The 57,671-nt window shown below is 40.7% G+C and carries 51 protein-coding genes (1 of these 51 running past the window's edge); 9 read left to right on the top strand and 42 right to left on the bottom strand.

The features are described 5' to 3' along the window. The 12 genes from IEV91_RS03225 to IEV91_RS03170 form a co-directional block, all read right to left on the bottom strand. Positions 1 to 125, bottom strand: the 5' end (the start) of a protein-coding gene (locus tag IEV91_RS03225) for a serine hydrolase domain-containing protein (RefSeq protein WP_188495969.1). Its footprint begins 922 nt before the window's first position; 125 of the gene's 1,047 nt are visible here — the first part of the coding sequence; it begins with the start codon at positions 123 to 125; the stop codon falls past the left edge of the window. A gap of 9 nt (positions 126 to 134) precedes the next feature. Further along, on the bottom strand, positions 135 to 992 hold the full coding sequence (locus IEV91_RS03220) for a MurR/RpiR family transcriptional regulator (RefSeq protein ID WP_188495968.1): 858 nt from the start codon (positions 990 to 992) through the stop codon (positions 135 to 137). Between the two features lie 1,030 nt (positions 993 to 2,022). Then, positions 2,023 to 2,928 carry a sugar phosphate isomerase/epimerase family protein gene (locus IEV91_RS03215; RefSeq protein WP_188495967.1) on the bottom strand — a complete coding sequence of 302 codons (906 nt, stop codon included), beginning with the start codon at positions 2,926 to 2,928 and terminating at the stop codon, positions 2,023 to 2,025. Between the two features lie 23 nt (positions 2,929 to 2,951). Beyond that, positions 2,952 to 4,022: a Gfo/Idh/MocA family protein gene (locus IEV91_RS03210; protein WP_188495966.1), complete on the bottom strand. Its 1,071-nt coding sequence runs from the start codon at positions 4,020 to 4,022 to the stop codon at positions 2,952 to 2,954. 285 nt (positions 4,023 to 4,307) lie between these two features. Next, the gene (locus tag IEV91_RS03205) at positions 4,308 to 5,252 is read right to left on the bottom strand and encodes an N-acetylglucosamine kinase (RefSeq protein ID WP_229745384.1); all 945 of its coding nucleotides are present in this window, start codon (positions 5,250 to 5,252) and stop codon (positions 4,308 to 4,310) included. Continuing rightward, positions 5,252 to 6,739, bottom strand: a complete 1,488-nt coding sequence (locus IEV91_RS22040; protein WP_229745376.1) for a (Fe-S)-binding protein — start codon at positions 6,737 to 6,739, stop codon at positions 5,252 to 5,254. The genes IEV91_RS03205 and IEV91_RS22040 overlap by 1 nt, the downstream gene beginning before the upstream one ends. Then, the gene (gene glcD / locus IEV91_RS03195; RefSeq protein WP_188495964.1) at positions 6,736 to 8,139 is read right to left on the bottom strand and encodes a glycolate oxidase subunit GlcD; all 1,404 of its coding nucleotides are present in this window, start codon (positions 8,137 to 8,139) and stop codon (positions 6,736 to 6,738) included. Before glcD ends, IEV91_RS22040 begins: the two co-directional genes overlap by 4 nt. Before the next feature lie 292 nt (positions 8,140 to 8,431). Then, positions 8,432 to 9,595 carry a CdaR family transcriptional regulator gene (locus tag IEV91_RS03190; protein ID WP_188495963.1) on the bottom strand — a complete coding sequence of 388 codons (1,164 nt, stop codon included), beginning with the start codon at positions 9,593 to 9,595 and terminating at the stop codon, positions 8,432 to 8,434. Positions 9,596 to 9,774: 179 nt separating this feature from the next. Continuing rightward, complete coding sequence (locus tag IEV91_RS03185; protein ID WP_188495962.1) at positions 9,775 to 9,981, bottom strand: hypothetical protein; 207 nt, start codon at positions 9,979 to 9,981, stop codon at positions 9,775 to 9,777. A 79-nt stretch (positions 9,982 to 10,060) separates the two neighbouring features. After that, positions 10,061 to 10,687 (bottom strand): SGNH/GDSL hydrolase family protein, encoded by a 627-nt coding sequence (locus IEV91_RS03180; protein ID WP_188495961.1) that lies wholly within the window; start codon positions 10,685 to 10,687, stop codon positions 10,061 to 10,063. A 258-nt stretch (positions 10,688 to 10,945) separates the two neighbouring features. Beyond that, the gene (locus IEV91_RS03175; protein ID WP_188495960.1) at positions 10,946 to 11,896 is read right to left on the bottom strand and encodes an ABC transporter permease; all 951 of its coding nucleotides are present in this window, start codon (positions 11,894 to 11,896) and stop codon (positions 10,946 to 10,948) included. Further along, the gene (locus IEV91_RS03170) at positions 11,896 to 12,810 is read right to left on the bottom strand and encodes an ABC transporter ATP-binding protein (RefSeq protein WP_188495959.1); all 915 of its coding nucleotides are present in this window, start codon (positions 12,808 to 12,810) and stop codon (positions 11,896 to 11,898) included. The genes IEV91_RS03175 and IEV91_RS03170 overlap by 1 nt, the downstream gene beginning before the upstream one ends. Before the next feature lie 762 nt (positions 12,811 to 13,572). Between IEV91_RS03170 and IEV91_RS03165 the strand changes: the two genes are divergently transcribed. Further along, positions 13,573 to 14,709 carry a CapA family protein gene (locus IEV91_RS03165; protein WP_188495958.1) on the top strand — a complete coding sequence of 379 codons (1,137 nt, stop codon included), beginning with the start codon at positions 13,573 to 13,575 and terminating at the stop codon, positions 14,707 to 14,709. Positions 14,710 to 14,935: 226 nt separating this feature from the next. On the opposite strand, the gene IEV91_RS03160 is transcribed toward IEV91_RS03165, so the two are convergent. The 13 genes from IEV91_RS03160 to IEV91_RS03100 form a co-directional block, all read right to left on the bottom strand. Then, complete coding sequence (locus tag IEV91_RS03160) at positions 14,936 to 15,979, bottom strand: Gfo/Idh/MocA family protein (protein WP_188495957.1); 1,044 nt, start codon at positions 15,977 to 15,979, stop codon at positions 14,936 to 14,938. Positions 15,980 to 16,045: 66 nt separating this feature from the next. Then, positions 16,046 to 17,056 (bottom strand): Gfo/Idh/MocA family protein, encoded by a 1,011-nt coding sequence (locus IEV91_RS03155; protein ID WP_188495956.1) that lies wholly within the window; start codon positions 17,054 to 17,056, stop codon positions 16,046 to 16,048. 2 nt (positions 17,057 to 17,058) lie between these two features. Further along, positions 17,059 to 17,820 carry a sugar phosphate isomerase/epimerase family protein gene (locus IEV91_RS03150; RefSeq protein ID WP_188495955.1) on the bottom strand — a complete coding sequence of 254 codons (762 nt, stop codon included), beginning with the start codon at positions 17,818 to 17,820 and terminating at the stop codon, positions 17,059 to 17,061. 111 nt (positions 17,821 to 17,931) lie between these two features. Next, positions 17,932 to 19,428 (bottom strand): xylulokinase, encoded by a 1,497-nt coding sequence (gene xylB / locus IEV91_RS03145; RefSeq protein WP_188495954.1) that lies wholly within the window; start codon positions 19,426 to 19,428, stop codon positions 17,932 to 17,934. A gap of 113 nt (positions 19,429 to 19,541) precedes the next feature. Beyond that, positions 19,542 to 20,858: a xylose isomerase gene (xylA, locus tag IEV91_RS03140; RefSeq protein ID WP_188495953.1), complete on the bottom strand. Its 1,317-nt coding sequence runs from the start codon at positions 20,856 to 20,858 to the stop codon at positions 19,542 to 19,544. A gap of 87 nt (positions 20,859 to 20,945) precedes the next feature. Then, positions 20,946 to 21,599 (bottom strand): ThuA domain-containing protein, encoded by a 654-nt coding sequence (locus tag IEV91_RS03135; RefSeq protein WP_188495952.1) that lies wholly within the window; start codon positions 21,597 to 21,599, stop codon positions 20,946 to 20,948. A gap of 50 nt (positions 21,600 to 21,649) precedes the next feature. After that, a complete protein-coding gene (locus IEV91_RS03130) occupies positions 21,650 to 22,777 on the bottom strand; it encodes a Gfo/Idh/MocA family protein (protein ID WP_188496070.1) in 1,128 nt (375 codons plus the stop codon). Positions 22,778 to 22,800: 23 nt separating this feature from the next. Beyond that, a complete protein-coding gene (locus IEV91_RS03125; protein WP_188495951.1) occupies positions 22,801 to 23,769 on the bottom strand; it encodes a sugar phosphate isomerase/epimerase family protein in 969 nt (322 codons plus the stop codon). Positions 23,770 to 23,848: 79 nt separating this feature from the next. Next, complete coding sequence (locus IEV91_RS03120; RefSeq protein WP_188495950.1) at positions 23,849 to 24,964, bottom strand: Gfo/Idh/MocA family protein; 1,116 nt, start codon at positions 24,962 to 24,964, stop codon at positions 23,849 to 23,851. Positions 24,965 to 25,248: 284 nt separating this feature from the next. Beyond that, positions 25,249 to 25,884: a YesL family protein gene (locus IEV91_RS03115; protein ID WP_188495949.1), complete on the bottom strand. Its 636-nt coding sequence runs from the start codon at positions 25,882 to 25,884 to the stop codon at positions 25,249 to 25,251. Positions 25,885 to 26,115: 231 nt separating this feature from the next. Next, on the bottom strand, positions 26,116 to 26,991 hold the full coding sequence (locus IEV91_RS03110) for a carbohydrate ABC transporter permease (protein ID WP_188495948.1): 876 nt from the start codon (positions 26,989 to 26,991) through the stop codon (positions 26,116 to 26,118). 15 nt (positions 26,992 to 27,006) lie between these two features. Further along, positions 27,007 to 27,906: a carbohydrate ABC transporter permease gene (locus tag IEV91_RS03105; protein WP_188495947.1), complete on the bottom strand. Its 900-nt coding sequence runs from the start codon at positions 27,904 to 27,906 to the stop codon at positions 27,007 to 27,009. Positions 27,907 to 27,949: 43 nt separating this feature from the next. Continuing rightward, on the bottom strand, positions 27,950 to 29,227 hold the full coding sequence (locus IEV91_RS03100) for an ABC transporter substrate-binding protein (RefSeq protein WP_188495946.1): 1,278 nt from the start codon (positions 29,225 to 29,227) through the stop codon (positions 27,950 to 27,952). A 434-nt stretch (positions 29,228 to 29,661) separates the two neighbouring features. Between IEV91_RS03100 and IEV91_RS03095 the strand changes: the two genes are divergently transcribed. From IEV91_RS03095 to IEV91_RS03070, 6 genes are all read left to right on the top strand, one after another. Beyond that, the gene (locus IEV91_RS03095) at positions 29,662 to 30,837 is read left to right on the top strand and encodes an ROK family transcriptional regulator (protein ID WP_188495945.1); all 1,176 of its coding nucleotides are present in this window, start codon (positions 29,662 to 29,664) and stop codon (positions 30,835 to 30,837) included. A 77-nt stretch (positions 30,838 to 30,914) separates the two neighbouring features. Next, positions 30,915 to 31,331: a VOC family protein gene (locus tag IEV91_RS03090; protein ID WP_188496069.1), complete on the top strand. Its 417-nt coding sequence runs from the start codon at positions 30,915 to 30,917 to the stop codon at positions 31,329 to 31,331. Positions 31,332 to 31,773: 442 nt separating this feature from the next. Next, positions 31,774 to 32,802, top strand: a complete 1,029-nt coding sequence (locus tag IEV91_RS03085) for a carbohydrate ABC transporter permease (RefSeq protein WP_188495944.1) — start codon at positions 31,774 to 31,776, stop codon at positions 32,800 to 32,802. Next, entirely contained in the window at positions 32,802 to 33,641 is an 840-nt protein-coding gene (locus tag IEV91_RS03080; RefSeq protein WP_188496068.1) for a carbohydrate ABC transporter permease, read from the top strand. Before IEV91_RS03085 ends, IEV91_RS03080 begins: the two co-directional genes overlap by 1 nt. A 26-nt stretch (positions 33,642 to 33,667) precedes the next feature. Then, the gene (locus IEV91_RS03075) at positions 33,668 to 34,966 is read left to right on the top strand and encodes an ABC transporter substrate-binding protein (protein ID WP_188495943.1); all 1,299 of its coding nucleotides are present in this window, start codon (positions 33,668 to 33,670) and stop codon (positions 34,964 to 34,966) included. A 141-nt stretch (positions 34,967 to 35,107) separates the two neighbouring features. After that, positions 35,108 to 36,085 carry a mannonate dehydratase gene (locus IEV91_RS03070; protein WP_308420001.1) on the top strand — a complete coding sequence of 326 codons (978 nt, stop codon included), beginning with the start codon at positions 35,108 to 35,110 and terminating at the stop codon, positions 36,083 to 36,085. A gap of 315 nt (positions 36,086 to 36,400) precedes the next feature. Here the strand turns inward: IEV91_RS03070 and IEV91_RS03065 are convergent, their stop codons facing one another. The 10 genes from IEV91_RS03065 to IEV91_RS03020 form a co-directional block, all read right to left on the bottom strand. Further along, positions 36,401 to 37,309: an RraA family protein gene (locus tag IEV91_RS03065; RefSeq protein WP_188495942.1), complete on the bottom strand. Its 909-nt coding sequence runs from the start codon at positions 37,307 to 37,309 to the stop codon at positions 36,401 to 36,403. Positions 37,310 to 37,343: 34 nt separating this feature from the next. Then, positions 37,344 to 38,723, bottom strand: a complete 1,380-nt coding sequence (locus IEV91_RS03060; protein ID WP_188495941.1) for a mandelate racemase/muconate lactonizing enzyme family protein — start codon at positions 38,721 to 38,723, stop codon at positions 37,344 to 37,346. A gap of 40 nt (positions 38,724 to 38,763) precedes the next feature. Next, on the bottom strand, positions 38,764 to 39,531 hold the full coding sequence (locus tag IEV91_RS03055) for an SDR family NAD(P)-dependent oxidoreductase (protein ID WP_188495940.1): 768 nt from the start codon (positions 39,529 to 39,531) through the stop codon (positions 38,764 to 38,766). 34 nt (positions 39,532 to 39,565) lie between these two features. After that, positions 39,566 to 40,372, bottom strand: a complete 807-nt coding sequence (locus IEV91_RS03050; protein ID WP_188495939.1) for an SDR family NAD(P)-dependent oxidoreductase — start codon at positions 40,370 to 40,372, stop codon at positions 39,566 to 39,568. Between the two features lie 144 nt (positions 40,373 to 40,516). After that, complete coding sequence (locus tag IEV91_RS03045) at positions 40,517 to 41,677, bottom strand: helix-turn-helix domain-containing protein (RefSeq protein ID WP_188495938.1); 1,161 nt, start codon at positions 41,675 to 41,677, stop codon at positions 40,517 to 40,519. Between the two features lie 45 nt (positions 41,678 to 41,722). Then, positions 41,723 to 42,373: a GntR family transcriptional regulator gene (locus tag IEV91_RS03040; protein ID WP_188495937.1), complete on the bottom strand. Its 651-nt coding sequence runs from the start codon at positions 42,371 to 42,373 to the stop codon at positions 41,723 to 41,725. 1,132 nt (positions 42,374 to 43,505) lie between these two features. After that, positions 43,506 to 44,294 (bottom strand): SDR family oxidoreductase, encoded by a 789-nt coding sequence (locus tag IEV91_RS03035; protein WP_188495936.1) that lies wholly within the window; start codon positions 44,292 to 44,294, stop codon positions 43,506 to 43,508. Between the two features lie 113 nt (positions 44,295 to 44,407). Next, complete coding sequence (locus IEV91_RS03030; RefSeq protein WP_188495935.1) at positions 44,408 to 45,055, bottom strand: hypothetical protein; 648 nt, start codon at positions 45,053 to 45,055, stop codon at positions 44,408 to 44,410. Between the two features lie 123 nt (positions 45,056 to 45,178). Next, positions 45,179 to 46,279 (bottom strand): Gfo/Idh/MocA family protein, encoded by a 1,101-nt coding sequence (locus tag IEV91_RS03025; RefSeq protein WP_188495934.1) that lies wholly within the window; start codon positions 46,277 to 46,279, stop codon positions 45,179 to 45,181. Positions 46,280 to 46,307: 28 nt separating this feature from the next. After that, complete coding sequence (locus tag IEV91_RS03020) at positions 46,308 to 47,462, bottom strand: Gfo/Idh/MocA family protein (protein ID WP_188495933.1); 1,155 nt, start codon at positions 47,460 to 47,462, stop codon at positions 46,308 to 46,310. A 322-nt stretch (positions 47,463 to 47,784) separates the two neighbouring features. Here IEV91_RS03020 and IEV91_RS03015 point away from each other — a divergent pair, with 322 nt between their 5' ends. Together IEV91_RS03015 and IEV91_RS03010 are read left to right on the top strand one after the other, a co-directional pair. Then, on the top strand, positions 47,785 to 48,624 hold the full coding sequence (locus IEV91_RS03015; RefSeq protein ID WP_188495932.1) for a MerR family transcriptional regulator: 840 nt from the start codon (positions 47,785 to 47,787) through the stop codon (positions 48,622 to 48,624). 120 nt (positions 48,625 to 48,744) lie between these two features. Beyond that, positions 48,745 to 50,112, top strand: coding sequence for an MATE family efflux transporter (locus IEV91_RS03010; RefSeq protein ID WP_188495931.1), 1,368 nt, complete (start codon positions 48,745 to 48,747; stop codon positions 50,110 to 50,112). Between the two features lie 96 nt (positions 50,113 to 50,208). On the opposite strand, the gene IEV91_RS03005 is transcribed toward IEV91_RS03010, so the two are convergent. From IEV91_RS03005 to IEV91_RS02975, 7 genes are all read right to left on the bottom strand, one after another. Further along, on the bottom strand, positions 50,209 to 51,375 hold the full coding sequence (locus tag IEV91_RS03005; protein WP_188495930.1) for an aminotransferase: 1,167 nt from the start codon (positions 51,373 to 51,375) through the stop codon (positions 50,209 to 50,211). Beyond that, entirely contained in the window at positions 51,372 to 51,872 is a 501-nt protein-coding gene (locus tag IEV91_RS03000) for an Lrp/AsnC family transcriptional regulator (protein ID WP_188496066.1), read from the bottom strand. The genes IEV91_RS03005 and IEV91_RS03000 overlap by 4 nt, the downstream gene beginning before the upstream one ends. A 155-nt stretch (positions 51,873 to 52,027) precedes the next feature. After that, positions 52,028 to 52,423, bottom strand: coding sequence for a VOC family protein (locus IEV91_RS02995; protein ID WP_188495929.1), 396 nt, complete (start codon positions 52,421 to 52,423; stop codon positions 52,028 to 52,030). Positions 52,424 to 52,442: 19 nt separating this feature from the next. Then, complete coding sequence (locus IEV91_RS02990; RefSeq protein WP_188495928.1) at positions 52,443 to 53,114, bottom strand: YesL family protein; 672 nt, start codon at positions 53,112 to 53,114, stop codon at positions 52,443 to 52,445. Positions 53,115 to 53,559: 445 nt separating this feature from the next. Next, entirely contained in the window at positions 53,560 to 54,438 is an 879-nt protein-coding gene (locus tag IEV91_RS02985; RefSeq protein ID WP_229745374.1) for a carbohydrate ABC transporter permease, read from the bottom strand. Positions 54,439 to 54,452: 14 nt separating this feature from the next. Further along, positions 54,453 to 55,403, bottom strand: coding sequence for an ABC transporter permease (locus IEV91_RS02980; RefSeq protein WP_188495927.1), 951 nt, complete (start codon positions 55,401 to 55,403; stop codon positions 54,453 to 54,455). An 80-nt stretch (positions 55,404 to 55,483) separates the two neighbouring features. Continuing rightward, positions 55,484 to 57,055, bottom strand: a complete 1,572-nt coding sequence (locus IEV91_RS02975) for a type 2 periplasmic-binding domain-containing protein (protein WP_188495926.1) — start codon at positions 57,053 to 57,055, stop codon at positions 55,484 to 55,486. Positions 57,056 to 57,671: the final 616 nt, after the last annotated feature.

The following is a 57,671-nucleotide window of genomic DNA, read 5'->3' as shown; positions in this document are numbered from 1 at the left end:
ATAGCATTTTCAGCAAGGACTTCATGCTCATTAACAACCGCATATACAGCGCCTGGAATTTGCTGCTCTTCTATCATTTGCTTAAGAAACTCATCGACGCGTTTTAAACCTGTTATCGCTGTCATTGTATCCTCCTACTTCACTTTAAAACTCTTTTTAATGGCTTCTCTCGAGCGATTGAGATAATGTATGGACTCGTCGTAATTTTGGCTGGCAATGGCGACGTAAAGGATGTCTAAAATATTCAATTGAACAATTCTAGAAGATGTGGCGGCACTTCGGATGTCTGACTCTGCAGAAAGGGTTTGAATATGAATATCAACTAAACTGCCTAACGTACTGTTTCCATAGCGCGTCATCCCTATTGTCTTTGCTCCCGCCTCCTTTGCGGCTTTTATACTTTCTATAATTTGGCGTGTTTCCCCTGAATTAGAGATGGCAAAAGCCACATCATTTTCTGTTAAGGTCACCGCTGAAGTCAGTTGCAAGTGAGTGTCTGCGTATGCAGTACAAACCTTGTTAATTCTCATAAACTTGTGCTGAGCATCTTGGGCCACTAATTGAGAAGCCCCTGTTCCGTAAAAATCAATGCGTTGCGCTTGCTTGACGAGATCAATCACCTTTTGTAATTGATCTATATCCAATAGTTTCAAGGTTTCGTTAATCGAATAAATATTATTGTTTGATACCGAAGTCATGATGGTTTTCAAGCCACTTTCAGGACGAATTTCTTTATATTCGTCCCCATGTGAGCGATCATCTTGCAAATCGCCGGCTACTCTAAGCTTGAGATCTTGATATCCTTTTAAACCCAGACTTTTGCATAATCTTATGATGGCCGATTGGCTTGAGCCACTGGCCTCTGCTAAATCACTGACAGTCATTTCGACCATTTTTTCCGGGTATTTAATAATGTATTTTGCTGCTTTTTGTTCGGAAGGATTTAAGCTTTGGTTCACTTCCTTTAATCTTGACAGTCCACCACTTAGCATCTTTTTCTCCTTTATGTAAGCGTTTTATAAAGTTTATTATGAGCGTTGTGGTTTTTTATGTCAAGTATTATTTTTATATTTAAAATTTTATTTCATACTTGCATTGTACAGCTCCGCCTTTTTGAAGTCTATAGAATTGTCAGATTTCCTTACCTCGTATTTAAAACTTTGGGTTTAATTTCCTGAGCAATAAGAAAAAACAGGCAAAAGCGTGCCCGGTCCTCATTCAGTTGAGCACTAAAATGTTTTTACAAAAATGCACCGTCAGCCATCCAGTTGATTGGAACGGAAGGCGCGAGACTCGGAACACTTCGGACATAGTGTGTTCCTCAGCGCCGCTGACTCACGGATGCCTAAACTAGAGTCCTTCAGGAACGGGGCCAGCGTTACATCACGAATAAACGTCGAGTTGTTCCGAGAAAGCTGACGACGAAGCGATACGAGTAGACGCAGGAACATGTGACTTTTAATCATAAATACTTTGGAACATAAATCATCCATTCCAAAATGAGCTGTGGCCACTAAGGACGATCGGCTAAAAGCGTCACGTCATTAAGGGACTTCGACTAAAACCGTCACATCCGTGTGACAACGTTGAAGCTAGCACCTCAACCACCCCAAAAAGTAAAGAACACTTTTCGGGGACCCCGATTACCACCCCAAAAAGTAAAGAACACTTTTCGGGGACCCCGATGGTGCGTCGAACGTTGACCCTACCCACATCAAAAAATCGTGAAAACGCGATTTTTTCTGCGAGGATGATTCTCTTAGCAGCTTTCCTTAGTCGTGTGGGCATGAGGAAAACGAGCAGCCAAGAGTGGAAATCAACACCTATTTGATGATCATGATTTCTTACTTCTTAAATAAAACCGAACCATAATCCAGTAAAATATCCGGATCATGGTTCGGTCAAAGTGATTTTCATTTATTCACCCGTTTAAAATGGGTTAGTTATTTAAATAAAATGAATTGATTCAGCTCCAAAAAAGATGGCGAATTGTTGAATGAATTGAACTCACCTCATAATAGATTAAACTTCTTCCCACATTCTACGGGCATTCTCCATGCTTACGCGTGCCCCCATTTTACACTCCTCGATCCCTTCAAATTCAATCGAAGCATAGCCTTCATAGCCAAATTCCTTGATCAGGCGCATAATTTCCCAAGTATCGATATCGCCATTACCAAAAATAGCGCCGCGTAAATAATTCCCGTGCGAAGTTGGGAACCAACCTTCTCCAGGATTGTGTTTCGTGCGGAAATACATATCTTTTAAATGAATCATTGAAGCATATTTGAGATTTTTCCTAACCCCAACGACACTATTTTCTTCTACACACATAAAGTTCCCTACATCTAAGGTCGTTTTATAATTTGGCCTATTGACTGCCTGAATCAATCGTTGGACGCGGTCACTCGCCTGTACAAAATACAAATGATTCTCGACACTCGTTGTAATGCCATAGGAAGCGGCATAATCGGCAATACGTTGACAAGCGGAGGCCATGCGTGGCAATTCACGTTCAAACCTCTCAATATTGACCGTCTCATCATACATCACTAATCCTGCCATGCCTCCTTCTTTATCTGGTGGTGTTGGCACCCAAGCTACATCGTGACGCATGAGTTTCACTCCAAGACGATGCGCCACATCCACTTCTTTCATGACGCGAGCAATTTCTTTTTCGTACTCTTCATCATCTTCTTGGGTAAAGTTAGACAATATAGCATAATTAGACAACTCAATACCGACTTCTTCAGCCTTTTGGCGAACGGCATCAATCAGTTCAGGATTATCAACTAAAGTAAAGCCAAAAGGAACAATTTCAACATGTTCAGCACCATTATCTGCGGCCCATTGAATGACATCTAGGACACTCATTTTTCCACTTCTTATTTCTCTGACCAAACTATACGTACTCAATCCTATTTTCATTGATTTTTTCCTCCTGTAAGGGCTTAATCTTCCGTGCTAAAAATGATCTCTTTTCCTTGTTCTGCCGACTCGTATATGCCACACAAAATTTTTGTCATTTCAACCCCATCCTGAACAGGGCTGAGAGTATCTACACCGTCTAAGCAACACCTTACAAAATGATCAATTTCATTCTGAAACCCTTGATCCATATCAAAGGAATGTTGATCTACTTGTGGGGTTGAATTCAAAATAGTGTTGTGATTTTCGGTTATGATGCATAATTCTGGCTCAACTTCTGCGCCGCCTTTATCACCAAAAATTTTCACGGAGGTCTCATCTTTCTTTGCATGGAGCGTGAAGCTAACATCAACAACAAGCGAAGCCCCGTTTTCAAAGCGAATCATTGCATTCGCCATGTCTTCTACATCATTTTTAGTCGGATCATAGTCTGCAGACTTGTAGCTTGATAGATTCTTAATATTGGCGCGGTTACCGAGTTTAAAGTATGTATTTCCACTGACAGATTTTACTTTTGGGCAGCCCATTAAATACCAGCAAATATCAATGACATGTACCCCAAGATCAATGAGCGGGCCACCACCTGATCTCTTTTTATCAGAGAACCAGCCTCCTGGGTTACCGAATCGACGTAAGTATGAAGCCTTCGCATAATAAATGTCGCCAAGATCTCCAGACTCTATGAATGCCTTCAGCATTTCAACATTTTTATCGTATCGGCGAACAAACCCCACTTGAAGTATTTTCCCACTTGCTTTTACAGCTTCTTCCACCTTTTGAGCCTTTTCGATGGACGTTGTCATCGGTTTTTCCACTAATACATTCTTGCCCGCCTGTAATGCAGCGATGGCAATTTCATGATGAGAGTTATTCCATGTGCAAATGCTGACAGCCTCTATTTCCGAATCTGCCAGTAATTGTTGGTAATCTGTGTATACTTTCTTGATCCCAAATTTTTCGGCTTTCGCCTTTGCACGTGTCTCATTGATATCACAGATTGCCACAAGCTCTACTCTTTCATTCTTATCATAGGATTGTAGATGCATTTGAGAAATGCTCCCGCCACCTATAACTCCAACTTTTAGTGTCACCATTTTTTTGGTCACTCCTCTTTAGATGTTGTTCGAAACTGTCATACTTGATATATTTTTAAATTCTAATAATACTATACAATATATATATAACGATTTAAACTTGTTTCCGATGATCCTCCTACTAACAAAGGAAGTGACTAGTAGCCTATTTTCTTACCCGTGGCGAGAATTACTAAATTAAAAAAGGATCTCCCCCATTAAAGGTGACCCTTTTAAATACACTCTTGATCTATAGCGCCAGCAGTCTACATCTTAAAATAAAACATGATGGACTTGAAAGAGAATTTACTTGGTCATGAGTAGTTTTTTAAGTGTAGTGAATGTGTTATTCTCTCCTGCTTCCCCTAACGCCCCGATCATAGACCCATAAACTGGGGGAACTTCAGGACGGATGAGCGGCTGCTCTATTTGATCCCTTACATTGTTGTAGATGGTTTCGGATTTCCATATCCCTCCGGTTGCTACTATTGAAATGCGTTTCTGGTTAAAGTGATCTAGCCCAGCATGGATTAATTCCAATAATGCCTGAATCGCCGTCTCCATGATTTGTTGGGCCACAGGATCTCCTTGAGCAGTTGCTTTATCTACAATCGGGACCACCCCAGCCAGTGCGGGTTTGGGATCATCATAAATCAATGGGATAACATCGGACATTTTTTCAATCTGGAAATGCTTTAAAAGGCTTTCGAACAATACGCCTTTTTCCCGCAAACCATCATGAGCTTTTAGTGCATAGGCTACGGCTTCTCGACCAATATGATAGCCACTGCCTTCATCGCTAACAAGATGTCCCCAGCCTCCGATTCTAAAACTTTCACCATTAGCATACCGGCCATAAAGAATGGACCCGGTTCCGGCTATGACCACCATGCCTTCCTTGCCTTCCGTCCCACTCCACAGCGCGTTGACGGCATCATTTTCGACTTGGACACGTTCAGCAGGTACTGGGAGTGTTCCTTGAATGATCTGGCGAATGCGATCGTTGAGTACTGGATGATCGGCGCCCGACATCCCAGCAAAACAATGCTTCAGACTAGAAATATTGGCTTTATGACTTAAGAAGAGTGCATTAAAAATCGATTTGAAACGCTCGGTTAATTGTTCTTGAGTTGGAGCGTTCGGATTGGTACTTTCACCAATCACACGATGATGAATATGCCCTGTATGGTCAAAAAGAACGGCATCCGTTTTTGTCCCCCCACCATCAATAGCGACATAATAATCAACCATCACTGAGTCACCTCCCCTTCATCCAAACTTTCAAAAAGATTTGGATCGACACTTTTTAATAGCAGATCGACAAGATGAACGGCCTCCATTTTTCCTTCCAATCCTGCCCGCTTAATCCCGAGCTTCATTTGTAGGAGGCACCCTGGATTAGAGGTCACAATCACTTGAGGGGCAATGTCTTTGACATGGGCCATTTTTCGATCGATAAGCTGTGTAGCCATTTCTTCTTGTATGAGATTATAGATCCCGGCAGACCCGCAGCAGACATCTGCTTCTTTTAATTCATGATAGTCAACGCCCTCAATGGAACGCAGCAGTTGCCTTGGTGCAGTCCCTGTTCCCATCACATTCCGCAAGTGACAAGAATCCTGATATGTGACTCTTTGTGAGGGCAGCCTTAAATCAATCTTATCTAAAAATCCACTTTCTAATAGAATAACAGAAATGTCTTTAATCTTTTCGACGAACTGCTTAGCACGTGCGCTCCATTCCGGATCATCTTTTAAAAGATGATCGTAATCGATAAGAAAGGCGCCACACCCTCCGGCATTGGTCACGATATAATCCACATCTAAGTCTTCAAAAGCTTGAATGTTTCGTTTAGCAAGCTCATGAGCCCCCTGAAGTTCTCCTGAATGCCCATGTAAAGCTCCACAACAGGCTTGACGAGGTGGATTAACAATGTCACAACCTGCAAGTTGAAGCAATTTCATTGTGGCATTATTCGTTTCTAAAAACATTGTGTCCATTAAGCACCCTGCAAAAAAGGCGACACGCTTTGTGGATTCAATGGGCTTGGATCTAGGGCTCTCTCCCTCAGCTGTTGCAGCTTGAAAATCGATTTTTCCCTTTTCTACTTTTACAGGACGCCCATTCACTGTCGTCTTAACATGATAATGAGGCGTTACAGCCTTTAAATGTACAGGTCGAGCTTTCATTCTCTTTGCAGATACAATGGGCGGCAAAATATGTTGCATGTCTCGCATTCCCTCAGGTAAAAGCTGAAGGGCGCCTGTCGCCTCAGCAAGTTTTTTTAAGCCACTTCTTTGATAGAGTCGAATAAGTCCTGTGACTTGCCGCATCCTTTTTTGATGAGGAAAAAGATCTCTGAAAACTAAGCGACGAATCGCTTTTTCCTTAAGTGATTTCTTTTTATTTTCATTAATTGCTCCACGAGCCTGTTCTAATAGGTGACCATATTTAACACCAGAAGGACATACAGGTTCACAGGCACGACAGCCCAGACATAAATCGAGTTGATCCTGAACGTCATCATCGGGTTCTATTTTTCCATCATAGACTGCCTTCATTAAAGCAATTCGACCACGCGGTGAGGCTGCTTCTTTTTGGGTTTCAAGGTAGGTCGGACAGGCGGGTAAACAAAAACCACACCGCATACAATTCATCAATTCATTTTCATCTAATCTTTCTTTAAAAGCCTGCTGAATAGCGGATCTTTCTTTTGGCTTTGTGGGTTTACCACTCATGAAAAGACCCCCTCTGCCGATTCAGAGAATAATTTCCCCGGATTCAAAAGGTTATGGGGATCAAGAGCCGTCTTGATTGCTCGCATTGCACCTATCCCCGCTTTTCCAACCTTCCATTCCAAATAAGGGGCCTTCATTGCACCTACACCATGTTCGCCTGTAATGGTGCCTCCTAGCGCGATTGCCTTGGCAAAAATCTCTCCAAAAGCCTGCTCAACTCTCGCCATTTCTTCGGTGTTTCGAGCATCCGTTAAAAATGTCGGATGCAGATTGCCGTCTCCTGCATGACCAAAGGTACAAACCTCCAGCCCATACTTTTCAGTAATCTCATTGATCGCTCGCACCATTTCAGCGACCTTAGAGCGAGGAACGGTAGCGTCCTCTAATATGGTCGTTGGTTTTAGCCTTGCACAAGCGGATAGGGCAGCCCGTCGCGCCGACCTTAACGCATCCGCTTCTTCTTCGGAATTTGCCTTTTCGACTGAACTCGCCCCCAGCTCTTGGCAAAGCTTCGCCATCTTTTCGATATCACGGTCCACCACTTCAGGGGCTCCATCCTGCTCAATTAATAAAACCGCACCCGCTTCTGTTGGCAATCCTACATGTGCAAAGGCTTCAACAACTTTTATTGTCGCTTGATCTAAGAACTCTAGTGTCGTCGGAATAATTTTATGGGCAATAATAGCCGATACGGATTGTGCCGCTTGATCCATATCTTCGTAGACAGCTAGCAATGTTTTCTTCGTCTCTGGCATAGGGATAAGTTTCAGAATAGCTTCGGTGATCACCGCCAACGTTCCCTCAGAGCCCACTAATAATCGCGTCATATCGTAACCCGCAACATCCTTAGCGAGCTTCCCCCCCGTTCTAATCACTTCACCATTGGCCAAGACTGCCGTTAGTCCTAAAACATAATCACGCGTCACCCCGTATTTTAATCCCCGCAAACCACCAGAGTTTTCAGCGATATTTCCCCCTATTGTTGAAATCTTCATCGAGCTGGGGTCTGGTGGATAAAATAACCCGTTTTTTTCAACATACTTAATCATGTCCTGGGTAATCACGCCGGGTTGAACCGTAAGTGTCAAATTCTCCTCATCTAATTCAAGAATATGATTCATGCGTTGAAAGGTGATGACCACACCGCCTTCCAGCGGACAGGTTCCTCCTGACAAATTTGTCCCCGAACCTCTTGCCACTATGGGGGTCCCTGTTTCCTGACATATCTTCACAATCCTTTGAACATCCTCTGTTGATCCGGGAAATACAATAACATCTGGCATCGCTTGCATGCCTGGCGTTGCATCATATGAATAGACAAGTTTACTCTCATTTGAATCCAGGACATACTCTGCACCTAATGCGGCTACTAACCGCTCTTTTATAGCGCTTTCAATCATGACTATCCCTCCACTCGTGAACTTCAAAAACCGTATGCCTAGGCATTGTTATAGTCTAGAAGATTCTGTTATCGCTTTTGACTAAAGTATAGAAAAAAGACATCTGCCTGACTATGTTTAAATCTACAATAAAAACACACTTTTTTAAATTTTATTTAGATGAATAAACAATAAGAGCTCCAAACGTGTTGGTAAACGGAGAATAGTGTCACATCAACCACTTCCCCATGAAAGTAGAATCACTTTATCGAGGAAAGCATTATAAGTAAAAAATCACAACCGTTGTTGTGATTTACATTTTCGTTTGATGCTTTTGTTCATTCGATAAACGGAGCGCAAGATAGGCAAGGACGATCCCCTCCGTTGTTTTTAGATTAATATTTGTCAGCTTGGCAATTTTGTTAAGACGGTAATGAAGTGTATTTATATGAACGTGTAAGGCCTCAGCTGCTTGAGTAATGGACATCTCTTCAGCGAAATAGGTCATTAATGTTAAAAGGAGAGTGGAATCATTCTCTATAGGCTTAAGTGTTACGTTTAAATAAGCCTGAATGACGTCAATATTTAACTCTTGAAGTAAAATATCCAACCGTAGATGTTCATACAAAGTAATGGGGACGTTATGGCTTGTTGAGTTCAGCGCTTTTTGTGCTTCATTAAAACTAACTTTGAGACTTCTCTTATGGCATTGTTTTGAAAGGCCAGCTCTAAGAAAAAGGGAAGAGCGTTGAAGTTGGCGATGCCATTTTTCTAACACTTTCTTGAGACGTTGAGTTTGAAATCGTGGTTCTTGGATCAGGAATAAAAAGCCATCCTTTCCCCAACGAATCATCATGTCTTCTTTAGAATTAAAATCAGCTACAAACCAGGCCCTCAACTGTTCCTCTAACTGAGAATTTCCCATAGAAGTGATAGGTTCTCTTTTTCCTTGACTTGAGGCTGCTAATCCTTCCAAACGACATAGTAAAAGACCGTAGGATGAATCAATGGATATCCCCAAGATCTCTCCACGCTCTATAAATGATGAATCAATAGTCTCCCTATGCACCCACTCATAAATATAAGACTCAATGCCACGATTACGGGCAGAAAGTTGTTCAGCATGGATCGCTTCTTTAATAAAAAGCTCCGTCAAGCGTCGAATAATGTCAGCAAAGGGGCGAACATCTTCTGGATAGCCTGTGATTCCAATTACACCAATCACCATGTTATTAAACTTAATCGGCATGTTTATCCCCGGTTTAACACCCTTGAGCTGAGCGACATCTTTAGGATGAATATGAACGACCCGGTCTTCAGCAATTGCCATCTTGGCACCCTCATGAAATTCTCCTATACGTTCAGGTTCGCTAGAGGCAATGATTCGACTCGTTGTATCAACAATAATAAAATGTTCATCTATTGAAGAACGTGCTTCTTTCACAATTTTTCGGGCTAAATCTGAATTAAGCTTCATGCTAACCTCATCCATCCTGATCGTTGATTTTCCAAATGACCGTTTCTTACTTATTACTCTCTATATTTTCTGTCCTTTTTGATTCTTCGTCAACACAAACTTAGACGTTTTCCTCCTAAATACATATGCGGAAAAACACTAGGTTTTCCCGCATGCCCTTGGTGCAAACCCGCACCTTATTATTCATATTTTTTAATGACAGGTCCTTTTTCTTTCTTTGGTCCTTTTGGTTTTACGTCCTTCTTTAGAGGTCTTGATTCGTCAATGGCAGGGCTTTCATATTCTGTTTCGACTTTTCCCCCTGCTAGACCTTCATCTATCATGCGATCTTCATCAAAGGTATAGGAAGGTCTCTTCTCACATTCACGCTGCCTTTGTTCTGCCATGATTTCTCCCTCCTTATATTCACTATATTACCCTAGCGAACGAAGAGATAAACCACTGTTAGAATAAGAGACTTCTAGTTTACGCCTCAGCAAAAGCTTTGGCCCACGTCATTGCCATTAGCATTCTGCCGATGGACGTCATGTGGACACCATCTGTTGTTAAAGGCTTCCCTGGTTGTGCTTTGATCACCTTTTGAAAGCTGACATTCTCAGGAATCAATAAGGCATCAAATTCTTTTGCAAGTTTCCGTACAATGTCATGATAGGGGATCAGGCGCTGATTCCCTTCTGAAGTCAGATCTTCGTCTATGACTGTTGCCTCCATTAAAATTAAGCGGGCCTGCGTCTTTTCACGTGTTTCTTTTAATAGTTTTCGATAAATAATCTCAAAATCCTCCGGATAAACTTGTGCTAACTCTGGGCTATCCAATTGCCGCCAAACATCGTTGATTCCAATTGAAACGGAAAGCCAATCAGGTTGCTCATCAATGACATCCGTCTGCCATCGGGCTTCCAAGTCAGTCACTCTATTGCCACCAACCCCTTTATTCACGACATTTACTTTAAGCTCAGGCTGCGTCACCATAAAATAATCATGTAGAAGTCGAACGTACCCTTGGCCTAATCCTTCACTATCTTCAAAGCGGCCATCCTCCGTGATGCTGTCTCCAATAAAAATAATCGTGTCATTTTCTTTAAACTGCATGAGACCCTCTCCCTTTTATTATTTTATTTAAGAGAAACCGGATAAGATGAAGAACATCTAGTCTTTTGCTTAGGCCCTGAAAAAAGGGTGGGCCTGCGGACAAAACATGTCGTCAGCACCTCAGTTGCTTAAAGTAGCAAGCAAGACGCTTCACTCTTACAACATCGGGAATTCCGTCCCTTCTTACCCTTTTAAAAAACAAGACCTCTTCTTAACTTCACATTATGGAGAAAAGCAGAGGTCTTTCTTATATACCGTTTACTCAGCGACATCTCTTTTCTCAAATACGAGCAAAGAAATCAGCATAAAAAGGATAAAATACACAGCTAATATACAAGCAGAGAAAGTAACTGAAGTATGAACAAGTGGTGAGCCCCCACCCACATAATGGTCATAGAGTCCTAAGTTTAAGAAGAAGATATATTTAGGAATTTCTTCATTAAAAGCTGAGAGTATAACGCTCACAAGATTTCCTCCATAATAGATGGCGATACTCAGCCCGATAGCCAAAGCGTTACTCTTGAATAAGGTTGAAATCATAAACGCAAAAGCGGTAATGACAATAATGTCCGCAAGATGTGATCCATAGACTTGTAACAAGTGGAAAAAGACGGAAACATCTTGAACCATATTATGGTGCTCATATAAGAAGCGCGTTGACCCAAAATCACCGCCAAAGAAAATCAATCCTACAATAAAGGAAATGATAAAATTAATCATTAAATAAGCAATGCCAATGAGGACAACACTCAGAAATTTAGAGAGTAAGATTTTCCATCGATGTATGGGACGGATTAACAGCATCTTCATCGTTCCCCAAGAATACTCTTGCGAAACAATACTTCCCCCAATGATCACTAGAAAAATAGAAATAATACTCGCAATTTCTGTGCTAGAATCTACAAAGCCCATCACCGTATTGCTATAAAGCGGCTTTATGTTATGCTCTAACCGATATTTATTCATTGCCATTTCATTTTTCTGTTCGGTGATCGCTGCCATATCTTGATCGGCTTTTTCCTCAAGTTTGCTATCAGCTGAATTCTGAGCTTGTAAGTCCTGCTTCCAATGACTATGATCTTCTGCAGTTTTAAGGGCTATAAATGCCCATAATATTGAAATCGCGATAAGAATAATAAGCATAATCCAAAAAACTTTTCGCTTATATATTTTAATTGTCTCATTTTGAATTAAACGAAGTCCTCGCATTATGATGGATTCCCTCCTGTCAGTTCAAGGAATCTATCTTCCAAGCTTTTCTGCACGCCCTTGATGCCATACACTTTAATGTTATGCTGAGTTAAAGTCGCATTGAGCTTAGGTATAGTTTCTCGATCTGTTTCTACCAATAGCACCTCATCGGCCTCAGTGAACGTTAAATGAGCAAAGGTTTTGCCTAGAACCTCTATTGCCTTTTGCTTTTGATCAACTTCAAAGGCAACCACCTGTTGCGTCTCTTGTGTTTCATTGACGACTTGACTATCGGTAAGTTTACCCTTTTGAATAATTAATACACGGTCACAAATCATTTCTATTTCACTCAAAAGGTGGCTCGAAATAAAAATCGCGATATTTTCATTCGACGCCAATACCTTTAAATAATCTCGTAATTCACGAATGCCAGATGGATCCAAACCATTTGTAGGTTCATCTAGAATTAGAACGTCTGGAGAATGGAGTAAGGCTTGAGCAATGCCTAAACGTTGACGCATACCTAGTGAATAAGTTTTCACTTTATTCTTTATAGCGTCAGTGAGCTTGACCATCTCTACAACATCCGCAATTCGGGAGTCAGGAATATCGCGGTACATGCGTTGAAAATGTTTCAGATTATCTAAACCCGTGAGGAACTTGTACATTTCTGGATTCTCAACAATCCCTCCAACACGTTCAAGTGCCTGTTCTTTTTCTGTTTTAATGCTGTGTCCCCCAATGGTCACGTCTCCTTCTGTAATGGATGTCAAACCCAGCATCATCCGCATTGTCGTTGTTTTTCCAGCACCATTGGGTCCCAAGAAGCCTAAAATTTCTCCTCTATGTATATCAAAGTTTAGATCTTCAACTAAATTTTTTTGTTTAATTCGTTTAGTTAGATGGCGAACTTGAATAATTGCTTCACTCACTCACTTCTCTCCCTTCAATGTAGAAAATAGTATGTTTTTCCCATCATATACTAATACGCATAAAGAAAAAAGAGGTTTCTGAATTATTTTTTGTCATTATTTAGGTTTCTAGAGTTATGTTTCTATTAAAGACCTTTTTCTAGGAAAAGGTGCTTTCTTAGAGGACATGAATTTGAGGAGTTGAAGGAAATTGCGACGTAACGGGTAGGGGGGCGGAGCTGATAATGTGTGATTTCCGCTCCAGGTCGCTCGCTTTCCTCATGCCCACAGGACGTGGGTAGGATCGGTGTTGTCACAGGACGTGACGATTTAACCGATCGTCCTTAGTGGCCTCAGCTAACTTGGGAATGGATGATTGGTTCCCAAGTGGATCTTCGGACTCGTGCTACTCCCGAAGGAGTCTCGCGCCTTACGCTCCAATCACTTACTTGATTGTTGTGACGCTTTTTTGTTAGAAGAAGCTGTCTTTAGTGCAAGCGCAGTGTTGTTTTGTTAGTTTCAGCCTTTATGCGTGCACCATTTGGAAGTTGCAGATGGCTTTTGAAAGTGAGACGCTTCTTTTGTTAGCCTGCTCCTTCTTTAGTGCAAGCACAGCGTTCTTTTGTTTGCCTTACTTTTATTTGGGACACCTACCCGTTACATCGCAATCTATATCAATTGTAACAAATGTTATAAATCTGTTTCTTAATATTTTTAGCGCTTACACCTTATTTTTGCTATAATGAACCGAGTGTATTTTGTCATTTTATGGGGGAATTTTGTATGCGTTATAAGTGGGTCGTACTATATGGTCTAATGTTGGCTGCCTCTATTGGGGTGCTTGTTATTTTCTTTACGCATTCTGAAGAATCACAACAGACGCAAAATATACCCTCTGTTTTGACCTCTGCACAACCTCATAAAACCATTGATAGGACGGTCACTTTGGCTGCCGTTGGCGATGTTCTGATTCATTCTCAAGTCTACGAAAAAGCTAAAACAAAAAATGGTTACGATTTCAGACCGATGTTCGAAGAGGTTAAACCTATCCTTTCCTCAGCTGATATAGCCGTTGCCAATCAAGAATCTATGATGGGTGGGGAATCCATCGGACTCTCTACTTATCCTGCATTTAATAGTCCCTTTGAAATCGGAGATGCTTTAAAGGATACTGGGTTCGATGTTGTTACGATGGCCAATAACCATACTTTAGATCATGGTGAGAAAGCCATTCAAAACGCTATTCATTACTGGGACAAAATCGGAATGGTTCATACGGGAAGCTTTTTATCCGAAAAGGATCGCAACACACTCCGTATCGTGGAGAAAAATGATATTAAATTTGCCTTTTTGGCCTATACCTATGGGACAAATGGCATTCCGACGCCTAAAAATAAAGAGTATCTCGTCAACAGAATTGATCTCCCCACCATTAAAAAGGATGTAAAGGCAGCAAAAAAGAAATCAGATGTTGTGGTTGTTGCCCTTCATTTTGGTCAGGAATATGAAACGATGCCCAATGCTGATCAGAAGCAATTAGTCCAAGCTCTTGCTGATGAAGGTGTTGATATCATTATTGGAAATCATCCCCATGTCCTTCAACCTTTGGCTTGGGTCAAGGGGAAATCTGGTCACAAAACCTTTGTCGCATATTCGTTAGGGAATTTCCTTTCAGGTCAAGATGAACTCAATCGCAAGTTAGCGGGGATATTAGAATTAAAGATTGATAAAGTTATTACAGATTCCAAAACAACCATTAAAGTTTCTGATCCTACATTTACACCTACTTGGGTCGATCAGAAGGATTATCATATTATTCCCCTTTCTAAGGCCGGAAATTACGGGCTAAAAGACGCCCCCTCTTTATATAAAAAGGTCACTCAACATATGAAAGAGTGGATGCCTGCGTTGAAATTTTAAGAGCATGAATGTGCTGACCTGACTTTTTATAAGATATTAGAAAACCTGGCGAGCTTGCACTTCACCGCTTCGCTAAGCACAACCTTGTGTTGGGGCATACCTTCACACATTAGATTGTACCCAACCAAAGTTGCTCTTATAAGGTCATCTGCAAGTTATAATTCTGGCATAAAAAAAGCGTATCTCTTACGACTTTTCGTAAGAAGATACGCTTTAAAGTTTCTTTTTAAAATCGAACAACTTCACCTGTATCGGCGGATTCGTAAATCCCATTGATGATCTTTTGAAGAGCAACACCTTGTTCAGGAACACTCACAGGCGTTGTGCCATTCAGACAGCATTCAACAAAACGCTGGACTTCGAGTTCATGTCCACCCTTTTTAGGCAAATATGCAGGAGTAACATCCAGCAATGTCTCATGCTTCTCTTGATAAATTTTAAGAGGGAACACATCGGCTCCACCTTTATCCCCCATTAACGACACTTGCATCACATCTGCTTTTTCAACATTAGCGGCAAACGCAGTCTCTAAAACTAGAGTGGCACCATTCTTGAACGTCACCATTGCAATAGCCATATCTTCAATTGAGAAGTTCTCCCAATCCCAATCGCCCATAAGACCCACACCTTTACGATTGCCAAGCTTTTGATGGGTTCTTCCATAAACACTTTCAGGTTCGGGGTAGCCCATTAAGTAAAGAGCGGCATCTAACATATGCACTCCGATGTCAATAAGCGGACCTCCACCTTGAAGTTCTTTATTCGTAAAGACGCCCCAGCCTGGGATCCCTCGACGACGGATCGCATGAACTCTGGCAGAATAAATGTCCCCCAGTTCGCCTGCCTCTGTGAAGCGTTTTAAAGTTTCCACTTCAGGTTGATGGCGATAATGGAAGCCATAGGTGAGAATCTTCCCTGCTTTTTCTGCTGTCTTCGCCATTTGCTCTGCCTCGGCAACGGTCATTGCCGGTGGCTTTTCACAAAGTACGTGACAGCCTGCTTCTAAGGCTGCAATAACCGCAGGGGCATGAAATTTATTTGGAACACATACGCTGACAGCGTCAAGATCTACTTCGGTAAGCATTTCCTCAAAACTGCCGAACGCATGAGGAATAGAAAATTCCTCAGCTAAAGCGACAGCACGATCTTTTGCCACATCAGCAATGGCCACCACATTTACACGCTCACCACATTTTTGATAGTTCGGGAGATGAGCCCCCCGAGAAATGCCTCCGGCGCCAATAATTCCTACGCGTAACGGGTCACTCATTGGTTGATACCTCCATACATCATTCATATCCTGTGCTATTACGTATTATGTCACAAAGAATGCCCTTTAAGCCTTTTGAACAACCTCTTTAAGTTCAATTCGTCGACCTTCTTTATTAGAAAGAGCAGCGGCCTCATTAATTTCTGTTAATTTTATAACATCCTTTTTAGTAATCGCAGGTTCTTGATCATTAAGGATGGCATCCACCCATTGCTGCATTGCAGATGAGATAGGCCTAGGAAGATCTTCCTGCTTGATCGTTCCAGCATCTGGATGATCTGCATTTAAACGAACAATTTGGTCATCAATTAATAGCGAGCCTTTTGTTCCATATAATTCAAGTGTAAAAGGACTCCCATTAGAGACGAAACCGGCTTCAATAATGCCCTGTGCGCCAGATTCATAATCAACCAACACCACTGCATTGTCATCTACTTGGTGCCCTAAGAAGGAAGAAAGGCTAGCTGTAAGTGATTTTGCCTCTCCTGCCAAACGATTGGTCAAATAAATTGGATGAGCGCCTAAATCAATAAGAGCCCCACCACCACAGCTAACAGGATCGAAGAAATGCGGTGGTAACCAGCCTTGCGTTTTGCCTTCCGGTGGAACAGCACCATTATGTGCCAAGCGGCATCGAATGGTGGTGAGCTCACCAAGGATCCCCCTGTCGAGGACATCTTGAGCCATTAAGTAATGAGACTCGGTTAATCGTGGCAAAGAAGCCATGAGCTTAACGCCTTTTTCTTCAGCTGCTTTATAGATTTCTTCACAATCTTTTACTGTGAAAGCCAATACTTTTTCAGTAAAGACATGCTTACCATAGTGAATCGCTTCCAAAATCACTTTTTTATGTAAATTGGTCGGTGTATCCACTATCACTGCGTCAATTGTAGGATCCGCTAATACTTTTGATAAATCCGCTTCAAAGGCAACGCCTAATTCCTTTGCCCAAGCTGCGCCGCGTTCAGCATCTTCATCCCATACTTTTTCAATTGAAAGATTAGGATTTTCCGTTGCCTGACGTGCATAGTCTCCGGCATGAACATGCCATTTACTTAACATTGCGACTGAAATCATTTTTATTCCCCCTTAATTTTACGTAAATTCTTAATGTTGATAGCAGCACTTTCAAGTGTATCCTGCTCAAAATCTTCTTGTTCTACTGTGAACCAGCTGACACCATACGTCTCACCAATGTCCAGTAGATTCTTAATATCGAGGGTTCCATTACCAACTTCGGTACTGACTCTCTTTCCGTTGGCCTCTTTCATATCTTTAATATGAAGAGACACACAGCGTTCCTTATGCTTACGAATAATCGCTTCAGGATCCAATCCACCGTTAGTCACCCAATAACAATCAAGCTCTACCTTTACATACTCGGGATCAGAATTTGCGAATAAAATATCAAATCCACGCTGACCATCTGCAAATGGCTTAAATTCAAAATCGTGGTTATGGTAGCCAAAGACAAAGCCTTCTTTTTTACAGACTTCTCCAATACGATTTAATGCTTCAGCCGCTCGTTTATAAGCTTCTGCGCTTTCTTGATATTCTTTTGGTAAAGATGGACAAATGATTAAATGGTTATTGATTTCGTGGTTATATTCGAGTGTTGAGTGTAATTGATCCCCTGTTAAGGCATCAAGCCCCATATGACTGCCCGCACTCACAAGACCACTTTCATCCAGAACCTTTTTTAGCTCTCGAGAAGGTGTATTAAAAAAGCCAGCAAACTGCACGCCATCATAGCCCATCTCACCGATTTTTCGGATCGTTCCTAAAAAGTCTTCACTTGTCTTATCTCGCACTGAATATAATTGTAGACCGAATTGACTCATGTCATCTCTCCTCCTTTAACCGCTTTCATATATTATAATAGATTTAATCTCATCTAGGGTCCTTTTTTTAAAAAAAATTATCCCGCTGCCTTATTAGCAAAATTCTAAATTTTACTTAAAATGTTGCAAGCCATGACTGATGGCTTGAGACTGTGGATAAACCTGCTGATACAAAGCAAAAAGTTCCTCATAGCGCTCAACATTCTCTTGAATCGGTTCTAACGTTTTTTCTGTCTCAATAAAGGCATCTGCGCAGGCTTCTAACGAATCAAACCATCCACAGCCTACAGCAGCGAGCATGGCCGCCCCTAACCCTGGCCCTTGTTCATTTTGTAACTGGACGACAGGGGTATTGAACACATCGGCCTGAATCTGAAGCCAGGTTTCACTTTTAGCCCCTCCACCAATCGAAAGGATCGACGTGATGGTTTGCCCGCTTTCCTTCATAATCTTAATAGATTCATTCAAAGAGAAAGTAATGCCTTCGATAACCGACCGGGCAAAATCCCAGCGTGTATGAGTAGCATCAACACCCAAAAAGGAACCCCGGATCTGGCTATCAGCATGGGGCGTGCGCTCACCAACGATGTAAGGTGTAAAAAGTAACCCCTTAGAACCACAAGGAACCTCACTTATATTGGCGATAATGTGATCAAAGGATTGCTCAGCTGCGAATGTTTTTCGAAACCAGCCAAGACTATAACCGGCAGCCAATGTCACGCCCATGCTATAAAAGCTGTTCTTTTTCGCATGATTGAAATAGTGGAGCTTCCCATTAAAGTCCCGCTCATCATTTTCTTCGTACGAGAGGACAACCCCTGATGTTCCGATACTGCACATTGTCTTGCCCGGAGAGAGGATCCCAGACCCTGTTGCGCCACAGGCGTTATCAGCTCCTCCAGCAAAAACTTTCATGTGTACACTCAATCCCGTTTCTTCCGCTACCTTTTTATTCAAATCCCCAATATAAGCTTCAGATTCTACTAACGGAGGGAAAAGTGAAGGGTCAAGACCAAATGTCTTAGCGATCTCATCACTCCATTTTTTTGCTGCAACATCAAGTAATAAGGTTCCTGCGGCATCGGATAAGTCCATTGCGATATGCCCGGTTAAACAATAACGCACATAATCCTTGGGTAACAAAAAGACAGAAGCTTTCTTAAACAATTCAGGCTCATGTTTCTTCACCCAGAGTAACTTTGGAAGTGTAAAGCCTTCTAATGCTCGATTTTTAGCAATATCAAGAAGAGTCTTTAAGCCAAGGCGTTCTTCAATTTCACGACATTCCTCGGAGGTTCGGGTATCATTCCACAATATAGCACGACGCAACGGTTGCATCTGTTCATCTAACAAAATAAGACCATGCATTTGACCAGAGAAACTAAGACCTTTTATTTGATCAGGCAACACTCCTGATTGCTTAACTAAATCGGTTAATGCTACTTTCGTTTCTCGAACCCAATCATCAGGGTCTTGTTCACTATACCCCGGACCTTCATGATAGAGTGGATAATCTCTCGAACACTCAGCTGTCACTTTTCCTTTTTGATCCACTAGTAATACTTTCACTGCACTTGTTCCAAGATCTACACCTAGAACATATTCCATTTGGCACCCTCCCATTCCAAACATAGGGTCTTCCTCCCTACATATAAACATGTAATAAAATGCGGGTACACCTCGTGCTGTACCCGCATCTCAATACTCTTCTATTCTATTGATTATTGATTTGTTAAGAGATATTGATTAAGCACACCACGAATCAGTTCATGATGACTGGATTGATTTTTAATGGACGTTTTCAAGGCATGTGCTTCGAGCTTATGGAAATCCGTTTTTCCATTGACAATATCAAGGCCAATGCCGGCCGTAAAGCTTTTGTAACGTTCTTGGGTAAAGTTATCTAAAACTTTATCCTCAATGAGACGGTGCGCCGTTTTTAGTCCTAAAGCAAAACTATCCATTCCTACAATATGCGCATAGAAGAGATCGATGGGCTCAAAGGAGGTCCGTCGCACTTTAGCATCAAAGTTAAGTCCACCTTTTCCAAGGCCACCGTTTTTAATAATTTCAATCATGGCGAGGGTTGTCGCATAGACATCGGTTGGAAACTCATCTGTATCCCAACCAAGTAGGACATCACCTTGGTTAGCATCAACAGATCCTAAGATATTGTTTACCCGTGCATAATGGAGTTCATGCTCGAATGTATGACCCGCAAGTGTCGCATGATTAGCTTCAATATTGACTTTAAAATGATCAGCCAAATCATATTTTTGTAAAAAGGCAAATGCTGTAGCTGTATCATAATCATATTGATGTTTTGTTGGTTCCTTTGGCTTAGGTTCAATTAAAAACTGCCCTTCATAGCCAATTTCCTTCGCATAGTCAACCGCCATATGATAGAAACGCGCAAGATTATCTAATTCAAGAGCCATATTAGTATTGAGAAGACTCTCATACCCTTCTCTTCCACCCCAAAAAACATAGTTTTGGGCACCAAGTTCTTTAGCTACTTCTAAACCTTTTTTAACCTTCGCAGCTGAATAGGCATAAACGTCAGCATTACTGGAAGTCGCAGCCCCATGCATAAAACGTGGATGGGTAAACATATTGGCGGTATTCCATAGAAGATCGATACCAGAAGCTTTTTGACTCTCTTTTAAAATAGCGACAATCTCATCGATATTTTTATTACTTTCACTCAATGTATCGCCTTCTGGGGCAATATCAACATCATGAAAGGCATAAAAAGGAACGCCTAGTTTTTGAAAAAACTCAAAGGCGGCTTCAGCACGCGCTTTGGCTGCATCTAACGCTTGAGCTTTGTTATTAAAAGGACGATCCATTGTTGCGGCCCCAAACGGATCGGTTCCATCCATCGTAAAGGTATGCCAATAAGCAACTGAAAAACGTAACCATTCCTTCATTGTTTTTCCGCCAATAACCTCGTCCGGATTATAAAATTTAAAGGCAAGCGGATTCGTCGATTCTTTTCCTTCATATTTAATGTTTTCAACATCTGCAAAATAACTCATCTGTGATCTCTCCTAGTAAAATTATTAATAATCCGTGGGGCAAAGAGTCAGACTCTTCGTCCCACCATTAGCCTCATTCCAAGCCTTTTATTTTCGGGCAGCCCACATCATGCCTTTTCTCATCAACGCTATGACTTCAGGCATCCTCACGATTTCAGCAACGTGACCTAATGAACAGTAGTAGACGTTCCCCTCGCCCCACTTTTTGGACCACACAACAGGGATATCTACTTCCCCATTCGCAGCATAAGGCCCTTCTGCATTCGGGAACCGTGTGACGGCATGGACCTTAACAGCAGGGTCAACATGCATATAATATTGCTCAGAGACCACTTCGAAATCTTTCATGCCCTCGGTCAAAGGATGGTCAGCATCAAGGATACGGACCTGATACGTCATCCCATCATTCCCCGGATGGGCCACCCACTGTCCTCCAACCATAAATTGATAGTCAACAGCGTCGCGAAAGGAATCTCCCATTCCCCCGTGTAAGCCAGCAAGACCTGTTCCGTTGGCTACAGCTTCAAGAAGCGGTTTGAGTTGATCGGAGGTGATAGTGCCTTGTGTCCAATTCGGGACAATGAGGTCATAGCTTGTAAGATCGTCCTTTTCTAAGGTTTCTAATGTATCTGTTATTTTCACGTCAAAATGTTCTTCTCTCAATATCCCTGCGAGAATGTCTGCGACCTGGTCGGGTTGATGCCCTTCCCAGCCGCCTTGAAATATCAATGCTTTCCCCATGTATATGCCTCCAATTAAACTGCTTTAATGAACAAATCCAACTCTAGACTTTAAAGCGTGATCCATTGTTTCGTTTCAGCCGACTTTTCAACAGCCGCTAATATTTTTTGATTGATAACACCGTCTTCAAAATTTGGCTTCGGTGACGTTCCTTCTACAATTCCATTCAAGAATTCATAGAGTAAGTGAATAAAAGAATGCTCATAACCAATAATGTGCCCCGCTGGCCAATAGGCTCCAACATAGGGATGCACTTCTTCCGTCACATTAATAAGCCGAAATCCTTGTAACCCTGGTTCATCATCTGCAAAATAGACCTCAAGATTATTCATATTTTCCATATCCCAGCGAATAGAGCCCTTTTCACCGTTAATCTCAAACTTATTTTTATTCCGGTTACCTCCCGCAAAGCGAGTGGCTTCAAAGACACCTAAAGCGCCATTTTCAAATCTGGCAAGGAAACAAGTGGCATCATCGACAGTGACCTCTCCCATTTCATCTCCTTCAGCCTTTGCACTTAGGCCCCCAGACATCTCACCAATCGGTCGTTCTTTAACAAATGTTTCCATTGTACTCACTAACTCTTTAAAATCGCCAACTAAGAAACGGGCAAGATCAATACTGTGTGCGCCTATATCCCCTAAAGCTCCAGAACCTGAAACCTCTTTTTTTAGTCTCCAAACCAAGGGGAACGACGGGTCTATAATGAAATCTTGCAAGTAATTCGCTCGAACGTGAAAGATTCTCCCTAACCGCCCCTCTTCGATCAATTTTCTCGCATATTGAACAGCAGGGACAAACCGATAGTTATGGCAAATCATATGAGTGACATTTGCTTTTTTTACTGCTTCATACATTCTCTCGGCTTCTTCTACTGTTAAAGCCAACGGTTTTTCTGTGATGATATGCTTTCCAGCTTCAGCGGCGGCAATGGCAATTTCAGCATGTGTATGATTCGGTGTAACAATGTCAATCACATCAATATCATCACGCTCAATTAAGCGTCGCCAATCAGTTTCATAGGAAGCCCAGCCCATTTTTTCTGCCGCTTCTTTTACTGCCGACTCATTTCGCCCGGAAATGGCTTGAAGAACGGGCTTGACTTTAGGATCAAAAAAGAAAGGAATATCACGGTAAGCGTGGCTATGCATCTTGCCCATGAACTGGTAGCCTACCATGCCAATTCTGACTTCTTTTGAAGTTAGGCCCACCACATTTCACCCACCTTTTCCTTAATTAAGGCACTCTTAAGGAGTGAAACACCTTTCTGGAAGCCTTCTTCTACAGACATCAAACTATCTTCATGTTCAATACTGATTGTTCCTTCATAACCGACGAGCTGTAAAGCACTGATGATTTTTTTCCAGGTTTCCGCACCATGTCCATAACCGATCGATCTAAATATCCAGGAGCGATGCAGCTCATCACTATAAGGCTTAGTATCAAGCACGCCATTGGCAGCGGTGTTCTGTTCATCAATATTGGTATCCTTAGCATGAAAATGATAGAGCGCATTGTGTTCAGCTAAAGCCTTAATGCCGACAACGGGATCCATGTTTTGCCAGAATAAATGACTGGGATCGAAGTTCACACCAATATTGTCACCGCACTCTTTTCTCAGTCGCAAAGAAGTCTCGGTATTGTATACGACAAAACCAGGATGGGGTTCAATCGCCACTCGTACCCCATGGGCCCGTAAAAATTCACTTTGTTCCCGCCAATATGGGATGACTTTTTCTTCCCATTGCCACTTCAAAACTTCAAGATGGTCCTCTGGCCATGGACAAGTGACCCATGCAGGATATTTTGAATTCTCGGATTCTCCAGGACAACCAGAGAATGTAATCACCGTTTCGACCCCGAGTTTTTCCGCTAAGCGGACGGTGTCTTGAAATTGTTCATGATGGAGCTTACCAATTGCTTCATTTGGATGAAGAGGATTTCCATGACAACTGAGTGCAGAAATCTCAAGCCCGCGACTTGCAACCGCTTCCTTAAATGCGTTTAATTTTTGATCATCAGCTAACAGTTCTGCTGGGTTACAGTGTGCATTGCCTGGATAGCCTCCCGTCCCAATTTCTATTGATTCAAGTCCTGCATCTGCAATAATATCCAAAGCCTCTTCTAAAGAACGATCTCCAAACAATACAGCAAAAACGCCTAACTTCATAACATGTCACTCCTCCGAGATTTTATTCATGTAGGATGAATCATGCTGTCATTTATTGAACTGAATTGTTTAACCGGGTTTAACGATTTAATAAACTATGAACCGTATTTTCATTGATTCCAAGAGGTAAAGGTTCTGGTTTATCACAGTGACTTTCTAGAATATAATGCTTGCCCTGATCTGAAGCATCATGAAAGCCATGCATAACTTCAAGCACATGATAGGAAAGCTCCCCATTGGCCCGGTGCTTCCGATGATTTCGTAAAGCATAAGCCATATCAGCTAGACCTAGTCCACGACTATTTTCAGTAAAACCATGTGTTAAAGGCATTTCTGACCATTCGCTAGCATCATAACGCCTTATATGTATGGGCCCACCAAAAGTGTTGGGATCAGGGACACGTAATGTTCCTTCTGTTCCGTAAATTTCTATAAAAGGCATTTGATGATGCCATACATCGAAACTCGTAATCAATGTCCCAATCGCACCATTCTCAAAATCGAGAACACCGGCGATATGAGTCGGGGTGTTGACTTGAATTTTCTCGCCATATTTTGGCTGACTTGTGATTGTTCTTTCGGGGAAAGTAATCCGCGTTGACCCAGTGACCCGTTTCACTGGCCCAATAAGATTGATAAGGGCGGTAATATAGTAAGGCCCCATATCAAACATTGGCCCTCCACCCACCTGATAATAGAATCCCGGATCAGGGTGCCAGCTTTCATGACCATGCCCCATCATAAAGGCAGTGGCAGATACAGGTTCACCAATCCATCCATCATCTATTAACTTGCGACAGGTCTGAATCCCTCCACCTAAGAAAGTATCAGGCGCATTACCTACTAATAACCCCTTTTCCTTAGCAAGATTAAGAATGTTCTTGCCTTCTTCTCTTGTCACTGCCAATGGCTTTTCACCATAGACATGTTTTCCAGCATTAAGTGCAGCCGTAGCCACTTCTGCATGGGCTCCAGGAATGGTCAAGTTGACAACAATTTCAATTTCCGGGTCGGCGAGTAATTCGTCAACCGAACACGCTTTAGCAACGCCAAATTCTTCTGCTCGTGCCTGTGCGCGACTTACGTCCAAGTCGGCGCAAGCGACAATATCAAAAGCATCAAAAGTCTGGCCGGCTTTAAAATAAATAGCACTGATATTTCCGCAGCCTATTATCCCTACTTTCACACTTCCCATTTCGTCACCTCATCGTCAATATTTTTTAGGAATGCTGACTTACCTTCACCGCTTCGCTAAGCACAGCCTGGTGTTGACGAGCCTTAATATCAAAAACCTAAGGTGCAACTTATAAGGTCTTCCACCAAATTATAGCGTTATAAAAAAGCGGTTACATACACTACGATAATAACTGAATTCATTCTATTTTAATAGTAAGAAGATTTATGAGTATTTATTCTATTTTATTAGTTTAGTTGTTAAACTAAGTTTAAAGAATAAACGATGTTTTGTCAATGACAACTTTAATTTGTAGAGTGCTGTTTTTGTTGCAGTTCAATTTTTTTAAATGATCGAGACCCAAACCACATAAGATTAAGACAGATAAAACTGATACAAAACAAGGGGATGAGTCCAGAAAAATACCAATATAGGCAAAAGAGCACAACGCTCCCTAACACCATCATGATCGTAGAAGCAAGCTGCGTTACCCCAATCAATAGAGCATACTTAAAGTAATCAAAAAATTTCACATCGAAGTGAACATATACAGGAAAAAAGTTTAAAAGCGTAATAAAGTAGCAAAGTCCTAAACATAACATGATAATAAGAAAAAATTGAAAAACCAAATGTGATGAGGACTTAAAATAAAGAATATCCATTCTCAGCATATAGCCAATCGCTAAAAAAATCAGACCAATCAGATTCGACTTGAAAAATTCTTTTCGAAACGTTTCCCGCATCGTTTGGAATGCCGGTACAATTTCTTTCCCCATGATCCACTGACGAAGCAATGTAAATAATCCCACCGTCGCAGGCATAACACCAAAAACTCCAAGCCCTATGATGGTGAAGAATATCCATAATAAATTGGCATAGACGAGCTTGATGATCCATTCTCCCCCTTGATATATCACATTCATTAGCCCATTTAATTTCATGAATATCCCCCACCTATTCTTAATATTTAAGTTCACTTTTTTCTAGAAGATCATCACTTTCCTCAAAGTCTTGAATTTTAGAAGTTGATGTAAATTGTGAGTTTCACCCTTGTTTTGGGCGCCTTTTGTTAGTCTGGCGCCTCTTTCGTGCAGGCACATCAGTCTTTTGTAAGGTTTCACTTTTGTTTCGTGCATTCTTTATTACTTCGCAATCTCTATCAGTGAAACGGCTTAGCCTTTCACGGCACCGATCGCAACACTACCAATAATTCGCTTGGAAAAGATGGCAAAAGCAATAATAATAGGTAGAACAGAAAGGGCAACCCCTAGATACTGAACACCATAGTTCGTTCCATAATACCCTTGAAGTAATTGAACAAGCAGTGGAAGAGGGTATTTATCATTGGAAAAAAGTAATACTAACGGGCCCATAAAATTATTCCAAGAACCGATAAATGAGAAGATCCCTAAAGCGGCTAATGCAGGTACAAGCATTGGCAGAATAATTCTATTAAAGGTCTTAAATTCACCGGCACCATCGACTCTTGCAGACTCCATAATTTCATCTGGAATAGTGCCATCGATGAATTGTTTGACAAAGAAGACCGCAAAGGCATTTGCCGCCGCTGGCAGTATAAGGGCCGCATAGGTGTCCAACAAATGTAAAAGGTACATAATGCGAAAAGTCCCGACGAGTCCTAATTGTTGTGGCACCATCATCGTTGCTAAGACGAACCAAAACAGCACTTTATTTCCTTTGAATTTAAATTTGGCAAAACCATAAGCATTTAAAGCCCCAAAATAGAGGGTGAGCGCGGTTGAGCAACAAGAAATGATAAGGCTATTCATAAACCCACGCCAAATATTCACGTTCTCCATCATTGAATGATAGTTTTCAACGAGTGCACTCCCCGGTAAAAAGATAAACTTTGAGGCAATTTCGGAGTTCGTATGCGTTCCATAAATGATCATAATATAGAACGGTACAATACATATGATCGCAAGCAAAACTAGAAAAATATAAATGAACACATGAGACGTTTTCACTTTTGACTTTGGTTGCGCGTCTCTCCCCAATGTCGTTTGCGGCATTATTTTTTGTGTCATAATGTTTAGCCCCCCCTAACCTTGAGCACCTTTTGTCTTACGATTCATCACCACGAAAGAAATAATTGAGAAGATCACAATAATGATAAATAGCCCGAAAGCAATAGCTGATCCATAACCATATTGGTAACGTGTGAAGGCGGTCTTATATAAATACATGACACTGGTTAATGTCGCATTATCTGGATTTCCTGAGCCATTCGTTAAAGTATAAGGCTGATCAAAAATTTGCATGCCCCCTATAATTGAAGTAATCACTTGAAAAATCATAATAGGTTTTAACAACGGTAAAGTAATTTTGAAAAAGACTTGAACCTTGGAAGCGCCATCAATTTCTGCAGCCTCTAATAGATCCCGTGAAATCCCCTGAAGCCCTGCGATATAAATAATCATTGAATAACCAAAGTATTGCCAAAACAAAATTGATGAGATTAGTAGTCTCATGAAATAAGGTTTATCGGGCCAGTTCACGGGGTCACTAATAATCCCTAAGTTAATTAATAATTCATTAAAGCTTCCCGACTGCCAACTGAAAATTAACCCTACTAAAAGTCCCAAGGATGCCGCCGTCACGATATTTGGGAAAAAGAAAATGGCTCGGAATAGACTTTTTCCTTTTATAAATTTCTCGTGCAAAATAACGGCTAAGATGAGACTAACCGTAAGTTGTGGGATAACAGAGATCACCCAAATAAACAATGTATTAAATAGGGCTTTGTAAAACATGTAATCGCCAATGAGTCGCTTATAATTGGCGAACCCAATAATTTCAGGACTACCAAAACCATCCCAACTGCTCAAACTTAAATAAAAGGAATAAACAATCGGGTAGAGGCCGAAAACGATAAAAATGATGAAGAAGGGTGCAATAAACAGGTATCCGTAATGTTCCTTTTTAAGTCCCTTTGAAAACATCTTCCATCCTCCTTTACTTCAACTCCCTAACAAGGAATTGCATTCAATCATTCACATCTATTTCAGGAAAATCGTGACCCACTTCCGTTTTAAAAGACTTCAACATTTGTGCTTTCGTTTTAAAGCCTCCATTTAAATATTCATTCAGCTTGTTCGTCCAAATACTATTGATATCATTGTCATATTTTGTTTGTGGTGCAGAAGGAACCTCTTCACCCGCTTTCTCGAAGAAGTCAAAGTATTTTTGACCTGCCAAGAAATCAGAGGTTAATTCGGGTGCCAACTCAGAATCTATTTTTTTATTACTCAAAAAATATTGTTGTGTTTTAGCTAAGTCCTTAGAAAAAGTAGGATCAGATGTATAAAATTTCATAAACTTCCAGGCGAGGTCTTTATGCTTACTTTTGGAATACATGGCCATAAATGTTCCGCCACCACTAAAGGCTTTAGGTCCATTGGCTAATCCCCATTTCCCCGAAGTCTTTGGGGCGTTACTTTCAAAGATATAAGGTAATCCCCATGTCGGTTCTGCATAGAACATGACAGTCCCTTGTTGCATGGAAGCGGTCCACGCTGAACCCCAAGATTCATACTTGGCTTCTACATTTTTTTCTCGTGCTTCTTTCGTCAAATCAATCTCTTCCATTCGTGCCTGATCAATAACTAATTTTCCATCGACGACCCAAGGTTGTTTGATATTAGCCGCCTGAACAATATCGATATCACTATAGCTTGAAAGTGCATGGACCTTTCCATTACTTTCTTTAGCTACTTTTTCACCAATCTCCATGATTTTGTCCCAACTGGAGATCATTTCGCTGACCTTATCTGGATCATCAGTACCCAAATATTTCTTAGTCAGATCACGGCGATAATAAAAGGCCCCTGGAGTCCCTTGATAACCAAGTCCCCTTATATTGCCATCCTCGTCTTTTTCGATATCTTGTATATACTGGAATTGCTGATCCGTAATTTCACTTGCATTAAACGGTGACTTTGATAAGTTTTGCAAAAGGGGTATTTGTTTAATCTGCGGCCAATACGTATTTTCAACAAAGAAAACGTCCGGCACCTTTTTACCAGCTTGTAAGACGGATATTAGTTTTTGTACATAATTATCGTTTGTAATAAAAAGGAGATTTACCTTAATATCAGGATTGGCTTTCTTAAAGGCTTTAACAGCATCCTTAGCCTCATCAGTAAATGTCCAGATATTAAGGACCTTCTGATCTTCTCCATGAGCAGACAAAGAACAACCCGATAAGAGCATGGCTAACCCTATAAGAAGAGTGATTAATGAAAGCTGAGCTCTCTTTCTCATTATTTTGCACCACCTTTATATTGTTTTACTGCTCGTTAAAACGTGTCTTTACACCTCCTTTAAAAAAGATGATAGGGTTTCATTGTGGAAAGTTTCCTGATGTCGTTGAAGCTAAGAGTACTGTTTCATTGCTGTTGTGATTGTGAAATAGCGTTGGATTTTAAGAGGGAGAGAGAACAAAGATGCATGTTTTAAAGCGCTTACATTTTGATAAAAGGCTTTGTTTGTTGTTTAAACAAAGAGTACCAAACAGATCAATGAATGTCAATAGTATATTTTGACTAGTATTATTCTTCTAACAATTAAATAAATTTAATTAAGATATCTAATGAATTTCTTTGTACAAATGCTTATCATAAGCTAATATAGAGAGCATACACTATTATTTTTGCGTCTTATTTAACCACGCATGAATTGAAGTTTGGGTGAAGTTTATGAAAACAGGTGATCTCAACCTTGTAAAAAAAATTAATAAATCTATTGTTTTGACTACCATACAGAATATGGCCCCTCTTTCCCGTGCTAATATCTCTGAAATTACAGGGCTAAATAAGGCCACTGTCTCCTCCCTAGTTGCAGAACTCATTGATGAAGCGCTTGTCGGGGAAACGGGACCAGGCGAATCAAGTGGAGGCCGAAGACCTGTCATGCTGTACTTCAATAAAAAAGCAGGATTCTCTATCGGCGTTGATCTTGGCGTTAACTATATGTTAGCTGTATTAACAGATCTGAGCGGAACCATTATATACGAGAAGCAAACGGAACTTGAACCGCAAACAAACCAAGAAGCTATTTTTACAAAACTCTCTTTATTAATCAAGGACACAATGGATCATGTTCCTGAAAGTCCTTATGGTATCATTGGCGTTGGCATTGGGGTCCCAGGGATCACGAATAATGAGGGCGATGTTCTTCTTGCACCTAACTTAGGTTGGGGATTTACAGATATTAAGGGATACCTTGCTAAACAGTTCGATATTCCCATTATTATTGACAATGAGGCAAATGCTGGAGCTTATGGTGAAAAACTTTACGGATCAGGTAAAACACTTGCCAACTTTATCTATACAAGTATTGGGATCGGAATCGGTTCTGGCATTGTCATCGATAACAGTCTTTTTAGAGGTGCAACTGGTATCTCTGGAGAAATGGGCCATTTTACCATTAACGCTCATGGTCCCACATGCCGTTGTGGCAATAAAGGATGCTGGGAGCTTTATGCCTCAGAGCAGGCGCTACTCAAAGAAGCACAAAATCTCCCTTCTTTAAAAGAGAGAAAAGATATAAACCTAGAATTACTGATTCAATTGGCTGAAGCCGGTGATCAAGACATCCTGCAACTTTTTGATCTCATTGGTGAATATATCGGTATTGGTTTTGTCAATATCGCGAATACCTTTAATCCGCAGGCCATCATTTTAGGCAATCGCTTTTCTTTAATCAAAAAATGGATTTTCGAAGCAATCAATAGAACAATTGCTCAGCGATTATCTGTTTCTCAAGAGACGGAAATTAAATTCTCTGAACGGGGGATCTATTCTTGTGCGTTAGGCAGTGCCGCTTTCGTCATTGAAGCCTTTTTTTCTCACCGAAAAGTCACTGTTGAATAAAAAATCCCGAGTGTAAGGGGTTACAAATATTGTTTAAAACAGTATACTAGACTTAAATAACATTAGGGGTGATGATGGTGATCAATGGCATTGGGCATGCTGCACTGACGGTTGAAAACATGGAAGCATCACTGCATTTTTACTGTGATATTCTTGGCTTCGAAAAGGCTTTTGAAATTCACGACGATGATAATCAACCTTGGATTATCTATATTAAAGTTGGCGGAGGCCAGTTCATTGAACTCTTCTATGGAGGCATCCATAAGCAAGAGGAGGTTCCTAAGCGTATTGGCTACGACCATTTATGTTTAGAAGTGGACGATATTCATGAAATTGCTGATCATCTTAAATCAAAGGATTGGCCCTTATTGGTCGAGCCACAACAGGGAAAGGATTTAAACCTCCAATGCTGGGTCAAAGATCCTGACGGCAATAGAATCGAATTTATGCAACTCTCTCCCGACTCACCACAGGCAAAAGCCTACAAAAAATAATATGAGAAGAATCACCGTTCATGGAATGAGGTCACCGAAAATCCTACGATTTTCTGAAAAACTCACTCGCTTTATAAAAAAAGACGACTCTAAAATTCAAAAAAATGAATTTTGAGTCGTTTTTTTAGAGAATTCCTTGCCTATTTTTCCCTCATTTTATTCACTAGTTTTAAAGGAGACTTTTTTCAGTAGCCTCCATGAGATAGCGGTGCTTTTAATTTATAAAAGATTGCCTAATTAACACTCATTCTTTTGTCAATTCCCTGTTACCTCTTTTAAGTTCTTCCTTCCACATCTCCTCTAGCCTCTTTCAAAATACATTGGGCCGAATAGTAAAATAACAAACAAATTCAAAAAATTATCTCCTATACGTATGAAAGCGCTTTTATTATTATATTCAGTAACTCACAGCTTTTAAAACGAATAGAAAGGAGTTGGACCAATGAGGATAAAGCACTTTATTTCTCGCAAGACGTCTCTGCCTTCCTATCTTAGTTCAGATCAAGAAATACAAACAAAACCAGCAGTATCAACAAGCAAAGCTTCACTACGGGCAGGATTGTTTAGAAAGAGAACCAAGAGGTCCTATGAGAACAATTTAGCTGGCTATATTTTTATTTCGCCATGGTTGATTGGCTTTTTATTGCTCACACTTTGGCCCATTGCCCAATCTTTTTATCTATCCTTCACTCAATATTCCTTACTAAATGACCCTACTTGGATTGGCGTTAACAATTACTCCGAAATATTTTTAAAAGATCAAGTGTTTCGGAAATCGATGGTTGTCACGTTTACCTATGTCCTATTCTCCGTGCCATTGAAATTATTTTTCTCACTCATGATCGCCATACTTCTCAATAAAAGTCTAAAGGGGATGAATTTGTACCGAACGGCTATCTATTTTCCCTCGCTGATCGGAACTAGTGTGGCTGTCGCGGTCCTTTGGAGAAACATGTTCAGTTTAGATGGCTACATTAATCATGTGCTAGGGTGGTTTGGTATCCATGGTGTCGGTTGGATTGCCAATCCTCACACCTCGCTTTGGACCCTTATTCTATTAAATACCTGGCAATTTGGTTCAACCATGATTATTTTTTTAGCCGGATTAAAACAAATCCCCCAGGACTTATACGAGTCAGCCTCTGTTGATGGTGCAGGGAGATTTGGTAAGTTTATTCACATCACACTGCCCATGTTATCTCCGGTCATGTTTTTTAATCTTGTCCTTGAGATTATTGGCTCATTTCAAATGTTTACTCAGGCCTTCATCATTACTGAAGGCGGACCGATCAATTCAACGTATATGTACGCCCTGTATCTTTTTGAAAAAGCATTTAAATATTATCAAATGGGTTACGCATCCGCGCTGGCTTGGATCTTGCTTGCCATCATTGCCATTCTCACGGGTATTAACTTCTTTGTCTCACGCTACTGGGTCTTCTATGAATCCGATGGGAGGGGGTCGAAATGATGGGATCATCACGTCTTAAGCTTTCCAGATTCTCCTACCATCTCTTACTCATTGTCGTCTCTCTGATCATGCTATATCCCGTCTTTTGGTGGTTAGGGGCCTCTTTAAAGAAAAATTCAGAGATGCGATTGCCTACCCTTTGGCCACAAACCCCAATGTGGGAAAACTTCACAAAGGGATGGTCATTTTCCGCACAGTATACCTTTGGGCACTTTTTTACTAATACATTAATGATGGAATTTTGGAGTGTCATCGGTTCAGTATTGACAAGTGCGATTGTCGCTTACGGCTTCGCCCGCCTGAATTTTAGATTTCGTGGGATTTGGTTCTCTATTTTGATTATGACCATGATGCTACCTGGTCAAGTCACAATTATACCGCAATATATTTTGTACCATACCTTTGGATTGGTGAACAGCTATATTCCGTTAATCCTCCCTCACTTTTTTGGTGGAGCACCCTTTTTTGTCTTTCTATTAGTACAGTTTATTAGAGGCATCCCTAGAGAATTAGATGAAGCGGCCAAGATTGATGGTGCCTCCGTATACAGTATTTTTGCACGTATTATTTTTCCATTACTTAAGCCTTCATTAGTGACGGTTGCTATCTTTACATTTATATGGAGTTGGGACAATTTCTTTGGGCAACTTCTCTACTTAAGCTCTATCGATAAATATACTGTCGGTTTAGCCTTGCGTATGTTTGTCGATCAGTTTGATATTCAGTGGGGACAGCTTCTCGCAATGTCACTGATCTCAATCCTTCCATCAGCGCTTTTGTTTTTCTTAGCGCAGAAGCATCTCGTAGAAGGTATTCAAACCACCGGCTTAAAAGGTTAAAACACATTGAAGGGAGATTTCAAAAAATGATAAAACGTCGTACGTTAAGTTGCTTGTCCCTATGCGTTGCCATCGTGCTGCTTTTGTCAGGTTGTAGCGTAGGGGAAAAGAAAACAACAGGAACAAGTGCTAATGGAAAAGTGAATCTCAGCATTATGTGGTGGGGTCCTCAGCCAAGACATACTGCGACTTTGAAGGTCCTTGATGACTATACTCAACAGAATCCTAAAATCACATTCACACCACAATATTCAGCATGGGATGGATACTGGACTAAATTAACCACCCTTGCTGCATCAAATTCAATGGCCGATGTTCTTCAGATGGATGCTGCCTATATTCAAGACTACGCAAGTCGAGGGACACTGGCAGACTTATCGGATATTGATCTAAGTGGAATTGTTGATCCTAAAGTCCTTGATCGGTTAAAGATAGACGGCAAACTCTATGGTATCCCTATGATTAATAATGGCTCAGGAATGGCCTTTAACAAGGATGCCATGACTTCTGCTGACATACCAATTCCACAAAAGGACTGGACTTGGGATGACTTTTTTAACTTTGCCAAACAAGCAAGGACGAAACTACCAAAGGGGAAGTACCCTATTACGGATAGTACTGGAGATTGGGCTTGGTTCCAATATTATCAAGCCTCTAAAGGAAAAGGAGCCATCTTTGAAGACGGTGGCAAAACGTTTAACCTTGATAAAGAGCTGTGGTTCGAGTTTCAAAATATCTATGCAACGTTCCGTAAGAATGATATTGTGCCACCAGCAGAAGTGCAACAAGCCTTTGTTGAAAATGACCCACAGCAGGATGCTTTGACATCGGGTAAAGTGATGATGCGACCTGCGACCGTCGCTTCTGTTGGTGCTCTCTACTCACTTATGCCAGGTAAATTGGATGTTATCAATTATCCCGGAGGACCTTCAGGTGCTGGCTGGGCCGAACCGACCATTTTCTGGAGTGTCAGTGCCCATTCAAAGCATAAAAAAGAAGCTGAAGCCTTCATGAAATGGTTTATTTCTAATGAGGAGGCAGGTCAGACGCTTAATCTAACACGGGGCATTCCGATCGATGAAAAGGTCTTTAAAAAGATTGAACCAACATTAAAACCTGAGGACAAGGTGGCTAAAAAAATGTTGGATGTCGCAATGGATCATCCTCTTCCCTTCTATACTGTTCCTCCAGGATGGACCGAATGGGCAAAGACATATGAAACCGAAATGGAGGCCGTCATGTTTGGACAGCAATCTCTTGAACAAGCTTATAAGAAAATCATAGCAGCTGCAAAATCTACAGGAGCAAAAGTGAGTGGCAATTAAACTTTTTCATAAGTTAATAAAGACATTTTGTAAGTAGTAAGGAGCGGCTTGACTCTCTTTGGTTCACTCTATTAAAGAGTACCGTAAAGTGCTAACTTAACTGAGAAGTCAAACCGTTCTATTCAAAAAATGAGGTGATTGATGATGCAATTAGCTGAATTTTTCTCATCACATCCAGATCAACTTTGGCACTTGGCAAAACAAATGGGTATCGAGCATGCAGTAGGGCCTCTGCCCCGAGTAGACAACGGCTCCAAGCCATGGGATTATATGAATCTTTTGCATATGAAAACGAGATTTGAAGATTTTGGCTTAAAACTTTCTGTTATTGAGTCTGCTCCGCCAACCAATAAGATAAAATTAGGACTACCAGGACGAGATGAAGAAATTAAGATCATGCAGGAATTCATCACAAATATGGGAGCCTTAGGCATATCCGTTTTGTGTTATAACTTTATGGCACAATTTAATTGGTTCCGTACCTCAACGACGACCCGTACCCGAGGCGGTGCTCTAGTCTCCAGCTATGACCACCATTTAATGAGGGATGCGCCCTTAACCGAAGCAGGTATTATTACTGAAGAGGAGTTATGGGAAAATCTCCACTACTATCTAGAGCAAATTGTTCCCGTTGCCGAACAAGCAAAAGTTAAACTCGCACTCCACCCTGATGATCCGCCCATTTCTCCAATCCGCGGTGTATCAAGAATTTTAAGGAATGCCGACGCCTTACAACGCGCTATTAACCTAGTGCCTAGTGAATATAGTGGGATTACGCTCTGCCAAGGCACACTAGCAACAGCCGGCGAACATATCCCTTCAGTCATCCGTCGTTTCGCGGAACAAGATAAACTCTTCTTTGTTCATTTCCGGGATGTCCGTGGAACGAAAGAAAAGTTTGAGGAGACATTCCACGATGACGGAAAAACAGATATGGTAGAAGCCATGAAAACTTACTTTGAAATGGGATATAAAGGACCTGCCAGACCTGACCATGTACCCACAATGTACGGAGAAAAGAATGACCACCCTGGTTATGAAGTGTTAGGACGCCTCTACGGTGTAGGGTATATCAAAGGATTAATGGAAGCCGTTCGAAAAACAGCGATGGCCTTCTAAATAACGAGAAGAGAAGATAGTTCTTACCCACTTGTATCGATTGACTACTGACGTCACTCAACGGATTAAGAACTATCTTCTTTTTGTTTCCTAGAGACGGATGATGTAAGAAAAGAAAAGGCCTTAACAAGATGATCTCTAATCCCTATTTAACAGTTAAATCCCCTATAGGATTGACAGAGACCTTTTCAAAGTCTCCCCTTACCCTATAGGGGATCATTATATGATCTTTTCTATTACTCTAACGACTCATCACTATTATCTTTTCATAATCCTTGGATTAAGCATCAAGAACTCTCTTGTTAGTTCGATGGCTCACAACCGGACATCGCTTGTGGGGCGTCCATCGTCTCCCCTTTTGCGTGCTTCCTCTAGTTCATCATCCCAAGTTAAATGGCGATATTCCGTGGCCTCTGGCGCATTATTAAACCAGTTCATGAAATCCTCCCAAAGTGCGAGTGGCCAAGCGGCGTCAATTTGTGCTGTGGAATAAACGCCTTCCTTTAGTCGAATAAAGCCAAAAATATCACGGACTTGTGATTTTTCTGCCTGCACCACCGTTGGCTCTGCCAAATGCGGGGGAATGAAGATCACACCACTCGGGGTCGCTAGAACGACATCACCAGGAAGACAGACAGCCTTCCCAATTCGAGTGGGCGTATTCATGCCGACCATCGTGACATCCGCAATCCCAGTGGGGTCACTTCCGCGATAGAAGACATTAATATTATCAATGTCAACAATCTGTTGCTGATCACGGATCCCTCCCCAAACAATTGCACCGCCTCTTTTTGTCCGAGAGGAAATGGCCGTTGACAGGTTCCCTCCAACATAAGTCCCTTTGTGAATCTTATCAAACAAATCCACTACAACCACATCATCTTCTTCTAAAGAATCGATAACCCATTGATTAAAAAAGCCATTTCGACCTTCTTCCTTATGCCCATAGTTTAAAAGAGTTTCATGTAAATCTGGCCGCATCGGTACCAATACTGCGGTTACGGCGCGTCCAACCATCACCTTATTGGGGTGGATGATTTTGAAGTCACCCTCGAATTGAAAGGTGTACCCCCTTTGCCAAAGCGGTCCCCATGCTTCCTCTAGCGTAATTTTGCGGATTCTCTGTAAAATATCTTCAGACACTTTGGGCCGACCATTAGAAAAGCGTTCACCTTCCCATAATGGTGTAATATGTTTGATGTACTCCGGATTATCAAAGTTCATGAAAAAACCCCTTTTCTTTTTATAGGTGATACAATTAGCTCCACTGCCGATCATTTGACCAATGATCGTCCCATTCATTCGTCGTTTCCCATAAACCAGGAATATCAGGATGAAGATGTTGAGCAATGACCTCATCATTTAAGGCTTCAATCCCAAGACCTGGTGCATCAGGTACAGTAATATAACCATCACGGACCAATGGCTTCGGTAATTGGCTAATAATGATATCATCCCACCAATCAACATCGACCGAATGGTATTCCAATGCTAAGAAATTCTCTGTAGCCGCCGCAGCATGGACAGCTGCCAAACAAGCTATTGGGCTTTCTGCCATATGAATGGCCATCGAGACACCATAATCTTGAGCCATATCCCCAATCTTTTTCGTTTCCAGAATGCCACCTGCTGTTAAGATATCGGGGTGAATAACAGAAACTCCACCTGATTCAAGCAATGGTTTGAAATTCTCTTTTAAATAAATGTCTTCACCGGTACATATTGGGGTTGTCACTGCATTCGCTAGTTTGACATATTGATCAGTGTAGTGCCATGGAATCATGTCCTCCATCCACGCTAGATTAAATTTCTCTATCCTTCGTCCCAGCTTGATACAATCATTGACACCAATGTGTCCAAAGTGATCAATCGCCAGTGGCACTTCATCACCTATGACAGAGCGAACATCGGCAACATATTCTTCAAGAATATCTAGTCCCTTTTCAGTGACATGAATATGTGTAAACGGATGGGCAATGTTATTGGCATCATAGAGACGATTCTGCAATGTTCTTCTTACAGATGGGTTGTTATTATCACGGTCATGCCACGCTTTTGATAACGCCTTCATTTCTTCCAAATATCCAATGGGAGCACTTAATGCTCCTGGTTCTGAAATCAATTGATTAATACCCAGATCCATTTTAAGAAGAGTGAAGCCTTTTTCCATTCGTTTTTTCAAAGCATTTCCCATCGCGATGCCGGTGTCCTTACCCGATACATCAGTATCACAGTACATTCGGATCTTATCCCGAAATTTTCCGCCAAGCATTTGATAAATAGGAATGTTGTATGCCTTCCCAGCTAAATCCCATAAGGCGATTTCTAGACCACTTACACCGCCCCCTTGACGAGCATGCCCACCAAACTGTTTAATACGGCGAAACAGCTTATCGATATGACAAGGATTTTCTCCAAGAAGACGACTCTTTAACATTAGGGCATAGCGTTTATCCGCCCCATCCCGCACCTCACCAAAACCCACTAAGCCTTGATTGGTATATACTTTGATTAAACTGCAGTGCATAGGCGCCCCAACAATATCTGCAAATCGAATATCGGTGATTTTCAATTCAGAAGGGTGAGAATGAGTATTAACATGAGCCAATGTACTTTCATATGTGTCTTGATTTGACATGGTTTTAACTCCTTTATTTGATTGTTTTTTCACCGATTCCCTACAACAGCATACTTCCTCCATCTAAACGAACGGAAGCACCTGTCATAAACTCGGTTTGATCGGAGGCGATATAAGCAGCCATATGGCCAATATCTGCCGGTAAGCCCACCCGTCCTAGTGGGAATTTCCATCTTAATTCAGCGTTCCTCTTAGCCTTCTCCTCCGCATCGCGAGGCTCTGATCGCTTCCCTTTCCCTACATCGACGGCTCCAGGTTCGATTTCATTCACCGTGATCCCATATTTGGCAAGTTCAATGGCCGATTCCCGCACGAGCATTTTAATCCCACCCTTAGTCATGGCATAGACAGGATCAAAATCAGTGGGACGTTTTCCATGAACAGATGAGATGTTAATGATTCTACCTGATCCTTTTTCCTTCATATACGGAATAACCGCTTGTATACATTGCCAATATCCCTTCAGATTAGTCTGCATCACATGATCGTAAGCCTCATCTTCGTAATCAAAAAGCTCGACGTTTAACTGTAATGCCGCGTTATTGACGAGAATATCAATACCTCCAAAATAATCTGCAACCGTTTTGACCATATGATCGATCTCTTCTTTACGCATAACATTTGCTTTTACAATAAACGATTCACCATTAAGTTCAGAGATCCTTTGTTGAGTGTCCTTGGCTCCGGCGTCACTAGAGTGATAGTGGATCCCCACTTTTGCGCCTTGCTTAGCCAGCTCGATAGCAATCCCTTTACCAATTCCAGTCCCCGCTCCCGTCACCAAGGCCACTTTTCCTAAAAGGTTCATCAGACTCCTCCTCTCATAAAAAGTTGATATCATCCTAACTTGGATGAGACTCTGATCGAACGGTCGGCTTTTTCATCTTATGATCCATATAGTGCAACAGAAAACCGCCATCCAACCGAATATCTGCTCCATTTATATACCTTGCGTGATCAGAAGCGAGATATAAAACAAGATCAGCCAAATCATCATCGTTCCCTAATCGGGTACTTGGGACTTTATATTGATAGTCATCATATAATTTTGAGATATGACTCGTAAACTTCTCATCATCTCCATCGATTGGCCCCAGTTCAATGGCATTAACATTGACTCCATAACGTCCCAAATATAGTGCGGATTCTCGAGCAAGCAGCTTCAACGCCCCTCTGGACACGCTATAGACAAAAGAAGAGCCTGTCGGTTTTTCGGCATGGATTGAACTGATATAGATGATTCTTCCAGACTCTTTCTCTGCCATTTGTTTTCCGACCTCCTTTGTACAAATGAAGGCCGACTTCGTATTCCTATCCATCACCTTTAGAAAGGTTTCCTCATCACAGGTTTCTACACTCGTTGGGATCACAACATTTGTATTGTGAATAAACACATCTACAGTCCCAATTTGTGGAGCAACCCTTTCTAACATGGTTTTCACTTCAGAACTTTTGCTAAGATCCACATTCACAACGGTTGTTTTTACCCCTTGGGATTGACAATAAGCGAGAGACTCTTGAATGTCCTTCCCATCAGAGACACTGTTCAGAATAAAATGAGCGCCTTCATCAGCCAGACGCTTAATCAAAGTTTCTCCTGAATTATCATCGGCATTTGTCATAAAAACAACCTTTCCATGTAATGTCATTGATCCACCTCCCTCAAATATTTGATCCGTTTTACACCTTTTATCATACAAATCTGCTCTTGGAATCGTCGATGCCATAAAATTATGATTTTGTTTGAATTTTTCCCTACTAAGTTTTCTCTAAGTCAGTTTTTAACGAATGGCTTAATTCTCTACTGATTTTCTGTATTCACTAGGGGTAATGCCTACTTTTCTTTTGAAAATTTGACTAAAATATCTGGAATCCTTATATCCCACTCTTTCAGCAACTTCATAATTTCGAAGGTTGGTCCTTTTTAATAAATCTTTGGCCCTTTCCATCCGAATATCTGTTAATTGCTCGATGAAGGTTCTGCCGGTATTCATTTTAAACAATGAGCTAAGATATGTAGGCGTCATATAAACCTTTTGAGCAACATTATAGAGTGTGACTTGCTGACATTCCTGTTCCATATACTGAATAATCCTTTTGATAATACTGCTCTGATTATTAATCCTTTTGATGACTCCCCACAATCGAATGAAATGCTCAGAAACATACGCTTTGATGTCCTGCAAGGTTTCCATATTCAAAATGGACATCACTTCAAAATTGTTGTATCCGCTTACATTTTCTACTTCAGTAAACACTCTTTTTTCCATTCCCACTAACAATCGGATTGTAAGCTCATAAATATAAAGCTTATCAATTAGGCCATTGCGTAAAAGAAAACGATAAAAATGATCAACAGCCTCAGTAATCTCAGCCGAGGTTTTCGCAAATTTAATAAGCATGAATAACTCTCTCTCAGAGTTTACAGGATAGCTGGCTAATTTTCGATATTTGGAATCACTATAATAGATTGTCTTTCCAATCCCCTTATAGAATTTATCTTGGAGTGCTGTCACTGCTTGATAATAGGAATGATGCACATCCGTGAGTCGATTGCAGGGCTTGCCAACCCCAACATTCACAATTCGACCGAAATGGTGGTAAAGACGGGGCGGAATCGCTTCAACAAAGTCCTTGACTATCCAGGAAAATAGGATCCCGATATGGCCCTCCTCATCTAAAAACACAATACTATCATCAACGGCATGCTGCTTTAAATAATCGAGGATTTGTTTTGCAAAAGTCCGCTTCTCATGCTCATCTCGGAAAGCACCAGAAGGTTCAAGGACTGCCAGCGTTGGAAAAGTGAAGGATGAGTTTAATTTCAAATAAGACAAATTGTCTTGTAAACTATGTTTTTTATTGGTGTCACTCGTGACTAAATCAATCAATAGCCGATTTCTTACCAAGCTCAAAACATCATCATCTTTGAACAAAATTTCCGTGCTCTGCATAAGCCCATGTCCCCTTTAAAGAAGGTTCAACGTCCAAGATCTTGTTCATTCATCCAAATGAATAAATTTGTAAGATTTCATGTGGTCAACAAATTTTTCCTCAATGATCTCTAAGTCACCTGTCTTCAAGACTTTGATCAAGTCGAGATGGCCTCTAACTAATCCATCAGTAGAACGGAGCTTATTCGATATCGCCATGAATCGCATCACTTTTATCTTCATCCGATTCCATAAATCTAATACAGCATCATTATGACACCGTTCGTAAAAGAACCCATGAAAAGCCATATCATGTTCCAATATTTTTAGCATCTCATTCTGTTTAATAGCCTCCCCCATCTCCATAATCGTGTTTTCTAAATACCGATAATCCGCTTCCTTTAATTGTGGGTGCGTTTCTCTGACAGCAAATCCCTCAATCATTTCACGCAAGACGAAGATATCCTTTATTTCTTTTGATGAAATATTGGATACAACAGAACCTTTGTTACGCTTGCCAATGATTAATTCTTCCTGTTTTAACCGCTCCAATGCCTCTCTTACTGGAGCTTGACTGATTTCAAACCTATCAGCAATCTCTAGAACAATAAGTCGTTCACCCGGAGGCAATTTGCCTTCAATAATAGCTTTTTTAAGTGATAAATAGACCTGTGTACTTATAGAATTATGCTGGATAAGAGGTTGATTACCCTCCATGCTTTACACCCCCAATCCCATTAACGATTATCGATAATTTAATCCTATCACCAACTCTTGCGAATTTCAATAATTTTTTTAAAATTTAAATCGGAAATAATCTTTCTCATAAGAACAAATGAATGAATGGTTAAGAAAACTTGGCTTGTCGCCAAGCCTTAATGCGATAAGCCTAAGTTGCACTTATAAGGTCTTCCGCTAAGTTAAGTAATAAATTCTGGCGTTATAAGAAAAAAAGTGCAAAAGAGACCTGCTCCTCTCCAGTCGAGAATAAAAATGCTTTTTACCAAAGGGTAGCTCAGCATCAAATGGATTGGAGCGGAAGACGCGAGACTCCTACGGGAACAGCAAGTGTCCGAAGATCCACTTGGGAACCAAATTGACCATTCCCAAGTTAGCTGAGGCCGTGCCCGTGGAAAGCGAGCGACCTGGAGCGGAAATCCACACTGTCCTGATGACCAGAAATTTTCTTTCTTACCTTTTAAGAAAAGCCGGGCGTAAAAACGTGCCCGGTCCTTATTTAGTTGGCATTAACATGTTTTTAACCAAAATGCACCGTCAGCAATAAATGGATTGGAGCGGAAGACGCGAGATTCGGAACGCTTATATAAAGTGTGTTCCTCAGCGCCGCTGACTCACGGATGCCTAAACTAGAGTCCTTCGGGAACGGGCCAGCGTGACTTCACGAGTAAACTTCGAGTTGTTCCGAGAAAGCTGACGATGAAGCGATACGAGCAGATGCAGGAACAGGTGACTTTGACTTTTAATCGTAAATACTTTGGAACACACAGATAAACCATTCCAAAATGAGCTGAGGCCACTAAGGACGAGCGGCTAAAATCGTCACGTCATTAAGGGACTTCGACTAAAACCGTCACATCCGTGTGACAACGTCGAAGCTAGCACCTCAACCACCCCAAAAAGTAAAAATCACTTTTCGGGGACCCCGATGGTGCGTCGAACACCGACCCTACCCACGTCGTGTGGGCATGAGGAAAGCGAGCGCTCTGGAGCGGAGAGCCACACTGTTCTGATGACAAACTGAACTTTTACTTCTTCACACGTTAAAAACCCCAGGATGCGGCACTCGCATTCTGGGGTTGCCTATTTACCAAAAGCCATCATTTTTTCTTTATAACAACGATTCTGCGCCATCAATAAATACCTCTGTTCCAGTGATATGACTAGAGGCATCGCTTGCTAGAAAAAGGACTAATTCGGCAACCTGTTCAGGTTTCCCTGCTTTATGTTCAAGGGGTTGACTGCCTTCGGGATAATGAACGGGGATTTTAATCTTCTCAAGTTCTTTTTTATCGGGATGTGTATTTTGTCCAATATTCGTTTCAATAGCTCCTGGACAAATAATGTTGACACGGATATAGTACCTCGCCAATTCTAAGGCGGCCATTTTTCCGAAGGCCATTTGCCCTGCTTTCGATGCACTGTACGCGGACATGCCGAATCCAGAGAACTTTCGATTCCCGTTGATCGAACTTGTAATAATAATACTCCCACCTGACTTTTTCATATGCGGAACCGCATACTTCACAGCCAAGAAGGTGCTTTTTAAATTCGTTGTTAAGGTGTGATCCCATTCCTCAGGTGGAAAGTCTTCAATGGGTGCGACCTTGCCGTTAATCCCAGCATTAGCATAGACAATATCAAGCTGTCCCCATTCTTTGAAAACTTTATTTATACTTTCCTCCACACGTTGAGGATCAGAGACATCGGTATCTGTAACCATCGCCTCTCCACCTAGGGCTTCGATCTCTTTTTTTACCTTGTCAGCATTTTCTTCCTTCAAATCAATCAGACCGACTTTAGCGCCCGCTTGTGCCAACCGAAGGGCAGAAGCTTTTCCGATACCCGAGCCTGCCCCCGTCACAATGGCGACTTTACCTTGAAGTGTTGTATCACTCACAAAAAAACCCCTTCCAACAATAATTTTTCGATTAGGATTTCCTAAAAGCGTTAAATTATGTAGAAGAGATCCTATTTAAATGTAAACTAAGCATTGTTCAAAAAAATTTTTGTTCACTGTTGTGATAGCCATGTCATAAATTTTCTAGCGTCCTTCACATGCTGACTGTTAGACAAAATGGCTAACACTTTATCTTGGGTATTAAAACCGATGCTTTCTAATTTTTTGTTACCCGAAATTAAGACTCCGCAAGCCTCTTTTTTAGTCCTTTGCTTATCCGTACTCTTTGAGGTTACCACATCCGCCGCCAAGATAGGTGTCCCTTTGGGCAACTCTGGCTTTAATGATGAGAGGTTTAAAAAGGCCCCTTGTTGAGCAAGATTAAAAAAATCATCTTTATCTGTAACGAGAACATCGATTTGCTTGGTCGACATCATAGCCATCAATTTCTCCAGCTGTGCCCCTTGCTGAGAATCATTTAAGCTTCCTGATATTGGCCAAAAATCCGTTTTAATGATGGAATCAGAATGGGATTTTCCAAGAATATTTTGTGTTGCGCCCTTCTGAAATTTCTCTTGTTGCTCAGTTTGTATCCCATTCCCTAGAAAAACAACATTCATATCAACTTTCTCATGTTTCTGGTGGAGCATAGTGAAAACAAAATAAATGCCGATTACTACCACAACAATGCCTATGAATATATGAGGCTTATAATGATACCATATGTTCTCTAGCTCGTCTGAGAGTTTATGCTTGCCCATAATTTACACCTACATCTGAAGTTTCTGATAAATTTTATCTTTTGGCTTCATTATAGAGGATTCTCTTCTTGTTTGTACACTAAAAAGTTGAGTGACAGAAAAATTTATAAAGTTGAAACTTCCTCAAGCTTGATTTGCATCCATCTTTGTTGTTTGAATATGAACGGCCTGATTCTGAGCTACAATACATAATTCCGCTGCTTTAAAGGCATGTTCTTGTGTCATCGCATGCTCAGTGCCATTCAAGCAGTCTAAGATAAAGGCACCAAAGAACGGAAAGCCCACTTTACCTGATAGTTCAAAATGCCTCTCCCCATCCTTATTGACTAAGTACAGATGATTACCTGAAGGGTCTCGAGCAATATCGATATATTTTCTCACTTCTATATACCCTTCTGTTCCTAAGATCGTCACCCTTCCGTCTCCCCACGTTCCCAAGCCATCTGGAGTAAACCAATCCACACGAAAATAAAAAGTTGCACCGTTGTCAGCAACTAGAGTGGCATCGCCAAAATCCTCAAATTTGGGATGCTGTGGATAGCTGTAATTCCCCACCTTACTATGTAATACTGTTGCATCCTTTGCACCACTGTAATGAAGGAATTGCTCGATCTGATGACTGCCAATATCACATAGAATGCCCCCATAATACTCGGGATCAAAGAACCACTCTGGCCGACTGTCTGCATTGGCTCGATGAGGACCTGTCCCCATGACTTGAATCACGCGCCCAATGGCTCCTTCTTCAATCAATTGACCCGCAAAAACAGCACTTTCAACATGAAGGCGTTCACTATAGTAAACTCCCCATTTTAATCCTGTTTCTGCTACTTTTTGTTTGGCTTTTTCAATTTGCTCTAATGTGGTAAAAGCTGGTTTATCAACAAAATAATGTTTGCCATGATTCAATACCTTTAAACCAAGGGCAGCTCTCTTAGAAGGGATACTTGCGCCTGCCACAAGTTTAATGGTCGGATGTTCTAAAACCTCAGCCTCGGAAGTCGCTACCGCAACGTTGGGGAAAACCGCTACGAATTGCTTCACCTTCTCTGGATCAGGATCATAAACGTAGGCAAGATCTCCACCAGCTTCAATAAGACCATTACACATGCCATAGATATGCCCATGATCTAGCCCGATTGCTGCAAATTGAAACTCTCCTTCATCAACCACGCGATTCATGTTTCCTTTTGGGGCATAATTCATACCATCCGCTTTATTCATTTTCTCTACCTCCATGATTTAATCTAGGTCACTCATAGTTTCCACCGGTTGTGATCTCATTGCTCTTAAATTCTTCAAGACTCGTCGTTTTTTCGTAAAAATGAGTCGCGTTTTCCAACACACCCTTCCTAGTGTAAAAAGGGCTATCCTCTTTAAGAGGTAACTTAACCGGTTCTCCTAAACTTGCTGCTTGGTAGATTGCTGTGATTAATTCGAGGGTTTCTCGTCCTTCCTTCCCATCAACAAGCACCTGTTTTTTACCTGCAATCGCTTGCAAAACATCGTATATTTGACCAGTATGTCCTGTAAATTCAACTTCAGGTAGCTCGTCATAAATCTTTTCTAGCTTTAATTCTAGTCCCTTATCCTCTTCTGGAAAACCATTTTCTTTTGAAGTTGAAGCTTTAACCTTCCAGGGAACAGACACACGGGCCTTTTTCCCTTGGAAAATCAGTTGTTGTTCTTCTCCGTGGTGGACAACAGAACTCGTGATTTGTGCCAAGCTGCCATCTCCATAGCGAAAAATTGCCGCTGATACATCTTCAACCTCGGCATTATCGTGTGAAGTGTTACTCATTACAGCAGTCACTTCTGAAGGCATCCCTCTCATCCATCTGAAGATATCAATATGATGTACAGCATGGTTTAAGGTACAGCCGCCGCCTTCTTTTTCCCATGTACCCCGCCACCAAAGATCATAATAGCTATGGCCGCGCCACCAAAAGGAATCCACTTGTGTATGAACGATAGGTCCCATGAGTTCTGTTTCAAGAACTTGTTTTAATTTCATCATGGGGGTGGTGAATCTATTTTGGGCAACAACTGATAAGATCTTGCCACTTTGCTCAGCAGCGGCGTTCATGGCATCACATTCAGCAAGTGATGAGGCCATCGGTTTTTCAACGAGCACGTTTTTATGGGCATTGAGGCAATCAATCGCAATCTCGGCATGTGTATATGGCGGTGTACAAACAGACACAAGATCGATATCTTGCCGCTTGAGTAGCTCATGATAATCTTCATACACATCAGCATTCAAATGAAATTGCTCCACAGCCTTTTGCGCTTTTTTCGGATAAATGTCGCACAATGCGACTATATGGCAATACTCAGACAAACCTTGGTAAGCGTCTATGTGAGCGGAGGAAATAGCGCCCACCCCGATAATCGCGACATTTAGCATTTCATTCACTCCTCTTTTTAAATTTTTAAAAAATACTTATTATAAACATTTTAAAAGACACCATCCGCTTTCACAATGGTTAATTATTTTTTCCACTAAGAAAAACCGGGCGTAAAGCATGCCCGGTCAGGATTCTCAGGCATATTATGTTGATAGCCTCCACCACACAATGACTAGCCATGAAACTTTTTCTATACTTCGTAAGCCATATAGAATGGCCCACAATCCAAAAAGATAAATGGTATAATAGCCGCGATATCTTTTGTTCTACCATGCATAAACAATATTCTCTAACCCTTTCCTAAATTGGAGGTGCTTTGAAATGGCAAAATCCTTTCAGATTGGTGAGATCGCTAAAATTTTCAATATTCCACAGTCAACCTTACGCTATTATGATCAAATCGGGTTGTTTCGTCCTAATCATTCCGATCCTGAATCCCATTATCGTTACTATACAACGGAGCAATTTGTGTTGTTGGATACAATTTTATTTTTGAGGAAGCTAGGGATTCCCGTCGGACATATCCAAAAGCATATGGCCACGCGAAGTTTGGAAAACACTCGAATGCTTTTCCAAAAACAGCTTGAGAAGGTGAAAAGTGAAATCCATACCTTAGAAAGTGCCGCAAAAAAACTTGAACAAAAGATAGCGACAATGACTGTTGGCCAGCAATTATATCGAGATCAAACAATGAAAGTTCAAATGTTTCCCAAACGCCCTATTTCACTTATATACATTGATCCATTGCTTGATATTTGGGATTCACTCGACCTCTATATTCGTGAGCTCGGAAAAACACTGCCTCCGAACCACCAAGGATTCTTTTCTGGGGATATTGGGATGCTTTTAAAAAAGGAAAGTTTAATTGAGGATAAAATTGATCAAAGTGTCTACTCAGGTGTTTTTTACTTATACGATTATGAAGATGAAAACATTTCAACTGACACTTACCTTCCTGAAGGTGATTATGCGTGTATGACACATACGGGTTCCTATGATTCGATGATTCCCACTTATAAAGAATTACTGAGGCAAATTCGCAGTAATGGCTATGTTGTCAATGGTGACGCCATAGAGCTGGCATTGATTGATGAAATGACCGTTCAAAATTCCGATGATTTTGTAACAGTGATTCAGGTGCCTGTTCAAATAAAGCCTTAAAGTAACCTCTTAGGCTACTCATTAAAGCGCTTTTTTTATTATATTAATAACCCCCTCTTGACCTTAAAGTGGCTTTAAGGTTTAAAATCCCTCTTAACAAATCATGTTGGGGGGATAAACATGGAGAACAATACAATCGAAGAACAATTAGTGAATCAACCGGTCATTAAAATCTTTTTCCGATATCTCATTCCTTCTCTTGTAGGGATGTTGTTAATGTCGGTGAATGTTGTCGTTGACGGTATATTTGTGGGGCATGCTGTGGGGCCGATTGCTCTTGCAGGCGTCAATATTTCCTCCCCAATATTTTCATTATTTTTTTCAATTTCATTATTAATTGGTATTGGCGGTGGCGCCTTATACTCCATGTCACTTGGCCGTAAAGATATTAAGAAAGCTCAGGACATCTTCACGCATGCCTTTTGGTTCGTTGTTATCGTCCTTGCTGTTTTAAGTTTTATTAGTTATCTCTTTTTAGATCATATCGCCCTGCTTCTTGGCGCGAATCAGCAAACACTCCCGTATGTGGTGGATTTCATGACCATCGTCCTTATTTTTGGAATCTTTATTGGGATTCAAGTCCTGCTTAGTGTCTTTGTGAGAAACGATGGGAATCCCAACTTAGCCATGATGGCTAATATATTGATGGCTGCCTTTAATATTCTGTTAAATTATATACTGATTTTTACATTTGGTTTAGGCGTAAAAGGGTCAGCCTTCGCGACCGTCTTCTCGCAGATCATTGGAATAATAGTGCTAGCCTTTCATTTTTTTAGAAAGTCCTCCACCCTTCGCTGGGTCAAAGCACCCTTTCAAGTTTCTTTATTGAAAGAGATTATGGCTATTGGCTTTCCAAGTTTCACCTCTGAAATAGGGCTTGCCATCTTCACCATCGGCTATAATCTCGCTATGGTAGCCACTGCTGGAACTATAGGCGTTTCAGCCTTTTCAATTGTAAATTATTTGCACTCTATGATGCTTATGGCTTTTATTGGACTAGGCTCAGCCGTTCAGCCTTTAATCAGTTTCTATTATGGGGCAAAGTTGAATGAGCGCATCATCCATACCGTAAAGATTGCCGAAAGAACAACTTTGGTTTTAGGCATCATGAGCCTTGTCTTAGGCTGTTTATTAGCGGATCCCCTTGTTTCTCTATTCGGTGATATGACAAAAGAATTACACACGCTTGCTGTCCAAGGGCTTCGTCTCTTCTTTATCGGGTATTTATTTATCGGCATCAACTTTGTCTATATGAATTATTATCAGTCGATCGGGCAAGTCAAGCTGTCGATGATCATCACCTTGTTAAGAGGATTCATACTCTTGATCGGCTTTCTATGGATCCTGCCAAAGCTCTTTGGCATCACAGGCGTATGGTTAGCCGTTCCAGCAGCTGAATGTTCTGTCGTTCTATTCATTGTTCTCCTATTGAGGAAAGCGACTTTTAAAGAGATGAAACAGCAAGGGCATACACTTGCCGATTTATAGTCGAAACATCATAAAAAGCACCTCACATGTTCTAAACACGTCAGGTGCTCTTTACTTTGAAAAGGTAATATTGAAAAATCACTTTCGGCTGTAAGATTATAATCTTTCAATAAACCGTTTGATTCGCTTCATGGCTTCGTTCAGTTGTTTTAAAGAAGTGGCATATGAGCAACGGATATGGCCTTCCCCACCTTTTCCGAAAACACTGCCAGGTACAACCGCTACTTTTTCTTCTTGTAATAGTTGCTCAGCAAAAGCTTCAGATGTTAATCCAGTATGTTTTATTGAAGGAAAGACATAGAAAGCTCCACCAGGACGGTGACACTCTAATCCTATTTCATTAAAACTATTCACTACAAAGTTTCTACGTTGCTGATAGCTTTTCTTCATCTCCAAAATGCTTTGCCGCCCATTCTTCAAGGCTTCAATGGCGCCGTGTTGAGCCATTGTTGAGGCACACATAATGGTGTACTGATGAATTTTAAGCATGGCTTGGATAAGCTCTGTAGGACCAGCAACATACCCTAAGCGCCAGCCGGTCATCGCAAAAGCCTTAGAGAATCCTGAAAGCAAAAGGGTCCGTTCTTTCATGCCCCTAATGGAAGCAAAACTGGTGTACGGCTCATCATAAGTTAATTCACCATAGATCTCATCAGAAAGGACGATGAGATCATGGCGATTCACCACTTCAGCAATTTTGTTCAAATCCTCTTTCTGTAAGACAGTCCCCGTTGGATTGTTAGGACTACAGATTAACAAGGCCTTCGTTTTTTCTGTGACGAGAGCCTCAATTTGCTCCGGTTGAAGCTTAAATTCATTTTCTGGTAACGTTTCGAGTGGAACGGGAACGCCACCAGCAAGAGTAACGGTTGGAGCATAAGCGACAAAACACGGTTCAACCACAATCACTTCATCGCCTGGGTCAATAATGGCTCTTAGGGCTAAATCCAATGCTTGACTGGCCCCAACTGTTACAATAATATCTTCTTCTGCTTTGTATTTCACTTGGAAACTTTGAAACAAATAATCCGCAATCAATTGCCGCAATTCTAATATGCCTGCATTAGCTGTATAGGCGGTATACCCTTGCTCAAGCGAATGGTAGCTCGCTTCAATAACATTCCAGGGTGTGACAAAGTCCGGCTCACCCACCCCCAACGAAATAACATTATCCATCGTTGAAGCAAGGTCAAAAAATCGCCGGATACCCGAGGGCTTTAATTGAGATGCCTTGGTCGAGAGATAAGATCGTGAGGTTTTCAAGGGGACACCACAATCCGTTTATCATCATCATCAGGATTAAAAATAACCCCGTCATGCTTATATTTTTTCAAAATAAAATGTGTTGTCGTCGAAATCACGGAATCAAGCGTTGAGAGTTTTTCTGAAACAAATAAGCCGATTTCTGACATTGTTTTTCCTTGAATAGAAACAGACAAATCATAAGCTCCAGACATAAGATAGACAGCTTTGACTTCAGGGAAGCGATAAATACGCTCTGCGATCTTGTCAAAGCCAACACCTCGGGTCGGTGTCACTTTCACATCAATCATGGCATTAACGCCCTCGTAATCTAGCACTTTCGACCAATTCGCTATCGCAGAATACCCTAAAATCGCATGATGATTTTCTAGATTTTCCATGCGTTTCTCAACTTCCTCAATGCTGATATCCAATGTTTTGGCAATCATATCGAGCGGCATTCTGCCATTTTTCTCTAATAAATCGAGTAAATCAATATCTATTTGCTCCACTTTCATCACTCGTCCCTTTCCTGAATTATCAAATAAATCAAACCATGTAAAAATGAGCCCAAGTTCTAGGCTCATGATTAGACTTTCTCTATTATATTCGCTACAGATAACTTAAATCAAGGTATATAAGTCAATCTCATCTTAAAATTTCTTTTTCTTTTTTACACATTGAGATCTTTTTGCTCAACATTCAACTCGATTAAATTGCCATCGGGGTCGGCACAAAAGATTTGTGAAAAACCACTTGTACTGAACCGCATTTCAACAATGTCAACCTTTTGACTTTGCAAATAGTGAAGGGTTTTTTTATAATCCTTCACTCGGACTGCGAAATGCCCATCCTTAGAGTCAATGTTCACTGTTTTTCTAAGGGCTTTAGCTTCAGGATAAACAATGAGATGCAGTTGATCCATGCCAACCTGATACCAAGCTCCCGGGAAATCAAATGGAGGTCGCTTAATCTCAGGCAATCCCAAAACTTCACCATAAAAATGCTTTGCTTTTTCCAAATCTGTCACCGTAAGACTGACATGATGGAGACCTTCAATCTCAATCACGAAACCATTCCTCCTTGTTTCACGCCTCTACCTTCATTTGTGACTCTTTTTCTTTTTCTTCTTCTTCTTTTGCCTCTCTCAACCTTTCAATTTTCGCGAATCCTCTATAGGCCGCCCACATCAAAACAAAGCCTAACACACTCCCACCAAAAAATGGAATCAATCCTGGGACCATTCTAAAGAGAAAATAGACAATAATCGCACCGGCTATCATCATAATAGTAGAAAGCAAGTTAGAGATAGCTAGAATGATCGAGTACTTAAAATACCGTAGGATCGTTAATTCAAAATGTGCAAAGGTCGGAAAAATATACAAAAGAACTAAAAGGTACAGGAAGGTGATCATAAGCATAACCACTAAAAGGACATTAGATAGTGCACCCGTCATCCCTTTGAAATAGTAATAATCAAAATAAAGAACCATACCAACCACAAATAAGATAATGCCTATAATGTTAATTTTAATAAAACTTGTTTTATAATTGTTCCAAAACGTTTTGAAGACAGGGACATCATCTTGACCCATAATCCATTTGCGGATGACCGTAAAAAGCGATGCCGTCGAAGGCATGATCCCAAAAACAATAAGACCCACAAAGGTAAAAAATAGCCATAATAAATTGACATAGGCAAATTTCATTATCCAGTCGCAAATTTTATAGAGAACCCCCGTTAAACCACCCAGCTGCATAAAAATCTACTCCCTTATGTTTATTTGACTTATATTTCAGTAAATTTTATACGGGTTTTTACAACGCTTACATTTATCTATTCTTATCGTAACATATTTTTAATTTTAAGAGTGCGATATTTTGTTATTTTTCATATTTAATTTGGAAGTATGCATAAAAAAATCCCCCTACCTAAGCCTTTGAATGCCTAGTTGGGGAAATATAAAGATAAAACTGTGGAAAGTAAGTTGTCATCATTGTACATTATAAGCTAAAGAGGATTAATCATACGCTGGATTATTGGATATGCCTTTATGGAAATGTTAGGACCTTCTAAACTTAAAATCTCTGTCTTTAAATCCATAGTTTCTTTCAGCTTTATGTAGGCGATCTTTGAACTTTCCAAAATCAAGATCAAAATAATTATCTGAATTCATGCTTTCTATTAGGAACATTATCTATAATTTAGCCTTTAATTGATCCGATCATCGCACCTTTAACAAAGTGTTTTTGAACAAATGGATAGACGATTAATATTGGAATTGTAGCAACGACTATGGAGGCCATTTGAATCGTAAACTTCGATACATTTTGTTGATAACTGACAGAAACACCTTGTTTCATCATCGCTTCTGAAGTGTTGGTTATTACATCATTAAGAACAGCCTGTAACTGCCACATACTTTTGTCAGTGATGTAGAGTATTGTTGAGAAAAAATCATCCCAATACATGACTGCCAAAAATAAACCGATCGTGACAAGGACTGGCTTTGATATCGGTAGAACAATTCGGAAAAACACGGTAAGGTCATTGGCCCCATCTATTTTTGCTGACTCTTCTAAATCTCTTGGAATCCCTCTAAAAAAGCTCATCATAACAAAGATATTCCAGGCACCAATAGCATTTGGTAAAATCAAAGCCCAATAAGAGTTAAGTAATCCTAAATTTTTAACCAATAAATAGGTTGGTACCATTCCGCCATTAAATAACATTGTAAATAACACAATAAAAGAGAGGATGAATTGACCACGCAACCTATTTTTGGAAAGAGCATAAGCCATTCCAGCCGAAAGGAACGTCCCGATAATTGTCCCAATTACAGTAGTAATAAGAGTAGTTTTAAACCCTGAAAGTAATGAAACATTAGTGAGTACCGCTTTAAAAGCATCGAGTGAAAAACCAGCTGGAATGAGAAAGAATCCCCCCTGCTGTGCCCTTGTGGCATCACTAAATGAGCCCATAAAAATGTACCAGACAGGATAAAGCATCAATATCATGAGAAAAATTAGAAAACAATGATTAAATATTGTAAAGATCTTTTCTCCTCTTGTTAATCTAATCATTTTTTATTTACCTCCTACCATAGTCCACTTTGTCCAAACCTTTTTGCAATTCGATTGGCTGTGACGATAAGTATCAATGCAATCATAGATTTGAACAACCCAGCTGCAGTAGCAAAGCTATAATTGGCATTCAAAATCCCCTCACGGTATACATAAGTATCAATGACATCCCCAACGTCATATACTAGTGGACTATAAAGGAGATAGATTTGCTGGAACCCGGCCTCTAAAATGCTACCAAGACTAAGGATCACAAGAATAATGATCACGGGACGAATTGCTGGAAGTGTCACATGCCACATCTGTCTAAATTTGTTGGCCCCATCCATAATGGCTGCTTCATAAAGCTCGGGATTCACACCCGAAATAGCCGCCAAATAAATAATAGTTCCCCACCCTACTGTTTTATAGACCTCAGTTGAAACAAGAACGGAACGAAAATAATGGGAATTACCAAGAAAGTCGATAGCTTCATGCCCAAAAAGTTGAAGAATATAATTCACTAAACCATCCACAGGATTAAGAAAAGTTGTGATTATCCCGGCAAAAACCACCCAAGAAATAAAATGTGGAAGATAAATAATCGACTGAGTTACCCTTTTAAAACCTATTTTTCTAACTTCATTTAATAAAAGTGAAAGAATAATAGGCAAGGTAAAGCCTGCCACCAATTTGTAAAGACTGATTAATAACGTGTTCCATAACACCTGTAAAAAATCAGGAGTTCTAAATAATTTTTCAAACTGTTCAAATCCAACCCAAGCACTTTTAGTGATCCCTAGTAAAATATTGTAGTCTTTAAAAGCAATGATAACCCCGTACATGGGTATATATTTAAATATAATAAGTAGAATCATGCCTGGTAAAAGCAATAAATAAAGGTATTTATCACGAACAATATCCTTCCATATTGATGATTTCGGCTTGACTGGGACAGATAGTGATTGTTTGGTAGTCGGTTCCATTTTCTCTCCCCTTTACTATGATTCCTCGTAGGGAAGGAAAGAGCACACCCTCTAGGAAATGCCCCTCCCTTATCTACTTTTTATTTATATGGTTCAATGTTTTTCTTGTACCAGTCGTCAAACTTATCACGTTGTTTTTGCTGGTCCTTGTAGAGGTCGTTTGTTTCTTTTTCTACCTTATCGCCGCCCATTTTGTACCACTGTTTAACAAAATCATCAAAGGCACTAACGGGCTTCTTGCCGGTAATAATGGCCCAGAACGTTTGATCACGAAGCTTATTAAGGTCACCAGAATAATCATCCCATGCTGGACGATCAAGGGCCTTAATGTAGACAATTTTGTCTCTCATCGGTTGACTGGTTTTCTCCCGTTCCGCAAACAATTTATTAACCGCAGTCGTGTTATCAAGATTTGCCTTGTCTTTACGCGTCATATACCAGTAGGTCCCTATTCCCTTTTTATCTTTCTCCGCTGGAGAGATGAGCGGATCAGCTGCTCCATCCTTTAGGTTGTAATCCTTACCTTCCTCACCAAATGTAATGAGCTGCATAGTATCTGGCGTATTCATTTCATTTAACAATTGCATTGTAATATCCGGGTGTTGATCATGTTGAGTAATAGATAAGTAACACCATGGCGTTCCTGAAGGCACATCGGAAGCAAATCCATCTGGGCCGATGATCGGATCAATTTGGAGATACTCTCCCTTGGGATTTTTCGCTTTGAAGGATTGTCCTGGACTATAATTTGGATTGGCGCTCGCTACCCAGTAATATAAGGAACCCACCTTACCGTTGGCATACTCTTCATCAACCTTAGCATTAGCTTCTGTTGTCATCTTAGGATTAATAACACCCTCTTTATAAAGTTCTTGTAAATCCTTAAGAACGTCCTTGACTTGAGGCATTACCGCACCAAACTTAAGTGTTCCATCATCTTGTTTCAGCCAGTTTTCTACATCCACTCCGTGAGAATAGAAAAATGGTGCAAAAGCTCGCCAATAGTATTCTCCGCCAAGACCGTAAGTATCATTTTTCCCATTGCCATCAGGGTCATCCTTAGTAAAAGCTCGCAATACATTGAGATATTCATCATATGTTTTTGGAACATCTAGTCCAAGATTATCCAACCAATCCTTACGAATTACCGTTGTCATCGTGCCTGGTTCTGAAATATCATCTGGAAAACGATAAAGCTTTTCACTCTTATCATCCCAAGCATAGAAGATGTCATCTTTAGAATAGGAATTGAGAATTGACTTTCCTTCTTTTTGTAGCAGAGGAGTCCAATCCTGTAGGACGCCAGCTTTTGTCCAGTCATTGAACTCCGGCTGCATCGATGAGTTCCACCATAAAATATCAGGCATAGTATCCTTGGCGCTCATAAGAAGATTCACCTTAGAATTTTGATCGGTTGTTGGTAAAAAGATCGGATCTAATTTTATCTTTTTGCCTGTTTTCTCTGACATAATGCTTTCAAGTTGTTGCTGAGCCCAAGAATTTGGTGTCTTTGGTCCTTGGCCAAGTGTCATGCTAATCTTCACAGTTCCTGAATCACTATCTGACTCATTACTTGTCTCTTTGCTAGAACAAGCGGTACTCAAAATCATAATTAAAACTAATAACATTGAAAAAAGAATTTTTCTTTTCATTTTTGATTTAACCCCTTTCCATTGGATTAAAGACCATCATCACTTAAAACTTTACTTTTGATTCTAGATACCTCCTTTTTTTCAAAACTTTATTGAACTTAATCCCAAGTATGAGATCAAGGCCATAGCAATTAAAAGATCGACCTTTGAAACTTTCAAACAACAATTATTGCTAGCGCTTTCATTAGTGCTTAAATTTTTTAAACGAATCTGTAATTGTATTTTTGTTATTTTTTGTTATTAAATATTTTTATAATTATAATAACATAAAAACTAGATGAGTAAAGCAGTTTTTTAAATATTTATAATGTTTACACCTGGATAAATACAATAAAATATTAACAGGCCGCCAAAATATCGATGATCCACATAACAAAAAAGGCTAACAAAGCTAACAATTAGTCCCTATTAATGTTATGATACTCGATAAAATAGGACACCCGTTTTAAAATAATCAATATAGACTCGTTATAATAGTAAAAGAGGTGAGATAATGAACAGAAAAAAAGTGACTATGCAGGACATAGCCAATATGGCTGGGGTTTCAAAATTTGGTTCTAAGTCAAATGTTGGGGTAGGAGTAAAGCTCCTACTCTTTATCCCCACTTAAAAATCT

The sequence above is a fragment of the Pullulanibacillus pueri genome, assembly GCF_014639255.1.
Lineage (GTDB): Bacteria > Bacillota > Bacilli > Bacillales > Sporolactobacillaceae > Pullulanibacillus > Pullulanibacillus pueri.
The sequence above is the reverse complement of the archived record's forward strand: the minus strand, read 5'-3'. Positions and strand labels throughout refer to the sequence as shown.

Bases quoted from the DNA above. Each gene is read 5' to 3' on its own strand.
- IEV91_RS03185 (WP_188495962.1), bottom strand. From the start codon at position 9,981: ATGGCAGAACAAAGGCAGCGTGAATGTGAGAAGAGACCTTCCTATACC.
- xylB (WP_188495954.1), bottom strand. From the start codon at position 19,428: ATGGAATATGTTCTAGGTGTAGATCTTGGAACAAGTGCAGTGAAAGTA.
- IEV91_RS02975 (WP_188495926.1), bottom strand. From the start codon at position 57,055: ATGAAAAGAAAAATTCTTTTTTCAATGTTATTAGTTTTAATTATGATT.
- IEV91_RS03115 (WP_188495949.1), bottom strand. From the start codon at position 25,884: ATGAAATTAAATGGGCTAATGAATGTGATATATCAAGGGGGAGAATGG.
- IEV91_RS03055 (WP_188495940.1), bottom strand. From the start codon at position 39,531: ATGAACCTTTTAGGAAAAGTGGCCTTGGTGACGGGAGCGGGGACTGGA.
- IEV91_RS03070 (WP_308420001.1), top strand. From the start codon at position 35,108: ATGATGCAATTAGCTGAATTTTTCTCATCACATCCAGATCAACTTTGG.
- IEV91_RS03190 (WP_188495963.1), bottom strand. From the start codon at position 9,595: ATGAAGCTTAATTCAGATTTAGCCCGAAAAATTGTGAAAGAAGCACGT.
- IEV91_RS03040 (WP_188495937.1), bottom strand. From the start codon at position 42,373: ATGGAGGGTAATCAACCTCTTATCCAGCATAATTCTATAAGTACACAG.
- IEV91_RS03050 (WP_188495939.1), bottom strand. From the start codon at position 40,372: ATGACATTACATGGAAAGGTTGTTTTTATGACAAATGCCGATGATAAT.
- IEV91_RS03120 (WP_188495950.1), bottom strand. From the start codon at position 24,964: ATGGGAAGTGTGAAAGTAGGGATAATAGGCTGCGGAAATATCAGTGCT.
- IEV91_RS02990 (WP_188495928.1), bottom strand. From the start codon at position 53,114: ATGCAGCTGGGTGGTTTAACGGGGGTTCTCTATAAAATTTGCGACTGG.
- IEV91_RS03010 (WP_188495931.1), top strand. From the start codon at position 48,745: ATGGAGAACAATACAATCGAAGAACAATTAGTGAATCAACCGGTCATT.
- IEV91_RS03125 (WP_188495951.1), bottom strand. From the start codon at position 23,769: ATGAAGTTAGGCGTTTTTGCTGTATTGTTTGGAGATCGTTCTTTAGAA.
- IEV91_RS03065 (WP_188495942.1), bottom strand. From the start codon at position 37,309: ATGAACTTTGATAATCCGGAGTACATCAAACATATTACACCATTATGG.
- IEV91_RS03165 (WP_188495958.1), top strand. From the start codon at position 13,573: ATGCGTTATAAGTGGGTCGTACTATATGGTCTAATGTTGGCTGCCTCT.
- IEV91_RS03095 (WP_188495945.1), top strand. From the start codon at position 29,662: ATGAAAACAGGTGATCTCAACCTTGTAAAAAAAATTAATAAATCTATT.
- IEV91_RS03020 (WP_188495933.1), bottom strand. From the start codon at position 47,462: ATGCTAAATGTCGCGATTATCGGGGTGGGCGCTATTTCCTCCGCTCAC.
- IEV91_RS03210 (WP_188495966.1), bottom strand. From the start codon at position 4,022: ATGGTGACACTAAAAGTTGGAGTTATAGGTGGCGGGAGCATTTCTCAA.
- IEV91_RS03110 (WP_188495948.1), bottom strand. From the start codon at position 26,991: ATGACACAAAAAATAATGCCGCAAACGACATTGGGGAGAGACGCGCAA.
- IEV91_RS03130 (WP_188496070.1), bottom strand. From the start codon at position 22,777: ATGGTAGGCTACCAGTTCATGGGCAAGATGCATAGCCACGCTTACCGT.
- IEV91_RS03025 (WP_188495934.1), bottom strand. From the start codon at position 46,279: ATGAATAAAGCGGATGGTATGAATTATGCCCCAAAAGGAAACATGAAT.
- IEV91_RS03015 (WP_188495932.1), top strand. From the start codon at position 47,785: ATGGCAAAATCCTTTCAGATTGGTGAGATCGCTAAAATTTTCAATATT.
- IEV91_RS03080 (WP_188496068.1), top strand. From the start codon at position 32,802: ATGGGATCATCACGTCTTAAGCTTTCCAGATTCTCCTACCATCTCTTA.
- IEV91_RS03045 (WP_188495938.1), bottom strand. From the start codon at position 41,677: ATGCAGAGCACGGAAATTTTGTTCAAAGATGATGATGTTTTGAGCTTG.
- IEV91_RS03180 (WP_188495961.1), bottom strand. From the start codon at position 10,687: ATGCAGTTTAAAGAAAATGACACGATTATTTTTATTGGAGACAGCATC.
- IEV91_RS03100 (WP_188495946.1), bottom strand. From the start codon at position 29,227: ATGAGAAAGAGAGCTCAGCTTTCATTAATCACTCTTCTTATAGGGTTA.
- xylA (WP_188495953.1), bottom strand. From the start codon at position 20,858: ATGAGTTATTTTGCAGATGTTGAAAACATTAAATATGAAGGAAAAGAA.
- IEV91_RS03105 (WP_188495947.1), bottom strand. From the start codon at position 27,906: ATGTTTTCAAAGGGACTTAAAAAGGAACATTACGGATACCTGTTTATT.
- IEV91_RS03085 (WP_188495944.1), top strand. From the start codon at position 31,774: ATGAGGATAAAGCACTTTATTTCTCGCAAGACGTCTCTGCCTTCCTAT.
- IEV91_RS03060 (WP_188495941.1), bottom strand. From the start codon at position 38,723: ATGTCAAATCAAGACACATATGAAAGTACATTGGCTCATGTTAATACT.
- IEV91_RS03150 (WP_188495955.1), bottom strand. From the start codon at position 17,820: ATGAGTCAATTCGGTCTACAATTATATTCAGTGCGAGATAAGACAAGT.
- IEV91_RS03135 (WP_188495952.1), bottom strand. From the start codon at position 21,599: ATGGGGAAAGCATTGATATTTCAAGGCGGCTGGGAAGGGCATCAACCC.
- IEV91_RS02985 (WP_229745374.1), bottom strand. From the start codon at position 54,438: ATGATTAGATTAACAAGAGGAGAAAAGATCTTTACAATATTTAATCAT.
- IEV91_RS03075 (WP_188495943.1), top strand. From the start codon at position 33,668: ATGATAAAACGTCGTACGTTAAGTTGCTTGTCCCTATGCGTTGCCATC.
- IEV91_RS03030 (WP_188495935.1), bottom strand. From the start codon at position 45,055: ATGGGCAAGCATAAACTCTCAGACGAGCTAGAGAACATATGGTATCAT.
- IEV91_RS03160 (WP_188495957.1), bottom strand. From the start codon at position 15,979: ATGAGTGACCCGTTACGCGTAGGAATTATTGGCGCCGGAGGCATTTCT.
- IEV91_RS03220 (WP_188495968.1), bottom strand. From the start codon at position 992: ATGCTAAGTGGTGGACTGTCAAGATTAAAGGAAGTGAACCAAAGCTTA.
- IEV91_RS03215 (WP_188495967.1), bottom strand. From the start codon at position 2,928: ATGAAAATAGGATTGAGTACGTATAGTTTGGTCAGAGAAATAAGAAGT.
- IEV91_RS02980 (WP_188495927.1), bottom strand. From the start codon at position 55,403: ATGGAACCGACTACCAAACAATCACTATCTGTCCCAGTCAAGCCGAAA.
- IEV91_RS03000 (WP_188496066.1), bottom strand. From the start codon at position 51,872: ATGAAAGTGGAGCAAATAGATATTGATTTACTCGATTTATTAGAGAAA.
- glcD (WP_188495964.1), bottom strand. From the start codon at position 8,139: ATGATTGAAAGCGCTATAAAAGAGCGGTTAGTAGCCGCATTAGGTGCA.
- IEV91_RS03155 (WP_188495956.1), bottom strand. From the start codon at position 17,056: ATGATTTCAGTCGCAATGTTAAGTAAATGGCATGTTCATGCCGGAGAC.
- IEV91_RS22040 (WP_229745376.1), bottom strand. From the start codon at position 6,739: ATGAGTGGTAAACCCACAAAGCCAAAAGAAAGATCCGCTATTCAGCAG.
- IEV91_RS03205 (WP_229745384.1), bottom strand. From the start codon at position 5,252: ATGGTTGATTATTATGTCGCTATTGATGGTGGGGGGACAAAAACGGAT.
- IEV91_RS03175 (WP_188495960.1), bottom strand. From the start codon at position 11,896: ATGCGAGGACTTCGTTTAATTCAAAATGAGACAATTAAAATATATAAG.